Origin of the sequence: Streptococcus cristatus, from assembly GCF_008369405.1 — a bacterium.
GTDB classification, from domain to species: Bacteria; Bacillota; Bacilli; order Lactobacillales; family Streptococcaceae; genus Streptococcus; species Streptococcus cristatus_G.
Map to the genome: position 1 here is coordinate 57672 of NZ_VSJJ01000008.1, position 57671 is coordinate 115342.

The 57671-nt window shown below is 44.3% G+C and carries 55 protein-coding genes and 1 tRNA gene (2 of these 56 cut by a window edge); 6 read left to right on the forward strand and 50 right to left on the reverse strand.

Annotated features, from left to right (window positions below; all coding sequences use genetic code 11):
* From fusA to rsgA, 10 genes are all read right to left on the reverse strand, one after another.
* A protein-coding gene (fusA, locus tag FXF62_RS07880; protein WP_149518320.1) for an elongation factor G crosses the window boundary here: on the reverse strand, positions 1-899 show its 5' portion. 1180 nt of this gene lie to the left of the window's left edge; the window shows 899 of its 2079 coding nt (coding positions 1-899); the start codon lies at positions 897-899; its stop codon lies off the left edge, out of view.
* A gap of 278 nt (positions 900-1177) precedes the next feature.
* On the reverse strand, positions 1178-1648 hold the full coding sequence (rpsG, locus tag FXF62_RS07885) for a 30S ribosomal protein S7 (protein WP_005591659.1): 471 nt from the start codon (positions 1646-1648) through the stop codon (positions 1178-1180).
* Positions 1649-1667: 19 nt separating this feature from the next.
* On the reverse strand, positions 1668-2081 hold the full coding sequence (gene rpsL, locus FXF62_RS07890; RefSeq protein WP_005591658.1) for a 30S ribosomal protein S12: 414 nt from the start codon (positions 2079-2081) through the stop codon (positions 1668-1670).
* A 330-nt stretch (positions 2082-2411) separates the two neighbouring features.
* The gene (locus FXF62_RS07900) at positions 2412-2981 is read right to left on the reverse strand and encodes a hypothetical protein (protein WP_149518321.1); all 570 of its coding nucleotides are present in this window, start codon (positions 2979-2981) and stop codon (positions 2412-2414) included.
* Positions 2982-2996: 15 nt separating this feature from the next.
* Complete coding sequence (purR, locus tag FXF62_RS07905; protein ID WP_149518322.1) at positions 2997-3812, reverse strand: pur operon repressor; 816 nt, start codon at positions 3810-3812, stop codon at positions 2997-2999.
* Positions 3813-4012: 200 nt separating this feature from the next.
* Positions 4013-4957, reverse strand: coding sequence for a 3'-5' exoribonuclease YhaM family protein (locus FXF62_RS07910; RefSeq protein WP_149518323.1), 945 nt, complete (start codon positions 4955-4957; stop codon positions 4013-4015).
* Positions 4947-6203 (reverse strand): DNA recombination protein RmuC, encoded by a 1257-nt coding sequence (locus FXF62_RS07915; protein WP_149518324.1) that lies wholly within the window; start codon positions 6201-6203, stop codon positions 4947-4949. The genes FXF62_RS07910 and FXF62_RS07915 overlap by 11 nt, the downstream gene beginning before the upstream one ends.
* A gap of 1 nt (position 6204) precedes the next feature.
* Entirely contained in the window at positions 6205-6837 is a 633-nt protein-coding gene (locus FXF62_RS07920; protein WP_149518325.1) for a thiamine diphosphokinase, read from the reverse strand.
* Positions 6830-7489 carry a ribulose-phosphate 3-epimerase gene (rpe, locus tag FXF62_RS07925; RefSeq protein WP_149518326.1) on the reverse strand — a complete coding sequence of 220 codons (660 nt, stop codon included), beginning with the start codon at positions 7487-7489 and terminating at the stop codon, positions 6830-6832. Before rpe ends, FXF62_RS07920 begins: the two co-directional genes overlap by 8 nt.
* Before the next feature lie 14 nt (positions 7490-7503).
* The gene (gene rsgA / locus FXF62_RS07930) at positions 7504-8382 is read right to left on the reverse strand and encodes a ribosome small subunit-dependent GTPase A (protein WP_149518327.1); all 879 of its coding nucleotides are present in this window, start codon (positions 8380-8382) and stop codon (positions 7504-7506) included.
* Positions 8383-8729: 347 nt separating this feature from the next.
* On the opposite strand from rsgA, the gene FXF62_RS07935 reads away from it, so the two are divergent.
* Together FXF62_RS07935 and FXF62_RS07940 are read left to right on the forward strand one after the other, a co-directional pair.
* Complete coding sequence (locus FXF62_RS07935; RefSeq protein WP_149518328.1) at positions 8730-9647, forward strand: CPBP family intramembrane glutamic endopeptidase; 918 nt, start codon at positions 8730-8732, stop codon at positions 9645-9647.
* A gap of 168 nt (positions 9648-9815) precedes the next feature.
* A tRNA-Leu gene (locus tag FXF62_RS07940) sits at positions 9816-9898 on the forward strand.
* Positions 9899-10014: 116 nt separating this feature from the next.
* On the opposite strand, the gene rsmA is transcribed toward FXF62_RS07940, so the two are convergent.
* Genes rsmA through FXF62_RS07960 form a run of 4 tightly spaced genes read right to left on the reverse strand, consistent with a single transcriptional unit; the run spans position 10015 to position 13106 of the window.
* On the reverse strand, positions 10015-10887 hold the full coding sequence (gene rsmA, locus FXF62_RS07945) for a 16S rRNA (adenine(1518)-N(6)/adenine(1519)-N(6))-dimethyltransferase RsmA (RefSeq protein ID WP_149518329.1): 873 nt from the start codon (positions 10885-10887) through the stop codon (positions 10015-10017).
* Positions 10888-10907: 20 nt separating this feature from the next.
* A complete protein-coding gene (locus tag FXF62_RS07950) occupies positions 10908-11762 on the reverse strand; it encodes an SDR family NAD(P)-dependent oxidoreductase (RefSeq protein WP_149518330.1) in 855 nt (284 codons plus the stop codon).
* Positions 11763-11773: 11 nt separating this feature from the next.
* Positions 11774-12370 (reverse strand): ribonuclease M5, encoded by a 597-nt coding sequence (gene rnmV / locus FXF62_RS07955; RefSeq protein WP_149518331.1) that lies wholly within the window; start codon positions 12368-12370, stop codon positions 11774-11776.
* Entirely contained in the window at positions 12336-13106 is a 771-nt protein-coding gene (locus FXF62_RS07960; protein WP_149518332.1) for a TatD family hydrolase, read from the reverse strand. The genes rnmV and FXF62_RS07960 overlap by 35 nt, the downstream gene beginning before the upstream one ends.
* 234 nt (positions 13107-13340) lie before the next feature.
* Here FXF62_RS07960 and FXF62_RS07965 point away from each other — a divergent pair, with 234 nt between their 5' ends.
* Genes FXF62_RS07965 through FXF62_RS07975 form a run of 3 tightly spaced genes read left to right on the forward strand, consistent with a single transcriptional unit; the run spans position 13341 to position 15465 of the window.
* Complete coding sequence (locus tag FXF62_RS07965) at positions 13341-13817, forward strand: DUF2975 domain-containing protein (RefSeq protein WP_149518333.1); 477 nt, start codon at positions 13341-13343, stop codon at positions 13815-13817.
* A gap of 8 nt (positions 13818-13825) precedes the next feature.
* Positions 13826-14044, forward strand: a complete 219-nt coding sequence (locus FXF62_RS07970; protein WP_005591644.1) for a helix-turn-helix domain-containing protein — start codon at positions 13826-13828, stop codon at positions 14042-14044.
* Between the two features lie 2 nt (positions 14045-14046).
* Complete coding sequence (locus tag FXF62_RS07975) at positions 14047-15465, forward strand: DUF4153 domain-containing protein (RefSeq protein WP_149518334.1); 1419 nt, start codon at positions 14047-14049, stop codon at positions 15463-15465.
* A gap of 416 nt (positions 15466-15881) precedes the next feature.
* On the opposite strand, the gene rpmH is transcribed toward FXF62_RS07975, so the two are convergent.
* The 21 genes from rpmH to FXF62_RS08095 all read right to left on the reverse strand — a co-directional run bounded on the left by rpmH (position 15882) and on the right by FXF62_RS08095 (position 41962).
* Entirely contained in the window at positions 15882-16016 is a 135-nt protein-coding gene (gene rpmH / locus FXF62_RS07980) for a 50S ribosomal protein L34 (RefSeq protein WP_000831905.1), read from the reverse strand.
* 139 nt (positions 16017-16155) lie between these two features.
* On the reverse strand, positions 16156-16788 hold the full coding sequence (locus tag FXF62_RS07985; RefSeq protein WP_149518335.1) for a ribonuclease P: 633 nt from the start codon (positions 16786-16788) through the stop codon (positions 16156-16158).
* Positions 16789-16838: 50 nt separating this feature from the next.
* Positions 16839-17861, reverse strand: a complete 1023-nt coding sequence (gene jag, locus FXF62_RS07990; protein ID WP_015605828.1) for an RNA-binding cell elongation regulator Jag/EloR — start codon at positions 17859-17861, stop codon at positions 16839-16841.
* Between the two features lie 18 nt (positions 17862-17879).
* Positions 17880-18695 carry a YidC/Oxa1 family membrane protein insertase gene (locus tag FXF62_RS07995; RefSeq protein ID WP_149518336.1) on the reverse strand — a complete coding sequence of 272 codons (816 nt, stop codon included), beginning with the start codon at positions 18693-18695 and terminating at the stop codon, positions 17880-17882.
* Positions 18679-19038 (reverse strand): ribonuclease P protein component, encoded by a 360-nt coding sequence (gene rnpA, locus FXF62_RS08000; protein ID WP_149518337.1) that lies wholly within the window; start codon positions 19036-19038, stop codon positions 18679-18681. The genes FXF62_RS07995 and rnpA overlap by 17 nt, the downstream gene beginning before the upstream one ends.
* A gap of 311 nt (positions 19039-19349) precedes the next feature.
* Entirely contained in the window at positions 19350-20003 is a 654-nt protein-coding gene (locus FXF62_RS08010; RefSeq protein ID WP_149518338.1) for a DUF6287 domain-containing protein, read from the reverse strand.
* Between the two features lie 284 nt (positions 20004-20287).
* On the reverse strand, positions 20288-21745 hold the full coding sequence (gene gltX / locus FXF62_RS08020; RefSeq protein WP_149518339.1) for a glutamate--tRNA ligase: 1458 nt from the start codon (positions 21743-21745) through the stop codon (positions 20288-20290).
* Between the two features lie 111 nt (positions 21746-21856).
* Positions 21857-22636 (reverse strand): alpha/beta hydrolase, encoded by a 780-nt coding sequence (locus FXF62_RS08025; protein WP_149518340.1) that lies wholly within the window; start codon positions 22634-22636, stop codon positions 21857-21859.
* A gap of 160 nt (positions 22637-22796) precedes the next feature.
* Positions 22797-24464 carry a ribonuclease J gene (locus FXF62_RS08030; protein WP_148886945.1) on the reverse strand — a complete coding sequence of 556 codons (1668 nt, stop codon included), beginning with the start codon at positions 24462-24464 and terminating at the stop codon, positions 22797-22799.
* Positions 24465-25032: 568 nt separating this feature from the next.
* The gene (locus FXF62_RS08040) at positions 25033-26415 is read right to left on the reverse strand and encodes a glycoside hydrolase family 1 protein (protein ID WP_149518373.1); all 1383 of its coding nucleotides are present in this window, start codon (positions 26413-26415) and stop codon (positions 25033-25035) included.
* A 175-nt stretch (positions 26416-26590) separates the two neighbouring features.
* Positions 26591-27721, reverse strand: a complete 1131-nt coding sequence (locus FXF62_RS08045) for an ABC transporter ATP-binding protein (protein WP_149518341.1) — start codon at positions 27719-27721, stop codon at positions 26591-26593.
* 157 nt (positions 27722-27878) lie between these two features.
* A complete protein-coding gene (locus FXF62_RS08050; RefSeq protein ID WP_149518342.1) occupies positions 27879-29162 on the reverse strand; it encodes a response regulator transcription factor in 1284 nt (427 codons plus the stop codon).
* Between the two features lie 6 nt (positions 29163-29168).
* On the reverse strand, positions 29169-30812 hold the full coding sequence (locus tag FXF62_RS08055) for a sensor histidine kinase (RefSeq protein WP_149518343.1): 1644 nt from the start codon (positions 30810-30812) through the stop codon (positions 29169-29171).
* Entirely contained in the window at positions 30809-31429 is a 621-nt protein-coding gene (locus FXF62_RS08060; RefSeq protein WP_149518344.1) for a DUF624 domain-containing protein, read from the reverse strand. The genes FXF62_RS08055 and FXF62_RS08060 overlap by 4 nt, the downstream gene beginning before the upstream one ends.
* Before the next feature lie 134 nt (positions 31430-31563).
* Positions 31564-33045, reverse strand: a complete 1482-nt coding sequence (locus FXF62_RS08065; protein WP_187984256.1) for an ABC transporter substrate-binding protein — start codon at positions 33043-33045, stop codon at positions 31564-31566.
* A gap of 90 nt (positions 33046-33135) precedes the next feature.
* Positions 33136-34068 carry a carbohydrate ABC transporter permease gene (locus tag FXF62_RS08070; RefSeq protein WP_015605842.1) on the reverse strand — a complete coding sequence of 311 codons (933 nt, stop codon included), beginning with the start codon at positions 34066-34068 and terminating at the stop codon, positions 33136-33138.
* A gap of 12 nt (positions 34069-34080) precedes the next feature.
* Complete coding sequence (locus FXF62_RS08075) at positions 34081-35001, reverse strand: ABC transporter permease (protein ID WP_149518346.1); 921 nt, start codon at positions 34999-35001, stop codon at positions 34081-34083.
* A 167-nt stretch (positions 35002-35168) separates the two neighbouring features.
* Positions 35169-37052, reverse strand: coding sequence for a family 20 glycosylhydrolase (locus FXF62_RS08080; protein ID WP_149518347.1), 1884 nt, complete (start codon positions 37050-37052; stop codon positions 35169-35171).
* Positions 37037-37915, reverse strand: a complete 879-nt coding sequence (locus tag FXF62_RS08085) for an ROK family protein (RefSeq protein WP_149518348.1) — start codon at positions 37913-37915, stop codon at positions 37037-37039. Before FXF62_RS08085 ends, FXF62_RS08080 begins: the two co-directional genes overlap by 16 nt.
* 94 nt (positions 37916-38009) lie before the next feature.
* Positions 38010-40649, reverse strand: coding sequence for an alpha-mannosidase (locus FXF62_RS08090; protein ID WP_149518349.1), 2640 nt, complete (start codon positions 40647-40649; stop codon positions 38010-38012).
* A gap of 23 nt (positions 40650-40672) precedes the next feature.
* Positions 40673-41962, reverse strand: a complete 1290-nt coding sequence (locus FXF62_RS08095; RefSeq protein ID WP_149518350.1) for a glycoside hydrolase family 125 protein — start codon at positions 41960-41962, stop codon at positions 40673-40675.
* Positions 41963-42131: 169 nt separating this feature from the next.
* Between FXF62_RS08095 and FXF62_RS08100 the strand changes: the two genes are divergently transcribed.
* Positions 42132-44231, forward strand: coding sequence for a GH92 family glycosyl hydrolase (locus FXF62_RS08100; protein WP_149518351.1), 2100 nt, complete (start codon positions 42132-42134; stop codon positions 44229-44231).
* Positions 44232-44428: 197 nt separating this feature from the next.
* On the opposite strand, the gene FXF62_RS08105 is transcribed toward FXF62_RS08100, so the two are convergent.
* The 15 genes from FXF62_RS08105 to FXF62_RS08185 form a co-directional block, all read right to left on the reverse strand.
* Entirely contained in the window at positions 44429-46132 is a 1704-nt protein-coding gene (locus FXF62_RS08105; protein WP_149518352.1) for an alpha-L-fucosidase, read from the reverse strand.
* A 239-nt stretch (positions 46133-46371) separates the two neighbouring features.
* Entirely contained in the window at positions 46372-47409 is a 1038-nt protein-coding gene (locus tag FXF62_RS08110; RefSeq protein WP_149518353.1) for a zinc-binding dehydrogenase, read from the reverse strand.
* 696 nt (positions 47410-48105) lie between these two features.
* A complete protein-coding gene (locus FXF62_RS08115; RefSeq protein WP_149518354.1) occupies positions 48106-48864 on the reverse strand; it encodes an ABC transporter ATP-binding protein in 759 nt (252 codons plus the stop codon).
* Complete coding sequence (locus FXF62_RS08120) at positions 48861-49727, reverse strand: ABC transporter permease (protein WP_149518355.1); 867 nt, start codon at positions 49725-49727, stop codon at positions 48861-48863. The genes FXF62_RS08115 and FXF62_RS08120 overlap by 4 nt, the downstream gene beginning before the upstream one ends.
* A gap of 100 nt (positions 49728-49827) precedes the next feature.
* Positions 49828-50322, reverse strand: coding sequence for a beta-class carbonic anhydrase (locus FXF62_RS08125; protein ID WP_005591608.1), 495 nt, complete (start codon positions 50320-50322; stop codon positions 49828-49830).
* 168 nt (positions 50323-50490) lie between these two features.
* Entirely contained in the window at positions 50491-51186 is a 696-nt protein-coding gene (locus tag FXF62_RS08130) for a TIGR00266 family protein (RefSeq protein WP_149518356.1), read from the reverse strand.
* A gap of 76 nt (positions 51187-51262) precedes the next feature.
* A complete protein-coding gene (gene radA, locus FXF62_RS08135; protein ID WP_149518357.1) occupies positions 51263-52627 on the reverse strand; it encodes a DNA repair protein RadA in 1365 nt (454 codons plus the stop codon).
* 10 nt (positions 52628-52637) lie between these two features.
* Positions 52638-53195: a histidine phosphatase family protein gene (locus FXF62_RS08140; RefSeq protein WP_149518358.1), complete on the reverse strand. Its 558-nt coding sequence runs from the start codon at positions 53193-53195 to the stop codon at positions 52638-52640.
* Positions 53155-53598, reverse strand: coding sequence for a dUTP diphosphatase (locus FXF62_RS08145; protein ID WP_149518359.1), 444 nt, complete (start codon positions 53596-53598; stop codon positions 53155-53157). The genes FXF62_RS08140 and FXF62_RS08145 overlap by 41 nt, the downstream gene beginning before the upstream one ends.
* An 85-nt stretch (positions 53599-53683) precedes the next feature.
* Positions 53684-54133, reverse strand: coding sequence for an 8-oxo-dGTP diphosphatase (locus FXF62_RS08155; RefSeq protein WP_149518360.1), 450 nt, complete (start codon positions 54131-54133; stop codon positions 53684-53686).
* Between the two features lie 254 nt (positions 54134-54387).
* A complete protein-coding gene (locus FXF62_RS08165; protein WP_149518361.1) occupies positions 54388-55077 on the reverse strand; it encodes a gamma-glutamyl-gamma-aminobutyrate hydrolase family protein in 690 nt (229 codons plus the stop codon).
* Between the two features lie 169 nt (positions 55078-55246).
* Positions 55247-55990, reverse strand: a complete 744-nt coding sequence (locus FXF62_RS08170; protein WP_149518362.1) for a 16S rRNA (uracil(1498)-N(3))-methyltransferase — start codon at positions 55988-55990, stop codon at positions 55247-55249.
* Positions 55991-56944, reverse strand: coding sequence for a 50S ribosomal protein L11 methyltransferase (prmA, locus tag FXF62_RS08175; RefSeq protein ID WP_187984257.1), 954 nt, complete (start codon positions 56942-56944; stop codon positions 55991-55993).
* A 143-nt stretch (positions 56945-57087) separates the two neighbouring features.
* Positions 57088-57558, reverse strand: a complete 471-nt coding sequence (locus FXF62_RS08180) for a GNAT family N-acetyltransferase (RefSeq protein ID WP_149518364.1) — start codon at positions 57556-57558, stop codon at positions 57088-57090.
* Positions 57555-57671, reverse strand: the final stretch of a protein-coding gene (locus FXF62_RS08185) for an NUDIX hydrolase (protein WP_149518365.1). It continues 312 nt past the right edge of the window; only the last 117 of its 429 coding nucleotides appear in the window; its start codon lies beyond the right edge, outside the window; the stop codon is at positions 57555-57557. The genes FXF62_RS08180 and FXF62_RS08185 overlap by 4 nt, the downstream gene beginning before the upstream one ends.

Here is a 57671-nt window from a genome sequence, read left to right on the forward strand (position 1 = left end):
CGAGTTTCTTCTTCATCTGTATCTGGGTTGATACCCTTGATAGCTGGGATGTCAAGTGGACTTGGAAGGTAGTCGATAACTGCATCAAGCATCAATTGAACACCCTTGTTCTTGAAGGCTGAACCACACAATACTGGGAAGAATTCAACATTGATAGTCGCTTTACGGATACCAGCTTTTAATTCTTCGTTGGTGATTTCTTCACCTTCAAGGTATTTCATCATCAATTCTTCGTCAGTTTCAGCAACTGCTTCCACCAATTTTTCACGGTATTCTTGAGCTTGCTCAAGGTATTCAGCTGGGATATCTTCTTCCAAAATATCTGTACCAAGGTCGTTAGTATAGATTTCAGCCTTCATCTTGATCAAGTCGATGATACCACGGAAATCATCTTCAGAACCGATTGGCAATTGGATTGGATGAGCATTTGCTTGAAGACGGTCATGAAGAGTGCTTACTGAGTAAAGGAAGTCAGCACCGATTTTGTCCATTTTGTTGGCAAATACGATACGTGGAACTCCATACTCAGTTGCTTGACGCCAAACTGTTTCAGTTTGAGGCTCAACACCTGATTGTGAATCAAGAACGGTAACCGCACCATCCAATACACGAAGAGAACGTTGTACTTCGATTGTGAAGTCCACGTGCCCTGGTGTGTCGATGATGTTTACACGGTGGTTGTTCCATTGAGCTGTTGTCGCAGCAGATGTGATAGTGATACCACGTTCTTGCTCTTGCTCCATCCAGTCCATTTGTGACGCACCTTCGTGAGTTTCACCGATTTTGTGGATTTTACCAGTATAGTAAAGGATACGCTCAGTTGTAGTTGTTTTACCAGCATCGACGTGAGCCATGATACCGATATTACGAGTTTTTTCAAGTGAAAATTCGCGTGCCATGAGGTTAGTTTCTCCTATTTTTTTATTTTACAATATATTATAACATTATTTAGAAAAAACGGATAGGCAGGACCTACCCGTTCTCAATGTTTATCTTGTTTTTTGTTGGTTTCAACTTACAAGATGATCAGTTGAATTATAGCTAAGAATAATATTTTTAGCTAATTTGAACCCGAGCGAGGCCCTGCGCAAAAAAGACAAACTGCTTTGTGTTCTTCAAACACTGCATCAGTTTCCTATTTTTGCCTTGTGCCTTTAGCGCTCTTGGTATCATGATCTTACCAACGGAAGTGTGCGAAGGCACGGTTAGCTTCAGCCATACGGTGAGTATCTTCGCGTTTCTTAACTGCTGCACCAGTGTTGTTAGCAGCATCCATGATTTCTTTTGCAAGACGATCTTGCATAGTGTGTTCACCACGACCACGTGAAATTGTTACCAACCAACGAAGTCCAAGTGTAGTACGACGTTCTGGACGAACTTCAACCGGTACTTGGTAGTTTGAACCACCGACACGGCGAGCACGTACTTCAAGAACAGGCATGATGTTTTCCATCGCTGTTTCAAATACTTCAAGTGCATCATTTCCAGTAGCTTCTTTGATTTGCTCAAAAGCTCCGTAAACGATAGAAGCTGCTGTACCACGCTTACCATCAAGCATAACGCGGTTGATAAGACGAGTAACTAATTGTGAATTGTAAAGCGGATCTGGCAATACTTCGCGCTTAGGCGCACGGTTTTTACGACTCATTTATCTTTATCCCCTTTCCTTATGCTTTTGGACGCTTAGTACCGTATTTAGAACGGCCTTGTTTACGGTCAGTAACACCTGCTGTATCAAGCGCACCACGAACGATATGGTAACGTACCCCTGGAAGGTCTTTTACACGTCCACCACGAAGAAGCACCACGCTGTGCTCTTGCAAGTTGTGTCCGATACCTGGGATGTAAGCTGTGACTTCGATCAAGTTGCTCAAACGTACACGGGCAAATTTACGAAGGGCTGAGTTAGGCTTCTTAGGTGTCATAGTTCCGACACGAGTTGCAACACCACGTTTTTGTGGTGAAGATACGTTTGTTTGAACTTTTTTGTGGCTGTTGTAACCAACGTTCAAAGCTGGTGATTTAGATTTTTCTACTTTTGATTTACGCGGTTTGCGAACCAATTGGTTAATTGTAGGCATCTACATTCTCCTGTATTTTTTTAATTTTGGTGATGATACACTTGGTGACAGCTACCATCTGCGTGTACTTTTGCAACATTTGTCAGCACGTCTCTGTACACTTTTGAGAGACCAAAAGTAAAAAGTACCGTTTATCATTATAACACAGAAGCATATCCTCGTCAATAGCTTTTCATTATTTTTTACTTATTTTCACATTCTTTTATAAGCATGGCATCTTGCTATTTATAAAGTAAAAAAACTCTCAAAGCATGCTTATCATTGCATCATAGAGAGTTCTTTTTACTATCTATAAAAAAGACGGTTTTAAGCACGAATACCTATTTAAAATCAATGGGAGGTTTCAGCTTCGGAGGGAGTTTCAGCCGGAGAAGAAGTCGGGCTGGGAGTAGGATCCGAGCTTGTAGCAGGGGCTGGGTTATGATTTTCCTGTTGTTGAGCTGGTACTTCATTCACAACAGCGGGAGCGACATAGGCTGGTGCAGGAGACGGAGCAGGCTGCTGGTCTGATTCAGATTCAGCAGCTTCTTCAGGTGTTTTCATTGCATCTTTCACCGCTTGAATCCTAGCTTGGAACTTAGCTTTGGCTTCCTCGTCTTTTACCTTATCAACCGCTGCTTGCGCTTGATTCACATTTTCATCCGTTCGTTCTTCTTCCGACTTTTTAACAGCAGCTTCAGCATCTTTAATCGTACTATCTTCTGATGATGCTTTATTTGTAGAATTAGAACTGCTAGAGCTTAGACGTCTACTGTAACTGACTGGTTTAGTGGAGCCCGTATTCTTCTGGGCTGGTTTTAAGAACAAAAGACCAGAAACCAAGATGGCTACTAGAACCAATATAATTCCAGACTGAACAAAGATAGAACTTCTCTCTAATTTATCAAAAATATTTCTCATGACTCTTTCCTAAAGTTAATCAAATATATTTCCAATCTCAACATCTATTGTATTTGATTTGACATCGATATTGGTCACCTTCAGCAGTGATTTGTAATCTAGATGATCGCGACTTGCTTGGGCATTGTCCGCAAAGACTGCCACTCCTGCCAACTCTGAATCAAACTCAGACAGAAGGCTAATCATCCCATTAACCGTTCCGCCTCCCTTAAGAAAGTCATCGACAATCAGCACTCGACTGCCAGCCTTGAGACTACGTTTTGAGAGGAACATTTTTTCAATCCGATCTCCACTAGAGCCAGAGACATAGTTGACACTTACTGTTGAGCCCTCAGTGATTTTCAAATCGCGACGGACAATGACAAAGGGAACATTCAAGACATTCGCGACAGCATTGGCAAGCGGAACCCCCTTGGTCGCAACTGTCATAACCGCATCAATCTTTTGATCTTTGAAAGCTTTGGCAATGATGCGACCGATATTATTGAGGATAGATGGCGTACTAAGCAAATCTGACAAGTAGATATAGCCGCCAGGCAGGATTCGATTGCTTTCAGATAGTTGATCGCGGAGATCTTGAACGATGACTTTTGCATCTTCTTCTGCAATAGAAGGAGTGAAGACAACACCTCCTCCGGCACCCGTAATGGTCTCAATCGTACCAATTTCGATTTCTTCAAAGGCGCGTTTGATAATCACGATGTCTTCTGAAATAGAAGACTTTGCAGATTCATATTTTTCTGCAAATGTATTTAAACTTGTTAATTGGTAAGGATGGTTAATCAAGTAATTGGAAATAACCACCATGCGCTCACTTCTTCTTAATTTCATTTTTTCACCAATTCGACTCCATCAAAATCAGCCACAAACTAATCTATAAGCTAGAATTTTCTCACACAGAGCACAAATCAGCTCTTCCGATTCCAAAGTTTGGAGTGATTTCTTTGAATATTTATTTTATTTTTTTCATTATATCATACTATATCAAAAAAACGAACATTATACTAAATATAATGCCCATTTTTCGTATTTCACTTGTCAATTTTTGGTTTATAGAAGGAACGATTTTCCAGCGCAAATATTTTATTGGTCATTTCTCCTGGAGCAACGAGAGACAGAGCCGTAGTCATCATCATCATTTCGGCATCCAGATTGTCAATCATGTGCAGGATTTCGGCCTCCATAATCTTTGGACGAACGGGACTGCCGTATTCAAGAAGACCGTGGTGACTGAGAAGGACATGTCGCAAAACGATGACATCTTCTTTTGTATCATCGATTTTCAGCTCCGCCAAGGTCTTGGTCAATTCCTCATCAATCAGTGCGATATGCCCAATCAAATTGCCTCGGACGGTGTATTCCGTATTGTCCGGACCACTTAGTTCAATGACTTTGGCCAAGTCGTGCAGCATAATCCCTGCAAAAAGTAGGCTTTTATTGAGCTGAGGATAGATGTCACCAATCGCATCTGCTAGTTTGACCATGGTAGCTGTGTGAAAAGCCAGCCCTGACTCAAAAGCATGGTGATTGGTTTTAGCTGCTGGGTAGGAATAGAATTCCTTATCGTATTTGCTGTAAAGTGAACGGATCACGCGCTGCCAGACTTGATTTTCAATTTTGAAAATCATTTGCGCCAAGTATTCCCGCAGTTCTTTTTGATCAACCGGTGGTTTTTCTTTGAAATCAGCAGGATTGTTGGGCTCACCAGCTTTTGGCAGGCGCAGGGTCAACTGATTAACCTGAGGGGTGTTATTGTAGACTTCGCGACGACCTTGCATATGCACGACTTTCCCCGCTGTAAACTCTGCCACATTATGGGGCTGGGCATCCCACAATTTCCCCTCAATCACTCCAGTGTCATCTTGGAAAGTGAAGGCGAGGTAATTTTTCCCGGCTCTGGTCTGGCGGACTTCGGCTGACTTAATCAGATAAAATCCTTCAAACAATTCATCCTTTTTCATTTGATTAATTTTCATAGTCTTCCCTTTCGTCTGGAATATCTAGCAAGTGTAACTGAAGGTCTTGGTCAGACAATTCAATATGCCGCAACGTTCTTTCAATGGCATTGGTTCGGCGAGTCAGTAACTCATCGATGCTGCCAGAAGCGTTCTTCAGGTGCTTCTGAGCCTTGGCTAAAATGCCGCCAAATTTATTGAATTCCAGCTTGACACTGCCCAGAACCTTGCTGATGTCATCTGCACTACGCTGGATGTTCAGGGTTTTAAAGCCAACTGAGAGAGAGTTGAGCAGGGCTGACAAGGTAGATGGACCCGCCACGACAATCTGCTCATCTCGCCGCAGGCCGTCGAAAAACTCTGGATTGCGAACCACTTCGGAATAGAGGCCTTCCGTTGGCAAAAACATAATCCCAAAATTAGTCGTAGCTGGCGGAGCTAGGTATTTGCTGTTGATATCCTTGGCAAAGCGCTTGACGCTAGCTAACAGCGACTTACGGTAACCTTCAATTTCTTCCTTATTGCCAGACTCATAAGCCTCTTCCAAGCGGTAGTAATCCGCCAGAGGAAACTTGGAGTCAATAGGCAGGTAGACATAGTCCTGCTCCGTCTGTCCCGGCAATTTGATAGCATACTCCACGCGCTCACTAGAACCTGCCACTGTGGCAAATTCTCGCTCATACTGGCTAGGTGTCATGATGTCTTCGATAATTTGTCCCAGCTGGAGCTCGCCCATAATGCCGCGGGTTTTGGTATTGGAAAGAACCTTATTGAGACTGCCGACATCCCGAGCCACCGTCTGCATCTCTCCCAAACCACGATTGACAGACTCTAGCTGCTTGGACACCGTCTCAAAGGAGGTCTGCAGGCGACTCTGCAAAGTCTTCTCCAATTTTTCCTCAACGGTCTGGCGCATCTGCTCCAGCCGCAAGTCATTGGACTCCTGAATTTGGCGCATCCGCTCATCAGTCTTGTCTCGATTTTTGCTGAAACTATCCGCCATTTCTGTTCGTAAATCCGTCAAATGTCGATGCAAATCTGTTCGAACTTCTGCTAGCCGATCTCCCAGAATAATTTCCAGATCTTTTTGCCGAAGAGCCTCCTGCTGTCTTTCCTGATCAAAGCGGTAATCCAGCTGGTCGGACAGATGATCTTCCTGCTCTTCTAACAAGACTTTGATTGCCTGCTCCTGCTGCCCCTGTCTCTGCCAGAAGAAATAGAGAAAGACCAGATTGATGATCAGCAGGATGATGATGATATATTCCATATCAACTCCTATCTTTACTGTAAATAACAACCGTATAACCCCTGTCAAAGGATAAAAATACAGGTCTATCTATAAATTCGTTAGAAGCATAGACTTTTTTAAAGAAAAAATTCCTTTCATTCAAAGGATATTTGGCTCCTTCAATGGTCAGAGCCACATCCTCTGTCGGCAGAAAGGCCAGATAGTCCATGCCTTCCACTGGCTTAATTTCATGACGACCAGAGGGCACATAGCGGATGCAATTCTGGGCATCCACTAAAGTCAGCTGCTCCATATAGGGAGCGATTTTATCATTGCTAGGCAAAAAAACATTGGCCAGAGCATGGTCTAGACGACCGCCAAAGGCGCCGAAAATCGTCAGATAAGCATCTGGATAGCGCTCAAGACAAGCCAGAACAGCCAATTCCAAGTCCGTATCATCCTTTTCAGGCTGAGCCTGAATGACTTCCTTGGCGCTAGCTTTTATGCGCAGCAATTCTTCATCAGAAACAGAATCAAAATCGCCAACCGCTAAGCCCAGAGGCAAGCCCTGCTTTAAGAGATAAAAGGCGCCGCGATCAACTCCGACAAAAACATCAAAATCTCGATTGACCGCAGTCAAATCACCGCCAGCAAACAGAGCAATTCTAAGCATCTAGCGCATCCCTCAAGGTCTGAACTTGACGGCTGACATCACCTTTGAAGACATAGCTGCCTGCTACGAAAACATTGGCTCCAGCCTCTCTAGCCATCTGAATCGTCTTATCATCAATCCCACCGTCAACCTCAATATCAAAGTTCAGTTGATTGGCCTCTCGCAGAGCGACTAGTTCACGAATCTTACCCATGGTTTCGGGGAGGAATGCCTGACCACCAAGACCTGGATTCACTGTCATGACTAAAACTTGATCCACTAGAGTCAAGACATTTTTAATCGCTTCGACTGGCGTTCCAGGATTGATGACGACACTAGGCTTGACACCTGCTGCACGAATCTTCTGGAGAGCCCCATGAATATGCGGTGTCGCTTCCACATGGATGCTGATAATATCTGCGCCCGCCCGAGCAAATTCCTCAATATGATGCTCAGGATTGGACACCATGAGATGGCAATCAAAAACCATCTTGCTGTGGGGACGCATACTGGCTACAACACCGGCTCCAAAGCTAATATTAGGCACAAAATGTCCATCCATCACATCCAGATGAGCATACTCTGCCCCGCTAGCTTCTAGCTTTTTCAGCTCAGTTTCAAAATTAGCATAATCCGCACTCAAAACAGAGGGAGCAATTTTAAATGTTTTCATGATGTTTCCTTTCTTTATTTAGGAAGTTTTTTAGCTGTCTTTTTATAGGTCTCACGGCGATTCTCGATTTCACTGAGAAATTGCAGGTAGTTTTCGAAACGAAAAGCAGCAATTTGCTCGGCTTCTACGGCTGGTTTGACAGCACAAGCCGGTTCATGCGTATGGGTACAAGTGCGGAACTTACAGTCCCGACTGATTTCGGCAATTTCTGGAAAGGCAGCATTTAAGTCTTCTGCCTTGTCCACTTCATAATCTAGCGAAGAGAAGCCTGGTGTATCCGCAATCTTTCCTCCGTTAAGATTATAAAAGCTGACCGCCCGTGTCGTATGGCGACCACGCCCCAGACTTTCAGAAATTTCTCCTGTTTCTAACTGCAAGTCTGGTGCAATTTTATTGAGCAGAGTGGACTTTCCAACACCCGTCTGGCCCATGAACACAGTGATTTTCCCCGTCAGAAGTGGCAGTAAATCCTCGACAGACTGGACCACCTGATAGCCAATCTGCTGATAGACCTGAACATAAGTAGCCAAGCTCCCTTCATCCTCCAGCAGATCCAACTTACTCAGATAGATGAGGGGGTGGATGCCCTTGTGCTCCAAAAGCACCAGAAAACGATCCAAGAGATTGGCATTGAAGTCTGGCTCTTTAGCACTCATGATGACAACTGCCTGATCAATGTTGACAATGGGTGGCCGCACCAAACTATTTTTACGCTCGGCTATTTTTAAAATATAGCCCTCAGAGTCCTTGTCCGCTGAAAATTCGACATGATCGCCAACATAAGGCGTTTGCCCTTTTTTGCGGAAATTCCCGCGCGCTCTCGTCTGATACACCTGCCCATCTGATTCTACATAATAAAAGCCAGCCAAGGCTTTGATAATTATTCCTTGCAAGACTGCTCCTTTAAAGTTAATACAATTATTATATCAAAAAATGATGAATTTAGCTTGCCAGTTTGATAGTAAAGGCGGAAAATTATTCCTCATAAGATTTTTTGTAAAATAAAGATATATTATTGCAAGCGCTTTCCAAAAGTATTATAATAGAGACGATGAATAGCAATGGTTACTACCTCATTTGAGGAAGAGGACAAGGCCGATTAGAAAGGAGAGTGAGCATTTAGAGGTTTCTTGTCCGTCTACTTTATTACTGGAACATCCTATGACGCAGAAGTTCCTCTAACCTTAGAAGTAAGTTCTGACTGCTTGGATGCCCCATGCTAGGCATAAGGAGGTTATTTATGAGCCTTTCATTTCTATCAAAGAGCAATCCGCTCATTTCCAATGTAAAAAAAGGGAAGTTTTTAACCCCTTGGTTTCTATCTCCCTTTATCCTCTACTACATCACCCAGTACATATCTCCGATTAGGAAGGCTTCAACTGATTTCTTTATAGATAAACAAAGTTGGATCCCAGACTGGTGGAATATTTTAGACCTTTTGTCTTTCCTTTACACTATCATTGCCTTCTTCCTTTGGGTCAGGTTCATTGAAAAGCGGCCGATACGGACCATGGGATTCTCCAAGGGAAATGGACTGTCAGAATTCGCGAAAGGTGTCTTGGTTGGTGCCATCATGATTACGACCGTTCTAGTAGTCTTCTTTATCACAGGAGATGCCAAATTTGACCGCATTCAGTTTAGTCTGCCCTTCCTCGTTTCTTGGGTCTTAGTTCTCATCGGCTATATTTTGCAAACAGCTGCGGAAGAAATTTATATCCGCGGATGGTTGGTACCAATCATTTCTTATCACAAAAATGCCTATTTAGCGATTCTGATTGCTTCAACCATGTTCTCTTATTTCCATTTGGACAATAACGGAGCATCTTGGCTTTCGACGCTTCACCTGTTTATTTTCGGCTTATTCACCGCTGTCTATGCCATGAAGCGTGGAAATATCTGGGGACCTTGTGGCTTCCACTTTGCTTGGAATTTCATTATGGGAAATGTCTATGGCTTCCACGTCAGTGGATACGACAGCGAGTCTTCCTTGATGTACTTTACAACTTCCAATCGTACCTTCATTACTGGCGGTCAATTCGGTCCCGAGGGAGGTATTCCGGGCTTAGTTGTCTTCATCTTGGCACTGTTATGGGCCATCTTTATCCTGAAAGATACTTCAAAAGAACAAGAATCCCTCTATCCGCAAGCTATCGAATAAATGAAAATACACTTGCAAACAATCACTGCTTAGACTTTGATAGCCACTTTTAATTTCTACAATTAGCTTTTAAAAACCACTCATAACTACTATTCTCCGTGCCTACCACATTCAAAACTTACCATTTTCGCTTGTTATTTTCAAAAAATATGTTATAATAAAAAGCAAGCGGAGGTGGTGGAACGGCAGACACGCATGCTTCAGGCGCATGTGCCCGTACGGGTGTGAGGGTTCAAATCCCTTCCTCCGCATCAAACAAGAACTCTTGTCCAAGTTGACAAGAGTTTTTCTTTTGAAAAATCATGAAAACCTCTTGAAATTTCTTTCAAAAAACCAGCTCTTTTCAAAAAGGGCTGGTTTTCAAATCTTATAAGCCTTGTTTCTTCAAGGCATCTGCTAAACGGGCAAAATCTGCCAAAGTCAAGGCTTCCCCCCGAACACTTGGAGACAATTCAGCTTGCTCTAAAGCAGCTGTTAACTTAACTTTAGTCTCCTCTGACTTCCCAAAATGACTGGTCAGATTGTTCCAGAGCGTCTTGCGACGGTGAACAAAGCTAGCCTTGGAGACCTTGAAAAAGAATTTCTCGTCCTTTACTGCAACGGCAGGTTGGTCTCTGCGCACCATCTTGAGAATAGCCGAATCCACATTTGGCGCAGGCACAAAGACTGTTCGCGGTACAATAAAAGCAACCTTGGCCGTCATGTAATACTGGACCGCAATTGACAAACTACCATAAGCCTTGGTATTAGGCTGAGCCGAAATCCGATCCGCCACTTCTCTCTGCATCATCACGACAAACTCACTAAAAGGAATCCCACTCTCAATCAAATGCATGAGAATCGGCGTCGTGATGTAGTAGGGCAGATTTGCCACTACCTTGATAGGCAGGTCTGGATTCTTAAACTCTGCTATGTACTGGGCCAAATCAACCTTGAGAATATCCTGATTGACCACTGTCACATTGTCAAAATCGCGCAGGGTATCCGCCAAAATCGGTACCAGACGGTCATCAATCTCAAAGGCCATAACCTCTGCAGCACTTTCCGCCAAAAACTCTGTCAAAGCCCCAATACCGGGACCAATTTCAATGACATTGACATTTTTGTCAATCTCAGCTGTATCCACAATCTTCTGGAGGATGTTGGTATCCGTCAGGAAATTCTGACCGAACGATTTTTTAAAAGTGAAACCGTGACGCTCCAGAATGGCACGGGTCACACTATAATCTGCAATTCGCATCTTTTCTCTTTTCTAATTATTTATTCATTATCTTTTAAGGATGTCATTTGCTCTAGCAGGGTGTAAAGTTTTTTCTGTTCTTCTTCCTCGTAAGCAAATGCATTAACCTTAACTTCTTTGTATTTTTCGTCATACAAAAAGCCCTCATAGCCATCTTCTGTAGATAAAGCTATATAGACTTTCGCCATTTTTTCAGGACTAATCGAAAATCTTGACTTAATTTTATAAAGATTTTTCATAAAAGTGCTGAGGTGATTGTAGCGCCGCATATCAACTTTGACATTGGTCACACGGATTGCCTGAACCTTGATACCTTTCCAATGTTTCCGCATATAAAGCGACAGCATCAACAAGGCCAGTTTATTCCGATAATAGGTCTTAGCAGGACTGTAATGTTTTTGACCGGATAAATTTTCAAAATCAAGCTTCATGAAAGGATAAAGCAATAGCCCTTGGGAAGAAATATTAATAATCCGACCACTTTCTGACTTTTCCAACAAGCCCTTCAACAAGATAGAAAGTAAAAAGGGAGCAACCACATTGGTCGCAAATTGCTTTTCCAATCCGTCTTTGGTAAGAATCGGCTTTTTGACCGATAAATCAAAATCAGCCGCATTGTTAATTAAAACATCTAAAGTCTCTTCTCTTTGGATATACTGTTCTACTGCTTTCCTGACACTCTTCATCTCAGATAAATCAGCCAAGATATAATCCACATGCAGATTTCCTGTTTGTTGACGGATTTTTTCACAGGCTTGCTCAGCAGCTTCTTTTCGCCGGCAAAATAGGATCACTGACCACCCCTTTTCAGCTAACTGTTTAGCAGCCTGGTAGCCAATACCACTATTGCCGCCCGTAATAATTACTTTTTTCATTTCTTACTCCGTTAGACTGAATATTTGAGAATGGCTTCTTCTACTTCCGCCAAAGTCACGCCAAACAGTTCCAACCGCTTGAGCAGCTGCTTGCCGTTAGAATAGCCGATGCGGAGCTCTTCGCCTAGATACTCTCGACGCTGACGGCTGTCACTTCCCATGAGTAGCCCCAGCCGCATGAGGTCATTCTTTGTCACATCAAAATCACTGCTTGACTCAAAATGGCTGGTTACCCCAGCGAGGGCTGTTTTTAAGTCTTCAAAACTCGCATGCTCAATGCCTAATGAGCGCCCTTTGGTCTTAGACTTGGGGGCTGCTTCGTCGCGCTTGAGGAAGGCATGTTGGACAGCGGGAATTTCCGTCATAATCAGACGGCGAATCCGCTCGCCATTGAAGTCAGGATCTGTAAAAACAATAACACCATGTAAGTCCTGCAAGCGACGAATCCGCTCGATATCCGCATCGCTGATGGCAGAGCCTCTAGTTTCATAGGTCTCAAGATCAAAATAGCGCTTGAGATTGGCTGTGTCATCACGCCCTTCCACAACGACCACTTGCGGGATTTTTATCTTCTCAGTCAAGCCCAAACACCTTCTTTGCATTGTCATAAGTCGCTTGCGCAGCTTCTTCGACCGTCAGCCCACGAAGTTCAGCAATTTTTTCTACCACATAGCAGGTATAAGCTGTTTTGTTTTCTCGGCCACGTTTGGGAACAGGCGCCAAGTAAGGCGCATCCGTCTCGACGAGGATTTTGTCCAAAGGCAGGTTCTGCGCAGCTTCTTGAATATCCGTCGCTTTTTTAAAGGTAACGACTCCAGAAAAGGAAATCATCATCCCTAGCTCGATAAAGCGCTCTGCCATTTCCAAAGAACCCGAATAAGAATGCATAATACCGCCTCGAGGGCCTACACCCTCACTCTTGATAATCTCATAGGTATCTTCTAAAGCGTCTCGCGTGTGGACAACAAAGGGCAGATCCAACTCTTTCGACAGCTGGATTTGGCGGCGAAACACTCGCTCTTGCACTTCCTTGGGCGCTGTCATCCAGTGATAGTCCAGCCCAATCTCGCCCAGAGCCACTACTTTTGGATGAGCAAGCTTGTCCAGCAGATAGGCTTCCACTGCCTCGTCATAAGTCCCAGCCTCAGTCGGATGCCAGCCAATCGTAGCGTAAATCTGCTCATAACTATCTGCCAACTCTAAAGCGCGCTCAATGGTCGGCCGGTCAAAACCGACAACATTCATATTGCTGACACCCATTTCTGCAGCCAGCTGAAGCTCCTCTATCTCTCGACCAGCAAACTCTTCCACATTTAAATGCGTGTGTGTATCAAAAATTTTCATGCTTTACTTCCTTGTATTTCCTGCCTTTCATTATACCAAAAAAGTCAGATAAAGGGGCAAGAGCTTTACTTTCTCTCCATCTATTCCAGCGGGTATTTGTTATTTTTTTAGCGCCTATCAAAAACACTCTTACTGTTTTTTGATAATTTTTTATTATTTTTCGATATTTTGTTATTGATTATCGATATATTTTGTGTTATAGTAAATAAAAATAGAAATTATTTGGAGGAATCCATGTCAAAGACAAGACAAAAAACAGCTGAAGATATAAGCATTGTGCTTACAAAAATCAGCCTCAGCATTTTATTTATTGCTTCCATTGTCCTGATAGCCATCGGGCCTTGGGTAGTCAGCCTAGTCATCGAATTTCCCTCACCTTTCTTTCAGGGAGAAAGTCGCTATTGGATATTGTTGCTCCTAGGCTATGTCTTGGGCTGCCTGGCTCTGACCTGTATCGTACATCTCTATTGGCTCCTCAGCCGCATCGGGAAAAATCAGGTCTTTATCAGACAGAATGTACAGTATATGCGCTATCTGGGCTGGGAAGTCGGAATGGTCGCCCTCATTTCTTTCTTTATGGGCTTGACAGTCTATATGCCCATGCTCCTCGTAGCCGTTTCTTGCTGCATTTTAACCTTGATTATTCGGGTTATCCGCAATGCTTTTGGCAAGGCAATTGAGCTACAAGAAGAAGTAGACTACACTATTTAGGAGGGACTATGATTCAGATAAATTTAGACCTTGTCATGGCTCAAAAACGGATTAGTGCTGGACGCTTAGCAGAATTGATTGACCTCACCCCTGCAAACTTGTCCATCTTGAAAAATAACCGAGCCAAGGCAATACGTTTTTCAACACTTAATGCCCTTTGTCGGGAATTGGACTGCCAACCCGGCGATATTCTTGAATATATCACAGATGAAACTGAGGAGGAATAATCATGGAAACACCATTACAAGAACAAAGGACGGGGCAACCCTACCTTCCTTTTGAAAAAGGCGAAGAGCGAAAAAGCATCTTCTCAGCTTTAAACATAAAGGAACTGAAGAATTTTAGAATCAGCTCTCTCATTCTCTATTTTTTAGCCTATTTTTATACCGTTGCCATTGACGGTAACAAGAGCATTTACTTTTTTCCTATTGCGATTGGTTTGATTAGCTTGACCGAGTGGTTAGTAAGAAAAACGCCGAAAAGCTTGCCTCAAATTGAAAAAGATGCCTCTGCTGGACTCGAGTCCAATCTTTTCCTGATTCTCAGCCTGACTCAGGCACTGGCTCTCAGTATCTGGGGCTTTCACCCGCAATTAGAGATGTTTCAAGCTTTGACTCTCCACATCTCCTTTTCTTTTTATATCCTATCACGGACGGGTTGGCTCAATCAAGGTCGCTTGGGAATCATGGTTTGGTACGATAGCATTCAGGTCTTTGTGATTCTACCTTTTAGAAACTTTTTCGCTGGTCTTCAAGTCTTTGCTCGGACTGGCAAGACTTCAGATGCGACTGCTGAAGACGGCGATTCTTCTAAAAAAACAGTCCAAAGCACGATGATCGCAAGTAGCCTTCTTATTGCTGGTATGCTTGTCTTCTTCGTTTGGTCACAACTTAGCCAAGTCTCTGATCGATTCGCTCTTTTCTTTAGTGATACAGCTGATGCCTTGCATCTTTTCTTTGACTTGATCTTTTCAAATCTTGATACAGACGCCATCGCCCTTCGCCTCTTTTTAGCTCTACCTATTGGCCTCTATCTCTACAGTCTGATTGTTGGCAGCTTACTGAAGCAAAAAGATATCAAAGTTACCTACCATAGTTTCCAAAATAGCATTCAGCCACTGCGGATATTTCCTGCTTTTACAGCCTATATCATCATCGGTAGTCTCTGCCTGACCTACGCTCTCTTTTTCCTCATTGGTTTAGGAGAATTAAGTGAACTCCTTAGTGCTGGCACTAGCCTCCAAACCATTTCTCCACAAAATGCCTCAACTGTTGCTGTTGCTGGCTTCTGGCAACTCGTTCGTGTATCCCTTCTAAATTTCGCTGTGCTAGCCGCCTTTTATTTGCTGGCTCAAAAACCTCTCTGGGACCAGAAAGGTACTCGTCTAGCCAGCACTGTCCTCTTTATTTTTGCCTTTTTACTGGCCTTGCTTGCCGGCTGGAAACTCTTTGGCATCTACATCTATCTTTATGGCCCAACACCATTGCGCCTGATTTCAGCCTGGTTTATCCTCGTTCTACTAGTCTGGTGTATCCTGACTCTGATTCGCTTCTACAAGCCCATCCAAGCGATCCGAATCGGTATCTTCTACGCCCTTATTAGTTTCACGTTGCTCTGCTATCTCTATCCCCTGCTCTTAGCTGCTTGATAGAAAGCGTACTTACATTCCAAATAATCATCAAAAAGAGGCTGGGACAAAAGTCCTAGCCTCTCAATTGTCTTTGGATTGTCGAGCAAGACGCAGTGGTTGAGTGGGCTCTACTACGCTGATTTCATCAGTTTTTACTGCCCTACTCAACTGTGCGGAGGTGGGACGACGAAATCGAATTCTAACGAAATTTCTCTCCCACTCTCTTTTCTTTTATTCAAACTAGCTAGTAAATACGCGAGAAACCACCTAGACCATCCCGCTTGTGTTCTCTTTCAGGCAAAGTTCCTATCCTGCACGGACTCTTTCATAGCACTACTAGACATCCTTAAAGCATATAAGCCTATTTTATCAAGAGCAATAGAAAAACCAGCGGTCTCGAGTCTCCACTGGTTTCTTTATGGTAATCGTTTGGATTATGCAGCCAAAACTTTGCGTCCTTTACGACGACGAGCTGCCAATACGCGACGACCGTTTTTAGTTGACATACGGTTACGGAATCCGTGTTTACGCGCACGACGAAGTTTACTTGGTTGATAAGTACGTTTCACGATGAATACCTCCTCATAGATTTTGTATTCGTTTAGCCGGCTATAAAGTGATCAGTTACTAAACATACTTTACTATTCTATCTGATTCTCTCCTGTTTGTCAATAGTATTGGACGAATTGTTTCTTTTTGGAAACGAAATCATTCAAATCGTGTCGCCTCATAGAAGGGAATCAAGGCAGTCATAGCCTGCTCAAGCTCCGATAAAACTTGCTGCTTGCTTGTAGCCTCGGAAAGATTGACATCATATTTGACCAAAACCTTGCGGACTAGCCCTGAAGCCACCTGCTGACTTAGATGTTGTCTATTTACCTCAGTAGCCTCGAAGCGGTGACTCACACCATCTATCTGGACGAAATAGTAAGCTGGCGGCTGGATGGGCAGATTCAAGACTCGATTTTGCTTGCTAAGGCTATGCTCGTCTTTTTTGCGCTCCATGAAGCTCACCTCTAGCGAGACCCCAAAATCTTCTGCAGTCCCATACAAGCGCAAGGCGAACATGGGCTCTGTGATGTCCCCATAGCCTCTTAGATAATTCCAAAAATGTGGGCGTAAGATCTGAGCCTGATTCATCCAATTGCTGGTCCGCTCCAGACTCAGCTTGGGATAAAGAGCCTGAAAGTCTCGGACCAAGTCTGCAAACTCCTGCCGAGCAGCCTGACCTCTAGCTTTCCAATCCAACATTATCTCTCGCAGATCCCCTGCCTTGTCTGGCGCAATGTATTTGCTGCCTTGAACAGGCAAAAATGACTCAATAGCTGGAAAAAGTGACATAGAATTTCTCCTTTCTATATTTAAAAACCAGCTGAGAGGCTGGTTAAGATTTATTCCGAATCAACATCTACAACAACGTAGCGGTTAGGCTCATCGCCTTCTGAATAGCTTGTCACACCATCAATTCTTGAGATAATCCGATGGATGATTTTACGTTCACTATTAGACATAGGGTCCGTATGCTGGCTGCGACGGTCTTCTAGAGCACGCTGAGCCAATTTTTGTGCATAGCTTTGCAAAACTTCTGCACGATGCTCCACATAGTCATTCACATTGATAGAAATGTAGAAACTCTTAGAATATTGATTGTAAAGATAGTTTTGAGCCAAGAGCTGCAAGGCTTTCAAGACTTTACCGTGGTAACCAATCACGCGCCCTGGCTCATTAGTATCAATTTGCATATTGATTGTCCGACGATTATGGCTGCTGGAAAGAGTCGCTTCAACATCCATTTCATCCACAATCTTCTGCACATATGCGGTCACACTTGCGACAACTTCCTCAATATCACAATTATCCTCAACCTGAATACCCAAGTCAAAGAAGGATGACTCTGCTACATCCGCACTTGCTTCTTCCTGACTAGGCCCTGTTTCTTCTAAAGAGCTGATTTCGTCAGTTTCTTCCGTATCCACCGCTTCATCACTAGCTTGATCGGCCTTTAAAACATCAATTGTGCCCGTTTCTTCCAAAATCGTAGTCGCATGCTTATCGTTTTTGAGAATTTCAGCCTTGACCTCTTCTGAAATAGCTTCGCCTTCATTTTCGACTTTTTTGATAGCTGCAACCACACGTCCCAAGTCAACCGTTGCTTCACTAACGCTCTGTACAGGCTCATTTTGCGCATTGATTTCCTCAGGCACTCCTTTAATTGCCTGCTGATTAGCCTTGGTCACTGTCGCTTCAGCAATCGGCTCCACATCTACCTGGGCAGGCTTCTTGCCAAACAAACCGAGAAAACCTTTCTTTTCACGCGAAACAACGGTAATATGTGCTCTCATTCGTGGAATATCCAGCGTTTTTAGTCCATTTTGAATCGCTTCTTCAACACTTGCTCCTGTAAAAATAACCATCTGCAAGAGTCCTCCTTTTTACTTTTTCTTTTTCTGTGCTTTTTGAAGGGCACGTTTTTTCTTCATTTCCAATTGGCGCTCTGCCTTTGCCTTTGCTTCACGTTCAGCAATAATCTTAAAAGGATTGCTTAAAAGCAAGGTCTGACCAACTTGATAGGCGTTGGAGACTGTCCAGTAAAGAGCAACCCCACTGGCTGCATACACCGCAAAGAAGAAAATCAATACCGGCATCAGGTAGGTCATCACTGCCGTCCCACCATTCTTTTCTGGCAAGGCTTTATTGGATAGCCAAGTGCTAAAGAAAGTAAAGAGAGCAGCGAGAATAGGTAGGATAAAGGTCGGATCCGTCGCACCTAGATTGAGCCAGAGGAAGTGACCTGTTTTCAAAAATTCAACCCGTGTCAGAGCTTGGAAAAGTGCCAAAAGCACTGGCATTTGGATAAATAACGGAAGAAAAGCGGCATAGGGATTGACTCCCATTTCTTTATAAAGCTTGCTGGTTTCCTCTGCTAAAGCGGTCTTACTATCCATATCTTTGCCTGGATATTTTTCCTGAAGCTTCTTGATCTGAGGCTGGACTTCCTGCATCTTTCTAGATGAGGTCGTCTGAAACTGGAAGACTGGCAACAAGACTGTCCGAATAATCAAGGTAAAAAGAATAATCCCGATTCCTGTACTTCCATTAAAGGACAAGAATTGAATCATCTCCGCAAAGAAATAAACTAATTTCTCCCAAAAATCACTTGAATTAGCGGTCACTTCGCTGGTGCCACAAGCCGTCAAAATAAGCAGCGAAGCCGCTAAAAGAAATCCCATTTTACTCTTCTTTTTCACAAATAAATCCTTCCTGATAAATTCTTGCAATTTTCAAGACATGCAATAAATTTTGTTCCACTTGGTGGTAGTCCAAAGTTTCAACTCCCTTGCGGGCAATAACAACAAAATCATCCTTGGTCAAGTCTGCCCGATGCTGAATCAAGACATGACGAATCTTTCTTTTGATACTATTACGGACAACTGCATTGCCCAGCTTTTTACTGACTGAAATCCCCACTCGAAAATGGCACTGTTCTTTTTCTAATTTATAAACGACAAACTTTCGATTGGCAAAATTCTGCCCAGCTTTAAAAATCGCCTTGAAATCTTTTTCGCTCTTGACGCGATAGTTTTTTCTCAAAACTCAACTCCATCCACCAAAATTAACTCTATTATACCATATTTTCCCAAAAAGCCAATAAGGGCTAGGTGCGAGACGAGCCCTCTTTTTGAATAGTTTTACCGAATGAAAGAAGGAACCATCCGCGCAGCTCCAAAAAAGAGTCTGGGACAAAAGTCCTAGCCTCTCAATTGTCTTTGGATTGTCGAGCAAGACGCAGTGGTTGAGTGGACTCTATTACGCTGATTACAAGCTTTTATAGCCCTACTCAACTGTGCGGAGGTGGGACGACGAAATCGAATTCTAACGAATTACCGATTTCTGTCCCACTCTCATTTTACACGGTAAAAAACGTCTGGGTGCTCTGAGATGCCTTGGGCAATAATGAAGCGATCTCGACTGCTATCAGTCGGATCCTGCCCGCTAACAGTCTCTCCAGCTGGCAACTTTCTCCCTGCTGGAATAATAGATAAGGCAGCACCTGTAAGATTGTTCCAACGAATGCTTGTGCGATAAATTCCATTTTCATCCAGACCAGCGTAAACCAGCTCCAACTTGGCAACATCTGACACCAGTCCCTTGGCATCAAATGTATAAGTGACACCATTGGCATCTTTCCAAGTACCAGCCATGCTAGAAAAATCCCCAGAAGCAATGGCCTGCATGTCTAAATTAGAGGTTGCGGCAGGCTCTTTTTCCCCCTTGCTTTCTGACTTAGCAGAAGACTCCTTAGTTGCTGGCTCCGAAGGCTCTTGACTGTTTTCCTGACCGCTAGAAATAGAAGTGTCCGAACTACTTGTTTCAGTAGACAGCTCTGTCGAACTTTTGCTCGTCTCAGACTTTTTGGAAGAAGCTGAGCTGGTCGAGGTCGAGCTAACTTTGGAACTGCTAGAAGGCGATGTCGGTTTTTCTTTCTTTTGGCCGCAGGCCACTAACACAGACGATGCCACCAGAGTTCCAGCCAAGAGAATCATCCATTTTTTCATCTTTAGCACCTCGCAATATTTTCCTGTTCTTGTAACATTATTGTAACACAAATGCGGCTTTTTAGAAAGCAAAAGGCTGGGACAAAAGTCCTAGCCTCTCAATTATCTTTGGATTGTCGAGCAAGACGCAGTGGTTGAGTGGGCTCTACTAGACTTATTTCATCAGCTTTTACAGCCCTACTCANGACTTATTTCATCAGCTTTTACAGCCCTACTCAACTGTGCGGAGGTGGGACGACGAAATCGAATTCTAACGAATTACCGATTTCTGTCCCACTCCCATCTTATTGAATTTTTTTCAACATATTGTCGATATGCTGGATAGATTTTTCGCGGCCTAATAGATAGATGGTATCTGGCAATTCTGGACCGTGCATTTCGCCAGAAACAGCGATACGGATTGGCATAAAGAGGTTTTTACCCTTGATACCTGTTTCTTTTTGGACTGCTTTGATTTGTGGGAAGATGTTTTCTGTCACAAATTCTTCATCTGTCATTGCTTCCAGTTTTGCTTTGAAAGCTTCTAACACCACAGGAACAGTTTCACCAGCCATCACTTCTTTCTCAGCTTCCGTCAACTCTGGGAAATCTGAGAAGAAAAGGTCTGTCAATGGAACGATTTCATCCACTGATTTCATTTGTGGTTTGTAGAGTTCTACCATTTTTTCAGCCTTGTCGGTCAAGCGTCCTGCTTCTTCCAAGAATGGTTTTGCCATTTCAAAGATTGTCTCAAAATCCGCATTCTTGATGTACTCATTGCTCATCCAGTCCATCTTTTTCTGGTCAAAGGCAGCTGGAGACTTGCTGAGGCGGTTTTCATCAAAAAGCTTGATGAGTTCTTCGCGAGAGAAGATTTCATGCTCGCCACCAGGATTCCAACCGAGAAGAGCGATAAAGTTAAAGACTGCTTCTGGCAGGTAGCCTTTCTTGCGGTAATCCTCGATGAACTGGAGAGTATTGGTATCGCGTTTTGACAACTTTTTACCAGTTTCAGAGTTGATAATCAAGGTCATGTGACCGAACTCTGGCGCTTCCCAGCCAAGCGCTTCATAAACCATGAGCTGCTTAGGGGTATTGGCAATGTGGTCATCCCCACGGATAACGTGAGAGATTTGCATATCGTGGTCATCGATCACAACGGCAAAGTTGTAAGTCGGATAGCCGTCTTTCTTTTGGATAACCCAGTCACCACCAATATTGCCACCTTCAAACTCGATGTCGCCCTTGACCATGTCCGTCCACTTGTAGATACCAGCTTCATTGACAGCCAGACGAACCGTTGGAATGATGCCTGCTGCTTCACGTTCTGCGATATAAGCTGCTTTTTCTTCTTCGCTCATACCGAGATATTCATTGATGTAGCGTGGTGTTTCACCTGCTAATTCTTGACGTTCGCGCTCAGCAGCCAATTCTTCTTCTGTAACGTAAGATTTGTAGGCTTTTCCTTCCGCTAGCAATTGGTCAATGTATTTCTGATACAATTCTAAACGCTCTGATTGGCGGTAGTTTTCATGTGTTTCTGGACTTTCATCCCAATCCATGCCCAACCAACGAAGGTTTTCAAGCTGTGAACGCTCACCATCTTCGACATGGCGCTTGCGGTCAGTATCTTCAATACGGATGATAAAAGTTCCGCCATGATGACGAGCATAGAGGTAGTTAAAGAGCGCCGTCCGCGCATTTCCGATGTGTAATAGTCCTGTTGGACTTGGTGCATAACGCACTCGAATATCTTTTGTCAATTTTCGATCTCCTATTTGGGAATAGCAGGGGGATCTCGCTCCTGCTTTCGTATTCAAACGTTATTATTATATCACATTCTCGATCCAGAATCCGCTGAATCGCATGATTTTTTAAGACAGTCTTTCTTCGAGGACAAAGTCAATTGGCAGCCAAGCTAAAACCTGCTCCATCTGCTTTTCCCAGTAGTACCATTCATGGTTGCCAGGACTGTGGCTGTAAGTAATATCCAGGCCCAAGTCTTGCAGATTTTTCACAGCCACCTGATTGGCCTCGTAGAGAAAATCCTCTTCACCGCACCATGCCCAAAGCTTGGTCTTTTTATCAGATTGCTTGGCTATGCTTTCCAGCGAATGAGGACTGCTGGTCCAGTCTTTAAAGTCTCCAAAAATCCCTCGCCAGTAGGCTGGTGTTGCTATTTCAACATCATCTGGATGACTATCAAGAAAACTCAAAGCCCCTGAAAGACTAGCCGCATATGAAAAACGGTTAGACTTGAGAGCCAGCTTAAAGGATCCGTATCCGCCCATGGAAAGGCCAGCGATAAAATTCTTCTCTCGCTTGTCAGACATATTGGGGAAAAAGCGCTTGAGGACCCGTGGCAGCTCTTCAGCGATAGCCTCGTAATAGTTAAAGCCGTACTGAGTATCGGTGTACCAGCCATTGCTGGTATTCGGCATGACAACAATCAGGTTAGTCGAGCGAACCAGACGTTCAATATTTGAGCGCTTGAGCCAGCTATTGTGGTTACCGTTCATACCATGAAGAAGATACAAAACAGGAATATCCTTATCATCTGGCTTGTCCACGCGCGACGCATCTGGATAGAGAACATTGACTCCCCACTCCATCTCCAAGGCTTCTGAATAATATTCTATCTGCATCACTGCCATCTTTTTTCTCCTCTCGTAAAAACTACTGTTCTTGACTAGGCAGCACAGCCAGCCACACTCCGAAAGCAAAGCCTGTTCTGCGACCGCCAAAAGATAAGAAAAAGCCGATATTCGACTTTCTCTCTGCAAAATACTGGGAAAGTTGCTCCCTCGAGTGACTCTAGCGAACTTCCATGACAACCGGAAGAATAGCCGGCCGGCGCTTGGTCTGCTCAAAGAGGAACTTAGCCAAACTATCACGAACCGCTCCCTTGAGCTCGCCCCAGTCAAAGCTTTCCTGAGCCAGATAGTCTTCCACTGTCTTATTGATCAGGTCAGTACTCTCCCGCAGGATGTCACGACTCTTCTTGACATAGACAAATCCCCGAGTATGAACCTTGGCTTTGGAAATGATTTTCTTCTCCTTACGGTTGACCGTAAGGGCCACGATGAAGATCCCATCTTCAGACAAGACTTTGCGGTCACGCAGGACGATATTGCCCACATCACCGATGGCATTTCCATCAATCATGACATCGCCCGCTGACACTGCTCCAGCTGGCACAAAGTCGCCATTTTCGTAGGCCATGATGCTACCACGCTTAGGTATCAAGATGTTTTCTGGTAAAATCCCGACTTCCATGGCTGCCTTGGCATGGGCGTCCAGACCACGGTACTCTCCCTGAATCGGGAAGAGGTACTTGGGTTGCAGTAAGTTGAGCATGAGCTGCAAGTCACGCGCATTGGCATGGCCAGATACACGCAAGTTTTGGGTAATCAGCTTGACCACGCCACCAGCTTGGTAAATCATGTTTTCCACACGCGCTACGACTGCTTCCTTGGCAATAGATGGCGTTGTAACGATATAAACCAAGTCTCCGTCTTTGATTTCTACATAACGGTGACGACCAATGGACATCTTACGCAGGCCATTGATAGGCTCACCCATCCGACCCGTCTCCAAGATAATCAACTCATGGTCCTCAAACTTAGACATTTCCTTAGGCTTGATCAAAAGGCGTTCATCCGCCAAGGATAATTTCTTGAGGCGGATAGCCGTACGAACGATGTTTTCAATATCAAAGCCTGTCAAAACGACGCGACGACCTGTTTCTGCCGCAGCTTCAAAGACCTGTTGGATCCGAGACAGGTTGCTGGCAACCGCTGCTACGATGACACGCCCATCCCAATCCGAAATCGTATCTGTAATCTCACGGCCAACCTCGCTCTCACTAGCCACTTGCACAGTGCTATCAGCGTTGGCTGAATCACTCAGGAGAGCTAAAACACCCTCACGGCCAATCTCAGCCAAACGGCCGAAATCTGTCGCATAAGATTCGCTGGCAGATTGGTCAAACTTAAAATCTCCCGTATAAACAATATTGCCTTCACGCGTCTTGACAACGATTCCCAGACTCTCTGGAATCGAGTGGGTCGTCCGGAAGAAAGAGACAACCGTTTCGCCAAATTCAATCTCGGTATTTTCATCGATAACATGAAAATCATTGAATTTCTTCACGGCGTCATTGTTTTTGACAAAGAGCTTGGCTAGCTCAATCGTCAACTCCGAACCAAAAACCGGTACCTTGGCTTCTGTCAAAAGATAAGGCAGCGCACCGATGGCATCCGCATGACCGTGGGTCAGAAAGACACCTGCAATTCGGTCTTTATTTTCAAACAAATAATCCATGTTGGGAATGACTACATCTACTCCCAGCTGCTCATTTTCTGGGTATTTGAGCCCAGCATCCAATACAAAAATGGAATCATCCACTTCGGCGACGTAGAGGTTTTTCCCATTCTCGCGCACGCCGCCCAAAGTAATCAGCTTAATAGTGCTTTTACTCATTTTTACTCCTATTCGATTTTAGAATCTCATGTATCAAAGATTCCTTGATTTTATTACTAACGGTCCTTGGCAAGCCAAGTCGAATTACAGTTTTGCAAACAAAGTTTGCACATCTTAGTCATTATAGCATTTTTTCACGCTTTTTTCAAAACAAAGGAAACTCATAGAACGAGCTAAAAATCTAAGAATCGGTATTTGATACAGCAAGTCTCTGGCCACTTCTTCCTTTCTGATTCAAAATGCGGAGAAAGACATCCTCCCAGTTTCATTTTAGAAGCTAGTTCTACTCACAAGATAAAAAATAATAGAGGCTGGGACAAAAGTCCTAGCCTCTCAATTGTCTTTGGATTGTCGAGCAAGACGCAGTGGTTGAGTGGGCTCTACTAGGCTGATTTCATAAGCGTTTACAGCCCTACTCAACTGTGCGGAGATGGGACAACGAAATCGAATTCTAACGAATTACCGATTTCTGTCCCACTCTCACTATCCGAGCGGGATGCCCTAAGCTTAATTAAAAGATTAGTTAGGAAACCGCCCTATCTTATATAGGCTGAATTGGTAGAAAAGCTTATTCAAAGCCATTGTTTCGGCTTAATTCTTTAAACCAGTGCCCTGATTTTTTGATAGTTCGTTCTTGGGTTTCCAGATTAAGCTCAATCAAGCCATAGCGGTTCTTATAGCTATTGAGCCAAGACCAACAATCAATAAAGGTCCACATGAGGTAACCTGTACAGTTGGCCCCGTCCTGAATGGCACGATGAAGCTGGCGCAGATGGCCTTTAACAAAGTCAATCCGATAATCGTCTTGAATCATGCCATTTTCACGGAATTTCTCTTCACCTTCGACTCCCATGCCATTTTCCGTCAACATCCACTCAATATTGCCGTAGTTTTCCTTGATATTTTGTGCAATATCGTAAATTCCTTGCTCATAGATTTCCCAGCCACGGTGGGGGTTAATCTTGCGACCAAGCATGACATAAGGCTCATAGAAATGATCTGGCAGAAGCGGCGACTCTGGATGCTTCAAATACTTAGGCGCCGCAACCCGTAGAGGCTGATAATAATTGACACCCAAAAAGTCTACTGTATTTTCCCGAATAGCCTGCAACTGCTCCTCAGTCGTAGTCGGCAAAAGATCGTGCTCGCGCAAAAGATCGACCAGCTCTACTGGATAATATCCCAAAACAGATGGATCCAAGAAAGACTTAGCTTGGAAGAGCTCAGCAATACGAGCTGCCTTCAAGTCCGCCGGATGCTGGCTACGTGGATAAGCTGGTGTCAGGTTTAGGATAATGCCGATTTTGTAGTCTGCTCCAACCTCATGGCAGGCTTTCACTGCTAAAGAGCTAGCTAGCTGGGTATGATAAGCCACCTTTACTGCAGCTTGAGCGTCCACTTTATTAGGATAATGCCCATCGTAGAAATAGCCAAACTCAACCGGTACAATAGGCTCGTTAAAGGTCACCCATTGGTCCACCAAATCACCATAGCTTTCAAAGCAGAAACGGGCATAGTCTACATAAGCATGGACTGTATCCAAGCTTTCCCAGCCTTCTTGTGCTTCCTGCAAGGCAAAGGGCAGGTCAAAATGATAAAGATTGACAATCAAACGAATGCCCTTGGACTTGATTCTTTCAAAGACCTTGCGATAGAAGTCAACTCCCACTTGATTGACTGGGCCACATCCATTTGGAAAAAGCCGTGACCATTGAATGGAAGTCCGAAAGGCCGTGTGGCCTGTTTCGACTAAAAGATCGATGTCTTGCTCCCAATTTTCGTAAAAAGTGGATGCCTTACCAGGTCCAATTTCATTATAAAAACGATGGGCTTCTTGGCTAAACCAATAGTCCCAAAGATTGTCTCCCTTCCCATCTCCTGAAATTCGCCCCTCCGTTTGCGGACCCGATGTAGAAGATCCCCAGACGAAGCCTTTTGGAAATTGAATCATCATTTATTTACCTCTCGATTTATCTTTACACCTCATTATATAAAGACCTTTTGCAAAAAGAAAGCAACAGTCTATTCAAATTTCTCCACTGATTAAAGGCATTTGTGATTGCGAAGACTAAAAGTTCATTCAAAAAACGCAGACAAATCTGTCTACGTTTCATTATTTTTATTGATTAATAAACTGTTTTCTCTGTTTCGAAATCAAAGAAATGCGCCTTGTTCAGGTCAAAACCAAGGTCAATTCCAGCACCTGTTTCTGAGTAGTCACGAGCATCTACCCGCGCGATAAACTCGCTGTCACCAACTTGACAGTAAAGGTGAGACTCAGAACCCAAAAGCTCAGAGACAGAAATAGTCGCATGAACCATAGAGTCTGGGAAAGTCTCTAAGAAAGCAGGTTCTGTATTAATGTCTTCTGGACGAATACCAAAGATCAACTTCTTGCCGTTATAACCCTTCTCACGCAGAACCTTCAGTGTTCCTTCTGGCACAGTCAAACGTAATCCAGAAGCAACGATTTCATTCCCCTCAAGTGTCACAGTGATAAAGTTCATCGCTGGGCTGCCAATGAAGCCCGCCACAAACTTGTTGACTGGATTTCTGTAAACTTCCTGTGGACTACCGATTTGTTCCACTCGACCAATGGTTCCAGTTCCAGCAGGGTTCTTGGTTGCTGACATGATAACAATCCGGTCTGCAAGCGTCATCGCTTCTGTCTGGTCATGGGTAACGTAAATGGTTGTTGCACCGATACGGCGGTGGATTTTGGCAATCTCAGCACGCATAGACACACGCAGCTTCGCATCCAAGTTTGACAAAGGCTCGTCCATTAGGAAAACCTTTGCATCACGCACAATAGCGCGACCCATGGCAACACGCTGACGTTGACCACCTGACAAGTCCGCTGGCTTACGATCCAAGAATTCTTTCAAACCAAGGATTTCAGCTGCTTCTTGCACCCGTTTGTCGATATTTTCCTTGCTATACTTGCGAAGTTTAAGACCGAAAGCCATGTTGTCATAGACTGTCATGTGCGGATAGAGGGCATAGTTCTGGAAGACCATGGCGATATCGCGGTCTTTCGGCGCCACGTCATTGACCACTTTACCATCAATCGACGCTGTTCCTTCTGTGATATCCTCAAGTCCCGCAATCATACGAAGAGTAGTTGATTTTCCGCAACCAGACGGACCAACGAAAACGATAAACTCCTTGTCCTTGATGTCCAAATTAAAGTCTTCAACAGAATAGTGCTCACTATTTGGATACTTCTTATAAATATTTTTTAGATTTAATTCAACCATAAGCTTCTCCTAACTCCTTTATCATATTGTAAGTTCTTTCTGCTTGATTATATCACGAATAGTCGGCTCTCACACTGACTCTTCTATATCTTTTTTTCTACTTTTTTTAGCATTCGATAGAAAAGAAATAGAGAGGTAGTCGTCTCAGCGATTTTCATCAGTCGACTTGCTTCCGATAGGCCTTAGGAGATTTGCCACATAACTTTCGAAAGACTTTATAGAAATAACCAACATTGCTATATCCAACTGCATAACAAACGTCTTCTATACTGTCATTTTTTGCGAGCAGAAGCTGCTGGGCAGCCTTGATGCGCTGCTTATTTAGCAATTCTGCAAAAGTAGAATTCGTCTCACGCTTGATCAACTGCCCCAAATAAACTGGATTGATATAGAGTTCCTTGCTGATATCTTTTAGGGATAAGTCTTTTTGATAATCACGACCAATCACTTCCAAGACGTTAGCAACATTCTCATTCATTCGATACTGGGCGAACAGATCTGAGAGCTGAGCCTTCAGATAATCCAATAAATCTTCAAAGGTATTCGTGCTTTCAATCTTTTTGATAATGGTTGTCATATCGTCTGGTTTCAAATGCTGAAACAGATGGTAAACATCCATGATAAACTGAATGAACAACTGCTTGGTAATTGAAACTTCAGGCGTATTTTGCAGCACGATGTCCTTGAGCAAGTCCAATTCGTCCAAAATCTGACCAATATTTCCTTGGATAATCACGCGATACATGGGCTCATAATAGCTAAAAAGCGGATTGGTTTCCTGCAAGCTAACCGTTCCATAAAAAAGACTTTTTTCTAGAGTGAGCTTGAAATTTTGAAGTTGTCGTTTATAGGGAGCTGTGAATTCTTCCAGATAGAGGGCTTCTTCCTTTTGCGAAGATAAAAACAAATAGCCTGTCTGCCCTAAAATACTATAAGGAATCGAAACAAGTCCTTTTTCTTGAGCAGATGCTCCCAGCCAAACACTATCGAAGGATTCGAGATAAGTAGCTATCTCATCTTCACTTGTCTCTTCTTTAAAAATCAGCTCTAGTTGATTATTGGAAGAACGGTCAAATTCCTTTTCCAATTTTTCTAGGATTGCTGCCAGTTCGACCTTATCGACTGGCTTTACCAGATAATCTGCTACCTGCAAATTGAGGGCAGTTTTGACATATTCAAATTCTTGGTAACCTGAGAGGATGATAAAAGCTGCATTAGGCAGAGAATTTTTCATCTGCTCAATCATCTGCAAGCCATTCATCCCTGGCATATTGACATCGGTGATGACTAAATCAACAGGATTATCCTTAATATAGGCGAGGGCCGTCTCTGCATCATTTGCCGTAGCCACGACCTCCATATTCCACTTTTCAAAAGGAATCAGCACCTTCAAACCTTCTGTGATCATGTATTCATCATCGACTAGTAATACTCTGTACATCTTTTTCTATTCATCCTTAATTTCTATAATGTAGGTTACTCCCTGATCCGTTTGAGATTTCAGTTGGATACTGTAGCGGTCACCAAAAAAGAGCAAGAAGCGTTCATGAATATTCCGAATACCAATGGATGTCCGCTGCTCTCGGTTCTGGGCATCCATAAGCTCTCGGCTGGCTAGTATCTCTTGAATCTCAGCCAGACGTTCAGCTGGTATGCCTCGACCGTTGTCTTGGATCATCAACCTTACAGCTCCGTCTATCTTTTGAGCCTTGACACTGATGACATTGTCCTGCCTGCGATAGTCGATGCCGTGAGCAAAGTAATTTTCAATCAGCGGCTGAATACTGAACTTGGGAATCATCATTTCTTCCAAGCCTTCTTCAATTTTGAAGCCATAGGCCACTGATTTGGGATGCCGAACCATACAAAGATAGCTATATTTCCGGCAAAATTCCAATTCATTTTTCAAACTGCTTCTGGATTCATCTGAGATATTATTTCTCAGCAGACTGCTAAATTCATAGATAATATCTGCTAATTCTTCCTGCCGCTGCATAACCGCATACATCCTGATAAATTCCAAGGTATTGTACATAAAATGAGGATTGATTTGCGCCTGCAAAGCCCTCATATTGGCATCTTTTTGGCTAATCTCCAAACGATAAATATCCCGAATACTCTTGTCCAGACTATCCAACATGGTATTGGTCGTTGTCGCAATCAGAAGCAACTCCTGCTCCTTGGTCTCTGTTGCAATACGCTTCTGATTGTCACCATCTGTGATGAGATGGAGTGTATCCACAATATCAACAACCTGCCTTTGGTAATTGAGAAAAATCCTCTGCAAAGCAGCATATAAAACCCCAACCAAAATCAAACCAGAAAAAATAATCAAACCAGTGCTGAAAACCGTCTTCTCTATCACATAATGCGCAGGCACTGCCGTCTGGACAGTGTAATTGTAGATAGTTTCTTTTTTGATCCAATCATTTTGGTCAATTCCTTTTGTATCACCAAAATGCAGAATTTCTTTTTTGTAAGGCGAAATAACGCTGAGAGCGAGTGGAACATCGCCCCGCGTATTATCGACAACCTTGTTGAAGACTTCCCCATCAATCCGAATGTAAATCGTTCCGATGACTTGATCGACTGCCTTATCATAAATCGCGATGGGAAAGGCATCGCGCGCAGGTCTAAATTCCTCAGCAGGAAGCTGTTTGCCACCTCTCGCTTGCCTTGTGGAGACAAAAACAGTTTTGTAATCATTTAAAGCAATATCAATGCCTGTAACAAATTCATTTTCAACATAAATATCATTGATATTTTGGTGGAGAGATACTTGAACATAAGTAGGTACATCTGCCGATAAGCGCCAACTAGCGTACTCAGAGGGACTCATGATAAAGTAGTTATAAACCCCATCCAATTTTGCTCGATTTTCAACCAGACTTTGAGCCAGTTGATTCGCTCGGCGGTTATAATAATCCATTTCGTCAGCCAATCGAGTCACTGCTTGCTGCGCAATTTGCTCAGTTTCCTTATAACGACTATGCCAATCAGAATAAGACAAAATGATACCCAAGCATCCTACAATCGCCACCATAATGACAGCATATACTTTTAGTAAAGAATGGAGCCAAAATTTCTTCATGATTTTTCTGTTATCAACTTAGACTGGATGGTTTGGTAAATTGGGTCTAAAACATCACTAACAAAAAAGTGCCAAAGCCCAATAAAAGCAAAGAAGAGCAAAGCCGGCATGAAGTAGCTGGCAATCAAGAGCAAGATTGTCCCTAATAAGAGTTTCAACATGGCTGAAATATTGAGAAAGACGCCAATCAAAGATAATTTCAAGCTATTTTTATAAGAAAACTCAAAAAAGACCTGCAATTTCAGATAGACTGCGTATACTGCTGGTGCCAAAAGCAAAAAGAGCAGATTTGCTATCGTCAATAAAAGGTAGAAAATAGTTTGGTGAGGAAGCTGGATAAGGAGATAAATCCCATAAGATAAAAGAGCCTGCACTACAAGCAAAGTGAAAAATACTTTGTTTGTAGCAAGGAAATTTTCTTTAAACAGATCCCACGCTTCTTTCCAGTGATATTTTTTATAGTCATAGCCATATTGCTGAAACAAAGTCATGAGCACACAACCGGCTGGAGCAAGTCCAAAAACAAGACCTCCACACAGAGCCAATACCCAAAAAATTGCGGATGCAAGCATAGCCATATAAACTCGTTGAAAAATCCACTCAACTAGTCTTCCCATTGTTTTTCCTTTCTGTTCTTTGCATTTTGTACATTATAAAATTATAACACATTTCAACCGTTTACAAAAATTCCTATTACTCCAAAAAAGAAAAATCCTCCCCAAAACGAGACGAGGAGGATTTATCATGTTGCTTATTTCTTAGAAGCAAGGAATTCGTCGTATTGTTTTTGCATTTCTTTCAATACTTTATCGTATGCTCCTTCAGATTTCAGTTTGTCCATCATCTTAGGAATTTCAACATCAGGATCAACTGTACCAGTGTTGATAGCAGTGTCGTATTCTTTCATTGTGTTCGTAATGCTAGATACTTCTGCCTTAACTGGGTCTACATTGAAGTTAAATCCAAGAGCTGGTGATTCTTGTGCTTCTGCAAGAGTCTTCTTAGAATCTTCGATTTGTTGATCAGTTACGTTTTCATTGATGTAAAGAATCCAGTTGTTACCTGTGTTCCAGCCAGACATGTGGGTGTTACCATTGTAGCCTTCCAAAGTACGAACGCGGTTTTCTTTACCTTCAACTTTTTCCCAGTTTTCGCCTTCTGGACCATATACAAGGCCGTTCAGCAATTCAGGATTTGTGTTAAGCAAAGTCAACAATTCCATTGATTTTTCTTTGTTCTTAGAGTTGTTTGAGATAACGAAGTTCGCTACTTGAGTAGTTTGGCTCTTCTTGTAGTTCTTAGTCAGTTGGCTGATTTCGATCTTACGGTTAGCTACACGAGAAAGCAAGCTGTTACCATAGTCAGCAGGTCCTACTGTTTCTTCACGAACGAACCAAGAATCTTCAGACAATTGATATGCAGTATCGCTAGTTGCTACGTCTTTTGGAATATAGCCAGCTTGATAGTACTTATGGATGGTTCTGAGGCTATCCAAGAAGCGAGGAACTTCGTAACGGTTTACAATCTTAGTTGTATCGCCTTCTAAGTCAATAACGAAAGGAAGTCCGTTCGTTACAGGATAATCGAAGTTATCAGATGGGATAAAGTTCTTACCGATAGCGAAAGGAACAACTTTTGGATCTTTTTCTTTAGCAGCTTTCAAAACTGGTTCCAAATCTTGGTAAGAATGGATATTTGAAATATCGCTGATACCATATTTTTCAAGAAGTGGACCATTGAAGGCAAAGTTTTGTGAAGAAGTCACATTGGCATTAACTGGAACAGCATAGATTTTACCGTTTACAGTGTTTCCTTTGATGTAAGCTGGGTCTAAAGAATCGTAAAGCTTTTTACCTTCTTTTTTATAAAGCTCAGTCAAGTCAGCATAAGCACCCTTTTGGGCATTGATGACATAGTTTTGAGCGAAGGCGATGTCGTAGTTTTCACCTGATGAAGTGATAACGTTCATTTTTTGTTCGTAGTCACCCCAACCGATGTACTCGATATCCAACTTAGCATCGATTTCTTTGCCGATAATCTTGTTAGCATTTTCGAGCAATTTGTCCAAATTATCTGGTTTATCACCGATTTGGTACATTTTGATAACCGTCTTACCATCATCCGTTTTAGATGACTTTTGGTTGTTACCAGTAAGACTACCGCAGCCTGCTAGGAGGCCTGAGAAAGCCAGAAAGCTAGCAGAAGCTAGAGCATATTTTTTCCAATTTTTCATAGAAAAATCTCCTTTTAATTTTTTATATACAAATTTAATAATGTGAGTTTTTAATGCTGTCAGTAAAAACTCTGAGACTAAAGGGGCAAGCTATTCTTTGACGCCTCCGATAGTCAATCCCTTAACAAAGTAACGTTGGAAGAATGGATAGACGCAAGCGATTGGCAAGGTTGCAATTACGACCATGGCCATACGACCAGACTCTTTAGGTAGAGATCCTGTCAAGCCTGCAAGCTGAGCACTCGCTCCCGCACTCTTAGACAAGTAGTCCATATTTTGCTGAATCTTCATCAGCAAATATTGAAGGGGAACTAAGTTGTCACTGCGAATGTAGAGCAGGGCGTTAAACCAATCATTCCAATAAGCGAGGGCAGTGAAGAGAGTGATTGTAGCGATACCTGGAAGAGATAGTGGCAAGCAGATTTGGAAGAAAATCCGAGTCTCGCTGGCACCATCAATCTTAGCAGATTCAATAATCGCTTCTGGGATCGTTCTCTTGAAGAAGGTTCTCATCAGAATGATATTGAAAGGACTAAGCAGTAGCGGCAAAATCAAGGCCCACACTGTATCTCCTAAACCAAGCAAGTTGGTCATAACGATGTAAGTAGGAATCATCCCTGCTTGGAAGAGCATACTTGCCATTGCAAACAAGGTAAAGAAGCGTTTGAATTTAAAGCTGCGACGTGAGATAGCATAGGCGTAAGTTGTTGTGAAAAAGACATTCAAACTAGTACCTACTACCGTAATCACCACTGTCACAAAGAGTGACTGCAAGAGTTTGTCTTTCAGGCTAAGTAAGAATTCATAGCCCGCCCAGCTAAACTGTGATGGCCAAAAGGCAAAACCATTATGAACCAAACTGCTTTCATCTGTCAGCGAGATGATGATGACAAAGAAGAAAGGCAGAACACAGGAAAGCGAGAAGATCGCTATCAAGATGTTAAAGAAAAAATCGGCTTTTTTACTAAAGGAGTGAATTCCCACATTATCGACTTTCTCTTTTTGAATTTTTGGGGATTTCATAAGTTCCTCCTTCTAAAAGAGAGCAGATTCTTTATCAATTCTGCGGACAATCAGGTTGCTGACGATAACGAGGATACAGCCAACAATTGATTGATAGAGACCCGCAGCTGACGCCATCCCGATATCACCTGTACCGGTCAATCCACGATAGACATAGGTATCCAAAACGTTGGTTACACTATAAAGTGATCCTGAATCATGCGGAACAGTGTAGAACAAACCGAAGTCCGCGCGGAAGATATTTCCGACTGCTAAAATGGTTAGTACTGTGATCAGAGAAGCCAAAGATGGCAAGGTGATATTACGGATACGCTGCCATTTTGTAGCACCGTCGACCGTTGCTGCCTCATAGTAAGTCGGATCAATTCCCATGATACTTGCATAGTACAAAATACTGCTGTATCCTAAGCCCTTCCAGATACCAATGAAAAGGATGAAGGCTGGCCAGAAAGAGACCACTGTGTAAAAGTTGATATTCGGATTGTGCAACAAATTGTTCAGCAAGCCCTTGCCAGGGTTCAAGAAAGCATCTACGAAGAAACTAATAATAACCCAAGAAAGGAAATACGGAAACAGCATGGTTGTCTGATAAATCTTTACCATCTTTTTCGAACGAAGTTCGCTAAAGATAATGGCAATTCCGACAGAGAAAATCAATCCTAAAATAATGAAACCGCCATTATAAAGAATGGTATTTCGTGTAATCGTATAGGCATCTCTAGAATTAAACAAGAACTTGAAGTTATTGAAGCCCACCCATTCACTGCTCATAAGGCTATGGATGAATCCTTCGCCGCTTAGTTTGAAATTCTTAAATGCAACGACGTTTCCTAAAACTGGTATATAGAAGAACAAAACAAACCAAATAACTCCTGGTAAGACCATGAGCAAGAAAATGAAGTTTTCTTTTAGTGTTTTGATAACCTTATTCATTCAAATCTCCCTTTCTATTGTTTTGATATCGTTTTCATATTTCTATTATATGCCTTTTTTTATTCTCATTTAAACTCCTAATTATAGAAAAAACTATACAAATTATTTATCTAATATACAGATAAAAAGTAGAGTAGAACCATGAAAACTTTGATCAAGCAAAGTGTTTACGTTGTGTAAATCGTTGACGCTGTAGCGATGAGATGCCATTGGTTGGCTGTTGTAGCTGTTAGACCTTGCTCCTTATAAAAGTCATTGAAAGGCAAGATTTCTTGCTCTAATTCTTCTACAGAATCAAGCTGACCAGTTGTGTATTGCTGCAGGCGCTCCTGCGCCCGTTTGATCCGCTTGAGCAAACCTCCAAAGCGGATATCAATAGTATCCAAACCGAAAATCTTGTTTTCTTGTTGCCATTGGCGGCTAAATTGCTCGGCAAAGTCTTCCACTTTTTGGTAAAGCAAAGGCAACTCTTTCTCAGCTAGTTCTGCCAAGCGAGCTTTATCTCCTGCACCATAGGCTTTTTGAATGCCAGATGTGACAGCAATCTTCAAGGCCAAGAGCGCATTCAACTGAGCCTGAGTTTCAAAGAGATAGCTATATTCACCAGCTTTGAGGCTGACTTCTTGCAAGGACTGAGCAGCAGCTTCAAAATGCTGCTTGTCTTCTTTCGGTCGGATATGGCGTTCCAGCAAAGGACATAGAATATCCTGATAGAGGATATAACGATTTGGATTGATACCGCTGAGGTTTTCTGGCAAGCCTGGCAAAAGATTGGCCAAGTCTACTTTCATAAAATCATCAAAGGCAAGGCCTGTGCTAACTAAGAAATGCTGGGCTATTTTATCTAAATCATTTCGATAGGCCAGTTCTGCCCAAATCTGCAGGGCAGGTAGGATTGAGAATTGAGAGGTTTCTCCTCCATTATCCCCCCAGCCGGTCACAATCACTTCCTTAACATGATTTTGGCGACAGGCTTTATTGGCTTCGATGGCTACCAAGCGACTGAAATGGTTGTGCGGTGTAAAGCCAATCCACTTCCAAGCACCGCCAGCAAAGGCAATGTCCTGACTGATTTTGTGATGATTTTGGAAGTTACGGTTGTATTTTTCCTCGCTATCCTGATAGTAATCCCAGTAAACCAAGGTCACACGGTCTTTGAGACGATCCAGAGAAACGCGAGTTTCCTCTGGAATTTCCACATCACGGTCGTACTGGCCATCTGCTGACATGAGCTTGAAGAACATATCGCTCCACATCTGACAGTGGAAACCGTACTTATCAGCGATATCCAGCACGCGCTCAAGATGTTGACACATGAGGAGGCTACGGTTTTGGAAACCATGCTGAATCAAATAACGTCCGAGCCCAACCAAGTGGGCTTCGTCCATCCCGATATTTATCTTACGTGTACGAAGTTGAGACATTGTCTTAAACATGCCTTCAATAAGGTCATAGACCTTTTCTTCCCCGATCAGTAAAATATCCTCCACATCTCGAAGCTCCTGCACTTCCTTGACACCCCATTTGACAAAAGCTGACAGATGGGCCAAGGTTTGAATACAAGGAACAAAGGTCATATCAAAATCTGCAGCATAAGCCTCAATCTCCTGCAATTCTGCAACAGTATAGCGACCTCTGAAATAGCCAAAATAGGGTTGGCCTTCGATCTCATAGGTATCTTCCATGTAAAGTTCAAAAGTGGAATACCCCATCAAGGCCAAGACTTCAATCATTTTCTTAGCCGAGGTCAGATTCAAGACGGCGTTGCGAGAGCAATCGGCCATATAGGCCAAATCCTCATAAGCCGCTCTTTCCTCGATCTCCACTTCATCCTGCCCTGCTTTAAGGGCGGCAGATAAGAGGGCTAAAGCTCGATAGAGCTGATGAGGCTTATGATAGCTGACCAGATAATGTCCCTGACGGCCTTCCACCTTGATGGAGACAGCAGAGTTAGGGACAAGACTAATTCCAATCTCGCCCAAGTTCAAATATTTTTCTAAGCGAGCAAGAGCCTTTTCTTGCTTGCTTGATAATCCTACAAATGTGGCCATTGGCCTTCCTCCTGTAACCAGTTTACTAAAGCGCCATAAAGATTGGCTTCCCCCTTATAGGTACACGCTAAAATTTCTGGCACCACCGAATACTCTTCATAGTGATCGACATAATAAGCAATCGCTGAGCGGACACCTTGGATGAAGTCTGGATTTTGACTAATGGAGCCGCCCAAGCTAATCACATCTGGATCGATGAGATACTGGATATTGAGCAAACCTTGTGCAAGATTGCGGTTCATCCGCTCGATAGCTTCTTGGCAAAGGGTATTTCCTGCCGCAGCTTCTTGGTAAATCTTGCGTCCATCCCAGTCGTTTTGGCCAGTTTTTTCAATAACATAACGCACCATGTTTCCAGTTGAGGCAAGTTGCGACCAGTTATTGAGTTTTTCAGCAGGTGCTAGGGTTGTCATATAGCCAAACTCCCCACCCAAACTGTTTCGGCCACGATGGAGCTTCCCATTGATAATCATAGCTCCACCAATTCCAGTGCCGATAACCACACAGGCTGCATTTTCCAGCTCTGGATGGGCCAGAAGTTCACTCAAACCAACACAGTTAGCATCATTTTCTAAGTGAACTGGTAAACCGTAAGAAGCCAGCTTATCATACCAAGAAAAGCCGTGAATATAAGGAACAGCGCTAATCCCACCAATGACTCCTGTCTCTCGGTCAACCGCCCCAGGCACACTCATGGCAATGCCTTGGTAAGCCTGCTTGGAAAGACAAGAATCCAGCCAAGTCAGCAAGTCATCTAAATTGTCTGGTGTAGCAAGCTCTTGCTTTTCCAGTATCTCTCCTTCTTTGGACATAGCCGCAAACTTGATACCTGTACCGCCTATGTCAATTGTTGCAATAAGCATCTTTTCTCCTTTCTCTGTTTTCTAGAACTTGCAAGGCAATAGGGCAAGGAACTAAATTTTCAAATATTTAGTCCATTGCCCTAGCCTCCTCTTTTTAATCTTTTGTCAAGAGCTCTGTGCGAATTTCCTGTGGTCCTAAGATTCCATCCTTTTCTGGAAGTACTTCTTCCAAAAGGTTGACTAGGGTTTGAGAAGCAGTTGTCACTTCTTGCTCTTCTTGGGTCATATTGTAATAACGAAGTACGATACCTGACTCGTCTTCAGCCACTTTCAGGGCTGTCGGGCAGATTTCTGCTAGATTCAGAGCAGGGTGGTCCAAGGCTTGTCCAGCCGTTGCAATACTTCCTTCTTGTTTGGAAATTTGCAGAGCTGTCAACGGTGTTTGGAAGGCTTTGGCCCGACGGTAAGCAGCAAATCGCTCTTGCGGTTGGTGACATTCTACCGTGTACTCGACTTGGAAGTCACGCAGACACTGGGCTTCTGGCGTTGGGAAGTAGCCCCAGTCGCCCAGCTCACCTGTTGCCCGCAGAATGGTTACTGCAATCGTATCATCGCCTAAAATCTCGTATTCATTTAGACCTTTATTGGCTACTGTAACTGCTTTTTGATCATCATAAAGACTGACGAAGGCTTGTTGGTGCTGCGGATTTTCTGGATTTTCCCATGACGCAGCCGGCTGGTTGTTACGGCGAACTACTTCGTAAATGCTGTCTGAATCGTTGGTTTTACTGCTGTTGTGAGTTTTGAAAAGAAGGCGGATGCGGTGATCCTTAGCAGTATTGGTAAAGCGAGTCTTAAAGCGCAATTGTGGGCTGTCCGCAAAGACCGTCAACTCAGTTGTCAAGATCATAGTTGTCAATTCTGACGAACGACCTGCTGAGCGCGTCATAAACTCAACGATGCCCTTTTGTTCTTGATCCAGTAGTTCATCTGCACTTACTGGCAAGGTCAATTCATGGCTTAATTCCACCTTGGCATAGCGGGCATTGTTTTCCAACACCTTGACACCAGTCAGTTTTGCATAGATTGGCTCTGTATTTTTTGGTTGGAAGTAGATATACTCATTTCCAATATCGCCCCGATCTTCAAAGCGGAGGAAGTCTTCATAGGCTTCGTGGGTCGTCTTATCATAGACGGTCAAATTTTCATCAAAGCTGATAGTCACAAATGGAGTGTCAATTACGCCATTGCGGTAGAGGCCTTCATGCTCTTCTTTTGCACCAGGAAGCAATTGGAAGGTTTTCCAAGCCAGAGGTGCTAGATGAATCGGCAATGTCACCCGCAACTGACGGGCAATATAAGCCTGACGGAAGCGGTCTTTTGGTAGGTCATATTGGAAATTAGCTCCCAAATCCTCGATTTTAGCTTCGACATAACGACCATCCAAATCCTTCACAATCAAGTCTGGAATCGTCAATTCTGCCATTCTTCGATAGGCTTCTGTCGGATGCGCTTCCTTGAAATCACAGGTCGCAAAGGTCACATCCACAGAAACGGTATCGATCTTATCATGGAGACCAGTATTGACAACGGTAAAGAGCAGGTCACTCTCAGCTTGGCGGCTATCTAATTTTTTCTTCCATTCTTCCAGCAAGTTACTTTTGACAAATTCGCCCACTTGATTGACCTTGGCGAAGCGGGTCTCCATTTCGCGGTGAACTTCGTCAACACTGCAGCCACAAATACTATCGTGCGGAGCGTTTTGCAAGAGAGTCTTCCAAGCATAAGTCAGCTGATCTTTGTGATTGTGACCGCCTGTGATAACAGTCAGCGGCTCAACCACCTGCTCTAGCAAGTTGCTGTTTTCTTGGAAAGCCTGCTTCAGATAGATGCGGGCTGAAGAGGTATTAGTCAAGGTGTACCAACCATCCGTTTCTTGGCTGGTTAACTCGCCTTGAACTGTAGACAATTCCTCAGGCAGAGCAGCTTCCACAGCTTGCATATAGTCATCAAAAGAACTGTGGACAAAGTTGATTTCTGGATAAAGCTCATTGGCTACTCGGATAGCTTGGCTGAGGTCGCGCTGAACTGGCTGGTGGTCACAGCCGTTCATCATCAGCCATTGATTAGTAGAAGCATAGCTCTTCACATCTGCTAACTTTTGATCCCAGAAAACTTTCGCTTCTTCTAGATCTGTTGGGATTTCATTTCCATTGCTGTACCAGTTGGCAAAGAGGATGCCTAGAACTTTACTGCCATCGGCACCTTGCCAGTACATTTCAGAGTACTGAGAAGTGAATTGCTCGTCCTCCAAAACTTGATTGTCAAAGCCGATTGGCTTAACCCCACGGCCGAAAGCAGCTATATGAATGCCTGATTGCTGCAAAAGCTGAGGCGCTTGTCCCATATTTCCAAAAGTATCTGGGAAATAACCAATCTGAGTGGACTTGCCCCATTTCTTGCACTCTTGCTGACCAATCAAGGTATTGCGGACATTGGCTTCGCTAGAAATCAAATAATCATCCTGCAAGATATAGAAAGGCCCGATTTTCAGCTTGCCCTCGTCAATATAGCGCTGCAGTTTGTCGCGATTTTCCGGACGGATTTCCAGATAATCATCCAAGACAATGGTTTGCCCGTCTAGGTGGAAGCTTTTGAATTCTGGATCATGTTCAAACAAATCAAAGAGATTGTCAAAAAGCTCGACCAGATGCATACGGTGGGATTCAAAGGGGAGATACCATTCGCGATCCCAGTGGCTGTGAGAAATGATATGTACAGTAATATTTTCCATTTTTGTTCCTTTATTTATTAATTCTATACCTCAATTTTTAAATCATAATAATCTAATACTAGTTCGCAGAACATCATGTTGGCCCAGCTGAACCATTCGCGAGAATACTTGGTTGGGTCGTCCACATGGAAGCTTTCGTGCATGACACCTGTGCCACCATCGCAGGCTACGAGCAAGTCCAGAATCCGACGTTTTTCTTCCTTATCGTGCGTGGTCAAGCCTTGAATGGATAGAGCAATCGGCCAGATATAGCGGTAGAAGGTGTGCGAGCTACCAAGTCCTGCAGCATATTTGCCCTCATAATAGTAAGGGTTTTCTGGGCTCAAAATGGTGCGGCGTGTCGCTTGGTAGACTTCGTCGTCAATTGAGCAAAAGCCTAGATAAGGCGCTGCTAAAAGACTTGGTACATTCGGATCGTCCATGATGCTGGCATTCCCCAGACCGTCTACCTCAAAAGCGTAAATCTTTTCACCCTTGGCATTTTGGGTATAGGCGTAGCTTTCAATTCCTTCTTTGATTTCCTTTTGCAGGCGCAGCGCATGCGGAACAATCTCCTCAGCACCCTCTAAATTCAATTCTTCAAAGATTTCTGCCACATAGCCCAAGACAACCGTTGCAAACATATTAGACGGTACTAGATAGCTGTAAATACAAGCATCATCACTTGGACGGAAGGCTGACCAAGTCATACCTGTCACTACAAAGTCAGGGCCTTTGCCATCATTGACCAAGGTATCTTCCTTGCGATCTGTATCACGGACAAAGCGATAAGAAGACTGGTTGTGGTCCTGCTCGATCGTCCAAACTCGTAGAATTTCTTTAACACCAGCAACAAAGGTGGCGTCTAGATGACTCGTTTCCCCCGTCTCTTTCCACAAGAGATAAGCCAGCTGCAGAGGATAGCAGAGAGAGTCCACTTCGTACTTGCGTTCCCAAATCCAACCAGACAGCTCTGTATGATCTGTTTCATGGTGACCTTTCCAGTTGTCAGCGATATTAAAGGCATTAGCATAAGGATCTTTGAGAATCAGCGTCATCTGACGTTTGACCAAACCCGCAATCGTTTGACGAATGTTTGGATCTTGCTTGGCTACAAAGAGGTAGGGCTTGAGCTGAGCACTAGAGTCCCGTAGCCACATAGCTGGAATATCACCTGTCAAGACAAAAGTAGACCCATCCTCTAAAATTTGGACCGTGTTGTCCAAGGTATCCGTATAGCAACGCTCAAAAACAGAAACCCAAGTCGGATGATCCTGAGCTAACTGGGCGATAGACTCCAACCATTTCCCAACAATTTCTTTAGAATAAACCATATTCATTCTCCTTTTTCATACTCGTTTACATTCTCTAGTATAGGCTAAACAGTTTTTAAAATATATACACAAACTAAAGGCCTTTCGATAATATATTTTTGCCTTGTCCGCTGCTTCCTGATTCATGTTATAATCAAGACAAAGCAAGCTGGATTGAAGGAGATTTTCCATGAAAACAATACTAGAAACGATTGATACCCGCTATGGAACGGACAATTCCCATAGCTTTTCCCACGGCAATACCCTGCCCTATACAGGGGCACCGTTTGGTATGAACTACTTCGTCCCCCAGAGCAGCCATACAGATGGCGCTTGGTTCTTTCAACCAGACTTGCCCATTTTTCAAGGCATTCGTCTGACCCACCAGCCCAGTCCTTGGATTGGGGACTTCTCTTGGCTCTTGCTCACGCCTGTTACCGAAAAGATCAGCAAGCCTGATATCTATCACCGCCAGTCGTCGTATCGACCAGACGAGAGCATTTTTCAGCCACATTATTTAAAAATTCACTCCAACCGTTATCAAGTCCGCACGGAACTGACTCCGACTACTTATGGAGCCTGCTTCCGCTTCACAAGCCGATTGACCCAGCCTATCAGCCTTATCCTGCACAGTGAGGCTCAGACTTATTTTCGAATGCTGGACGCCTACACGCTTATAGGTAGTTTGAAAGAAGAAACCAATCCAGCCAAGCAAGCTCTGACTATGCATGTCTGCCTGCGCTTTGACCAGCCCATTCAAGCCAGTCATGCCCTTGGAGAGGACTTGGTTCTAGACTTTGAGCAGGGACAACTACAATTCGTCCTAGCCACTTCCTTTATCTCGGAAGAGCAAGCCGTGACGAATCTGTCCCAAGCTGACTTTGATAGGGTGAAAGAGCAAACCAAGCAAGCCTGGGAAAGTTATCTCCACCGATTTGATGTTGTGGAGCAGAGAAAAGTTGACCGCCGCATATTTGACCAGACTCTTTACCGCCTTTTCCTCTTCCCTCAGACCTTTTATGAAATCGATGCTGAAGGACAAGAAATTCATTGGGACTTTACCCATCAAACTGTCCAGTCTGGAAAATTCTATACTAATATCGGTTTTTGGGATGGTTTTCGTACCAATTTTCCTCTACTAGCTCTTATCGCACCAGACATCTATCATGACTTTCTAGAAGGATTTCTGAATTTCTACAAAGAAACGGGTTATCTACCCAAGTGGCTGGCTCCTGATGAACGGGGCATGATGCCAGGCACCTTGATTGACGGTGTTATTGCGGATGCAGCTGCGAAACATCTCATTCCCGACCTAGAACAGGAATTGTTCCAAGCCATGCTAGACACAGCCGAGAAAGAAGATCCTTCCCAACGTTACGGCCGACACGGGGCTAGCGACTACCAAGCCTTGGGCTACCTGCCAACAGATTATCATGAAAGCGTCAGCCACACGCTGGACTATAGTTACAGCGACTTTTGCATTGCCAGCCTAGCCAGCAAACTCCACGAGGAACAAGTAGCCCAGCGATACGGCCAGCAGGCACGCCATTACCAAAACCTTTTTGACTCAGAAACGGGCTATATGCGTGCCAAAGACCGACAAGGACAATTCCGATCCGACTTTTCTCCTTACAGCTGGGGACGAGATTATGCAGAATGCTCTGCTATGCAAAATACGCTCAGCGTCTTCCATGATATCGAAGGCTTAAAAGAGCTCATGGGCGGTGAGGCAGCCTTTACCGATTATCTGACTAGGCTCTGTCAGGACCAGCCTTATTTTGATGTCAGAGGCTACGGCTACGAAATTCATGAAATGAGCGAGATGGTGAATGCTCATTTTGGCCAGCTAGCCATTTCCAATCAACCTAGTTTTCATATCCCTTATCTTTTCCGCTATAGTGCCAAGCCAGAATATACTAGTCTCCTAATCAAAAGCTTGAGAGAAGAGGCTTTTCAGGCTGGTTGGCAGGCTTTCCCTGGTGACGAAGACAATGGCAGCCTCTCAGCTTGGTATATCTGGAGCGTCTTGGGGCTCTATCCGACCTGTCCTGGCAAGCCTCACTATGACTTAGGCATTCCGCTCTTTGACCATCTGCGCCTCTACCTGCCACAAAGTCAAAAATGGCTTGATATTTACGCTCATGATAACTATCCCCACTTCCAGTTTGTGAAAAAGGCAGAATTAGACGGACGAAGCCAGCAGCGAGTTTCGCATGAGGACTTACTGGCTTCTGACAGGCTGGACTTCTACCTGTCTTGGTTGCCAAATTCATCCTCTACACAATCATAAAAACAGCAAAGGAGGCTGGGACAAAAGTCCTAGCCTCTCAATTGTCTTTGGATTGTCGAGCAAGACGCAGTGGTTGAGTGGGCTCTACTAGGCTGATTTCATCAGCTTTTACAACCCTACTCAACTGTGCGGAGGTGAGACGACGAAATCGTATTCTAACGAATTACCGATTGCTGTCCCACTCTTCTTTTCTCATTCTAACTTCCCTTGACCTCAATCTTGAGTCTGCTTTGACGACCATCCTCTCGGCTAGCACAAAGGTAAAAATTCAATTCTTGCTGACCTGTGAAAGCCAAGGTTGATAAGGTCAACTCTTTTCTCGTCTCACCTGGAGCAAAGGTCACATCCCAGATTTGATCCTCATAAGCTGTTCCGTGCGTTCCTGTGCCAGGCTCCGTAACCAGTCGGATCTGCTCCGCCTGCTCCAGTCCATCTAAACGACGCAGACGAATCTGACTTGCTTGCCCCCCGATTACTGTGTCCTCTGCTTGTAAAAGTACCAAACCAGAAGGCCTCTTCTCTTCCTCCATGATCGCTGATGTCCTGTACACGCCCAGCTTACTCAACAGTGGCAAGGCTTGAAAATCTGTCAAAATCAAGCGCAAGTAACGAGCCTCGACCATTTCGCCCAAAAGCAGACGCTTATAGCCAATCGTCTGACCACGGGCAAAGACAGTCCAAGCATTCTCTTTCTTCACTTCTAGGATAAAGCCTGCTACCCGTTGCCCTTTGGCAATCGGTTCTCTGATTTCTAGCAGATTAAAAGTGCAGCTGTAACCTAGGTCAATCTCCAAGACATAGGAAGCCTCCTCCGCATTCGGAGCCCAGAAGCTATCCCTTTGACCATCCGTCAAATTGCTTGCTGGATAGCCTGCCCTTTCACTGCTACTTGTGACTTCGGCCTCCGTAGCCAAGTCTTGATCGTAAAGGCTAGAGATAAGCTGATGAAATTCCTGCAGGCGCTGGACATCGACTTCCGCCAACAAGCCCTCCTTGGTCGGAGGCACATTGAGCAAAAGCGGTGTCCCCCGCCCCACCGAAGCCAGATAAATATCCAACAAATCCGCCAAGGACTTGGGTTGCTGACTTTCATGATAAAACCAACCCGAACGCAGGGAAACATCTGCTTCTCCAATAGAATAGTGCGTACCGTCTGGATCGCCATGGCAAAGATAGACAGGCGGTGTCTGCTCACTCAGCTTTTCCGGTCGAATCTTCTGCCACAAGGGATCGCCAGCTCGGCCACTTTCATTGCCAATCCAACGTAATTCAGTCGCTTCAGTTGAAAAAATGACAGCGTCCTTTTGATAGCGACGAATGGTCTCAAACCAAGCCTCAAACTCATAGGAAAGCTTTTGAGCCCCTTCTCCACGCGCCCCATCCATCCAGATTTCAACAAATTTCCCTTTATTGCCATAGAGCGGATTACTCAATATTTCTTCTAATTGCTGCTGATAGTACTCATTGTAGGATTCTTGAGTATCTACGTGATAGAGCGGACTGTGGGCATCCCAAGGCGACAGATAAAGCCCCAAATCCATATCATACCGACTGGCTGAGCGTGAAACCTCAGCCAAGAGATCACCCTTACCATCTCTCCACGGACTGGCAGCAACCGTATAGTCTGTATAACGACTTGGATAAAGAACAAAACCATCATGATGCTTGACCACGACAATGACCCGTTTAAAGCCTGTTTCTTTCAGAACTCTGATCCACTGGTCTGTATCTAGTTTAGTCGGATTGAAACGCTTGGGATCTTCTTGACCATTTCCCCATTCCTGCTCGTAAAACGTATTGATACCAAAATGGATAAAAGCTGCCAATTCATCTCGATGATAAGCCAGCTGGGCTTCCGAAGGCAAGGGACCATAATCCGCAATCTCTTCCAATTTTTTCATAAGTCTCGCTATTCCTCATTTCTTCCTAGTCAATCTCTTCTCTAGCTCCACTATAGCAAAAAAAGAAGACGCTAGCAACGCCTCCTTTTCGACTTCCTAAAAAGCCACTCTTTCTTCTATAATTTGTGGAAGACTGAAAATCCTGACCTAATCCTTGCAAATCGTTTTACTGATATCTCAGAATTCCAAATTCCTTTGAGTGCCTTTAAGATCCCCTAGCATGATAAGCTTGACAAACCTTAGTCAAAGACAATCAAGGACTTAATAGTCTTCCGCTCATCCATATCTTTATAGGCTTGGTCAATCTCTTCCAGTTTATAGCTGGAAGTAAAGACGCGGCCTGGATTGATGTCGCCATCAAGGACTGCTTTCAGTAAGAGTTGCTTGTCATAGGTAGTGACAGAGGCCGCACCACCTGCCACTGTGATGTTTTGAGCAAAGGTGGAACCAATCGGATGCTTTTCGCAATGAGGAACACCAACAAAACCTAATCGGCCACCATTATGAAGGACACCAAGGGCTTGGTCGACAGCCGCTTCTGTTCCGACACATTCAAGCGCGGCGTCGGCTCCGCCACCGAGGAGTTCGCGCACCTTGGCAATGCCTTCTTCACCACGCTCTGCAACGACAGCTGTCGCTCCTGATTCAAGCGCCATCTTTTGTCGGTCTTCGTGCCGACTCATGAGGATGATTTGGGAAGCTCCCCGCATCTTAGCCGCGATAACAGCACATTGTCCAACAGCGCCATCCCCGATGACAACTACCTTGTCGCCTGGTTTAACATCTGCCACACGCGCCGCATGGTAGCCTGTCGGCATAACATCAGCCAGCGCCAAGAAGGACTTAAGCATCCCTTCTGAATAATCTGATGGCTGACCCGGAATCTTCACCAAAGCCCAGTTGGCATACTCGAAGCGCATATATTCCGCTTGCACCCCATCTGACCAGTTATTGCCAATATGCCGGTCACAAGTCCCATCATATCCTACTCGGCAAGCGTCGCAGTCCCCGCATCCATGGGTAAATGGAGCAATGACAAAATCGCCTGCTTTCACAGTCCTTACTGCATCACCGACTTCTTCGACAATACCGATCGCCTCGTGACCACTGTTCATGCGCCCAGGCTTCACCTGCTCATTTCGATAACTCCAGAGGTCAGAGCCGCAGACACAGGTACGAACAATACGGATAATGGCATCATCTGGATCTAGAATTTGCGGATGATCCATTTCTACTAGTCCAACTTGACCAGCCTTGAGATAAACTGCTGATTTCATTGCATTTCTCCTTGTGTTTTGCTAACTGTATTATATCACTTTTCAGATAGACAGACTAAGAAAAGCCAAAAGAGCTGTGAGGAAATTTTCTTCTCCAGCAAGCGCTAATGCCCTACCTCATCGCTTTTTAAAAGCTGCTTTCTTGGTCTTTACTAGCTGAAGTCCAAACTCCACTAACAACTGCCCGAATCCATCAAAATGACCTCTAGCTTGACTCGGCTAGAGGTCTGACTTACCTTGCTGATATGGGAGCAATCAGTTTATCCTATTCGGAACTGACTAACAATTGATTGTTGATTATTTAATTTATTAAATTTTTAATTCCTTTAAGCGCTAATGATTTTCTTTTATCTTAGCATTAGAAATATTAATCACAAAGCAACTATCGGTTAACATCTCGAAGTCTGAAAACCATCTAAAAAGCTTCTACTTTCTATCCCACTGTCATAATCAGATAGGCTAAGCAGGCCTACCCAACGATTTAACCAATAGTCCAGTAAAGCAACGACTTATATGTTACAAATAAATATATCAGCAAAGCAAATCGAATGCGAAATTTAGTTTTTCCTTTCCCTATCTTTACTTATATTATACTCCTTCTACCAAAAGATTGCAAGCGTTTACAATCGAAAAGGTGAAAGATTTTTTGTGCATAATTTTATAAAGAAAAAGAGCCGAAAATATCAGCCCTTCACTCTATTCAAACAAGCCATAATAGTCCGCTATGGTCATCTTGGCTTTTTCTTCCTGCTTGAGGTCTTGGATTATCTGACCTTCCTTCATGACAATCAGCCGGTTGCCGTATTTGAGGGCATCCTCCATTTGGTGGGTAATCATGAGAGCCGTCAGCTGGTCTCTGCGGACAAAGTCGTCAGTTAGCTCCATAAGAGCTACACTTGTCTTAGGATCAAGCGCTGCCGTATGCTCGTCCAAGAGAAGTAGCTCTGGACGTTTAAGCGTCGCCATGAGCAGACTCAAAGCCTGTCTCTGACCACCTGATAGAAACTCAATCGGCGTATCCAAGTGTTTTTCCAGACCATTGCCAATTTTATCGATGGTCTTTTGAAACTCCTGTCGGTAGCTATTCAGCCGACGAGGAACTAGACCGCGCGATTCACCACGAAACTTGGCAATCAGCAGGTTTTCCGCAACTGTCATCCGAGGAGCCGTTCCCATCTTGGGATCTTGAAAGACACGCGACAGATATTTGGCTCTCTTTTCAGGAGAAAAGTTGGTCACATTTTCACCTAGTATATATATGTTTCCGCTGCTCAGAGAGAGCGTCCCGGCAATCACATTAAAAAGAGTTGACTTCCCTGCTCCATTGCCACCCAAAATCGTGATAAAATCATGCTCATGAATCTCCAGCGACACATCGTTTAGGATGACCTTTTCTTCATCAAAGCCGTTATTGACCCGCTTGCTGGCATTTTTTAATTCTACAATCGCTGTCATTTGCTTAACTTAGCTCCTTTAAAGAATTTATTTTTCAAGGTCGGAATCATGAGGCAGACCGCCAAGATAACCGCACTGTAGAGGCGGAGATAGCTGGTGTTGAAGCCAAGAGCGATGACGCCCCAAATCAGAAACTGATAGGCAATGGCACCAACTACAATGGTAATCAGGCGCTCAGCCAAGGTCAGGCTCTTAAAGAGAACTTCCCCAATAATTAGACTCGCCAAGCCGACGACAATAACCCCAATCCCACGGGACACATCCGCATAGCCTTCCTGCTGGGCAATCAGAGCACCAGACAAGGCAATGACGCCATTAGACAAGATCATGCCCATCAATTCCATGCGGCCAGTATTGATACCGAAACTACGCGCCATATCAGGATTGTCTCCAGTCGCGATATAGGCCTGCCCTAGCTTGGTATCTAGGAAAAAGAGCAGGGTTGCAATGACCAGACTGACAAAAATCAAGCCTGTCAGGAGATTGTTGATTTCCTCCGAGAAGGGCAAAAAGTCCTGAATCTGCCGAGTTCCCAGCAGACCTAGGTTAGCCCGCCCCATGATCATAAGCATAATGGAATGGCAAGAGGTCATGACCAAAATCCCTGATAGCAGGGTTGGAATCTTGCCCTTGGTATAGAGAAGCCCTGTCGCCAAACCTGCTAGACAGCCTGCCAGTACCGCAGCTGCCGTTGCCAAGAAAGGGTTCATCCCTTTGGTAATCAAGGTGACGGCTACCGCCCCACCTAGAGGAAAGGAACCTTCCGTCGTCATATCTGGAAAATTCAAAATCCGAAAGGTCATGAAAATCCCCAGACCCAAAATAGCCCAGACCAGACCTTGTGAAATAATGGAAAGAATCATCTTATTGTCCTAACTAAATTAAAATCGTATTCTATTTTAACATAAAAAAGCAGCCAATTTCAATGCCGAAATCCTGACAAACAAACTGGCTTACTAATAGTCACTGAACGACGGTCATCCGCCCTGTAGCAACGTCATACACCGCTCCTGAGATCTCCACATCATCCGGGATTAGGGGTGATTGGCGGAGAAGCTCCACGTCTTCCCGCACACTTTCCTCCACATCTGTAAAAGGAAGGAAATCCTGACCGCTAACATCAACACCCAGCTCTTGATTGAGAAAAGCAGCAAATTCTTCATTTTTAAAAGTCTGTGCGCCACAATCCGTATGGTGCAAGACTACAATTTCCCGCGTGCCCATCTGCTGCTGCGAAATAACCAGTGAGCGAATCATGTCCTCTGTCACCCGACCTCCAGCATTGCGCAAGATATGAGCATCTCCCAGCGCCAAGCCCAGAGCCTGAGCCACGTGGAGTCTTGAGTCCATGCAGGTCACGATTGCCACCTTGGTCTTGGGCTTAATCGGCAGGTGGGAGGTTCCATGCAGGTCCACATAGGCTTGGTTGGCCTTCATAAAATTTTCAAAATAGGACATTCTTTCCCCTTACTAGAATTTATTTGATGGGCAAATTATTTCCTACCATCTTATCATCTTTTAGGTATTTTGTCAGTTTTTAACTCCCTATAAAATAAAAATGTCCGCTTTTTATGAAAAAAATGAAAGAAAAATTTAAAAAAGATGCGGAAATTCATCCGCACCTTTTTATGACCCTTTTGCGATATAGCGACTGAGTGAGCCCGCAAAGCTTTGAAGATTGAGACTTTGAACATAGATTTCTCCAGTTCCTCGGAAGGTATTCACAACTCCCTCTCCCGTTCCGATAGACTGCCAGAAACCATTTTCTAGATGGATATTATAATCCAAGGACTGACTCCAAGCTACGACATGGGCATTGTCAATGGTCACTTCTTGGTTATTTAGTTCAATTTTCTTAATCGAACCAAAGGCATTGGCCAAAAGTGTGCCTTGCCCCTGGGTCGTCATGACGAAGAGACCACCTTGGCCGCCAAATATCGCCTTACCAACAGACTGGCGCTCCATGGTATAGTAAGCCGTACCATCAAGAGCCAGAAAAGCTCCGTCATTGAGCCGGTACTGCTTTTCTCCCAGATAAAGGGGAATAACTTGGCCGGGAACTTCTGGTGCTAATGCTAGAAAACCGTTATCGGACTGGGCGATAGCTTGAGTGATGAAGGTACTTTCACCCGACACCATGGAACGGCCGACTGCCTTGACAAAGCGGCCCAAACCTGAACCGTTAGCATTGAGCTGAGTGTTCAAGGTTACATTAGGCGTGTGATAGACCATACTGCCACGCTGGATAAAGACTGTCTCTCCTTGATTGAGGTAGAGGTCAACGAGTGGAAATTGCATGTTGCTATCCATGGAAAATTGCATAAGAGTTCCCTCCTTGTTTTTTTAAGAAAATTATAGCAATAATAAAATATTTTTGCAATCTAAAACAAAGAAATCATCAAGCAAAGACTTTTTTCAAGACTTCCCCAATTGTTGTCACACCGATGACTTGGATATTATTTGGAACCTTGAAGCCATTCAGAGAGTTTTTGGGAGCATAAATCTTGGTAAAACCCAGTTTTGCTGCTTCGTTGATGCGCTGCTCGATGCGATTAATCCGACGGATTTCACCAGTCAGACCAATTTCACCGATAAAGCACTCTTGGGGGTTGGTAGGCAAATCCTTGTAGCTGGAAGCAATGGCTACTGCTACTGCCAAATCAATAGCCGGCTCATCTAGCTTGACGCCGCCAGCAGATTTGAGGTAGGCATCTTGATTTTGCAGTAGGAGCCCCGCCCTCTTTTCCAGAACTGCCATGATGAGGCTGGCTCGGTTAAAGTCCAGTCCAGTCGTGGTCCGCTTGGCATTGCCGAACATGGTCGGTGTTACCAAAGCCTGTACCTCTGCTAAAATCGGCCGCGTTCCTTCCATAGTCACAACGATGGAAGAGCCTGTCGCACCATCCAGCCGTTCTTCTAGAAAGACTTGGCTGGGGTTGATAACCTCAACTAGCCCACCAGACTGCATTTCAAAAATACCAATCTCATTGGTCGAGCCAAAGCGATTCTTGACCGCACGTAAAATACGGAAAGTGTGCTGGCGTTCGCCCTCAAAATAAAGCACGGTGTCCACCATGTGCTCTAGCGTTCGGGGGCCAGCTAAGGTTCCTTCCTTGGTCATGTGACCAACGATAAAGGTCGCGATATTATTGGTCTTAGCCAGCTGCATGAGCTCAGCTGTCACCTCTCGGACCTGAGAAACAGAGCCTTGAACACTGGAAATTTCCGGCGACATAACCGTCTGTATAGAGTCGATAATCAGAAAATCTGGCTTGATTTTCTCAATCTCCGTGCGGATATTTTGCATATTGGTCTCGGCATAGAGATAAAATTCACTGTCAATATCACCGAGCCGCTCCGCCCGCAGCTTAATCTGCTCAGCTGATTCCTCCCCGCTGACATAAAGGACGGTGCCCTGATGAGAAAGCTGGGTGGATACTTGCAGAAGCAGGGTGGATTTCCCGATACCGGGATCCCCGCCAATCAGGACCAGACTGCCAGGCACTACGCCACCACCCAGCACACGATTGAACTCGTCCATTTCTGTCTTGGTCCGGTTGACATCAATCGAAGTGACCTCAGCCAGCTTCATAGGCCGAGTCTTTTCACCCGTCAAGGAAACACGTGCATGCTTGACCTCAGCAGCCTCTACCTCTTCAACAAAAGAAGACCAAGAGCCGCAGTTAGGACAGCGGCCTAGGTACTTGGGCGAATGGTATTCACAATTTTGACAGACAAAGGTCGTCTTTTTCTTAGCGATGATAAACCTCTTTCTATATCTCTATCTCACATTCAATCACTTGGCAAAAACCAATTTGCTCATTTGGCACAAACTGACGGATGAGCATGCGATGGGCTACAAGGACTACTGTCTGGTAGTCTCGATACTTTGCCATGCAGTCTACAAAACGAGCCTTCATCTCCTCAGCTGTTTCATACTGAAGAGGACTACTGGGGAGCAAGACTCCATCATTTTCTAAAAACAGGCTTCGAGCTTTTTCAAAGTTCTCTCTTCCCGTTTGATAAACCTGCCATTCATGCAGCAAAGGCTCCACTCTCAAGGGAAGGGCAGTAGCACAAGCCACATAGGATGCCGTTTCTAAAGCTCGCGTCATTGCAGAAGACACCAGCAAATCAGCTGAACGCAGTAAAGGATGCTGGCAAAGTTCCTGAGCCTGCCGTCTTCCCTGCTCAGATAAAGGCGCTAAATCCAGACCAAAACCAGTATAAGAACGCTCCTCTAACTCATGGTAATCGGGCTCACCGTGGCGCACAAAAATCACTTTCATCTCAATGCCCCGTCGATCCAAAGCCACCTGTCCGCACGCCATCGGCTACATCCCCATCCGCAATCAAAAATGGTGCGAAAACAGCTTGCACAATGCGGTCACCCACTTCCAGTACAACCTCTTGGTCTGTGATATTTTGCATCTGAGCAAAGATATGCCCTTCATTTCCAGGATTGCCATAGTAATCACCGTCAATGACCCCAACGGAGTTAATCAAGACCAAGCCTTTTTTACGAGGATTGGACGAACGGTCATAGAGATAAAGCACCTCGCTCGGCTGCATGTAGGCCTTGACACCCGTCGGAACCAGCTTAATCTCCCCCGGCGCAATGACGGTGCGCTCTGCCACTTTCAAATCATATCCAGCTGCGTGAGCCGTCTCTCTCTTGGGCAACAAATCTTCATTTGGAAAGCTGGAAACCAGCTCGAATCCACGAATTTTCATACATTTCTCTTTTCTATTTTTGCTGTCCCTATTATACTAAATTCGTAAGAAACAAGCAAAAAAACCGCCAATTGGGCGGTTCTCCCTAGTATAGATCTCTGATGACCTCTCCATCCTCCAGATGGGTAAACTGCTCCGTCAAATCTGACGTGAAAACCTGATACATTTCCTTAAAGCTCACGGCCAGCGAGTAGCGGTCAAGGTCTTTGCAGTCAATCCAGAATACCTCACCTTCTTCGGACGAGACCAGTTCTCCTTCAAAACGATTGGTTTTGTAAAGAAAAACGACGTAACGTTCATCCTTTTCGGTATAAAACTGCTTGACACCGCACAAGCGAGGCTCATAGATGGTCAGACCTGTTTCCTCCTTGATTTCCCGTATCACTGATTTGACAAAGGATTCACGATGTTCAACATGACCACCTGGAAAGCAAAGGCCGGTCCAATCATCATTTACTTTATTTTGTACTAAAATGCGGTTCCCATCGTAAACCATACACATATTTGTTAAAATAACTCGCTCTGCTCTTGACATCTCTGCTCCTCCATCTACCGACCGATTCGCTCGGCCTGCTGTGACTCATTATAACATAAAAGACATCCAATTGATGAAAATCTAGATTTCTTAGCCTTTCCAGCAAAAAAACCGCCGATTGGGCGGTTCTTATAGGGAGATTATTATGAAAAAGAAAAGTTTTAGGATTTCATCAAACAAAGTTAGGAGGTCTTCATTTGATGCTTATATTATATAAAGCTTATCTTAAAATTAGCTAAAAATAATTTAAGAATTTATAATTCTTGCAAAAGATATTGAAATAGTTCTAAATTGCCCTTTTCTTCGTTGATCAAAAACTCTGGATGCCACTGAAGGCCGATGATGCGGCTGCCATCCACAGCCTCAATCGCTTCGATGGTATTATCCCTTGGGTCAAAGGCAGTTGCGCGAAAATTGGGTGCCAAGTCCTTGATACTTTGGCGATGGACAGAATTAATTTGGCTGGCTTGACCAAATAACCGCTCCACAACGCTGCCTTTCTCTGTGCGAATGGAGTGCGAAGTACCAAATGGCTGCCCCTGCCAGTGATTGTCAATCTGCTGATTGAGCGTGCCACCAAAAGCAACATTGACCAACTGCAGACCACGGCAGATAGCCAAGACGGGCTTACCCTGACGAATAGCTTCCTTTAAGAGGGCTAGCTCAAACTCATCGCGAGCCAGATTGTAATCATCGCTATCGATGGTCTTTTCCTCCCCGTAAAACTGCGGGTGAACATTTTGCCCGCCTGATAGGATCAGCTTATCAATGGTTTCTATATAGTCCTTGACCAGACTTTTATCCCCAACAGGAATCACCATAGGTAGACCGCCGACTAGCTTGATGCTTTCGGCAAATTTGCAGGATACAGATGAATGAAGGTTTTTGCCCGCCTGATCCACTGGACAAAGATTAGCTGACACTCCAACAATTGTTCTGCACATAGATGATCCCTCCTTAACTTGATATAGAATATCTTACCATTCCACCTCTCAGCCGTCCAATAGTATTTTTTTAAGCTGGCCATAAAAATTTTTTATGTCAAGAACAGTTTTCCACAAAAAGGCATATAGTAGCGACAGGCAAGGAAAAATCAGCAGAAGCCCGCTGATTTCATTTTTGTAATTCAAGCATGACACTGACTGCCGTCAAGGCATAAAGCGGAGCTGTTTCAGCCCGCAGGATACGTGGACCTAGACCAACGGAGACAGCCCCTGCTTGGCCAAAGGCTGCTATTTCCTCTGGCGACAGACCGCCCTCCGGTCCAAAGATAAAGAGGACTTTTGCGCCGGATTCCAAGCCCGACAGAACTCGGACTAGAGCTGCAGTTTCTCCCTCTTTGGCTGATTCTTCATAGGCCACGATGATGCGGTCAAAGTCTGCCAAGGCCGCTAGAAAATCTGCCTTTTTATCAAAGAGCCGAATTTCAGGAATCAGATTGCGCTTGCTCTGCTCTGCTGCTCCCTGAGCAATTTTTTCCAGTTTTTCACTCTTTTTAGTCAGCTTTTTGTCATCCCACTTGGCCACCGACCAGTCAGCTGGAAAGGCCCAAATCTGGCTGGCACCGAGTTCCGTCACTTTTTGAGCGATGAACTCGAGCTTGTCTCCCTTGGGAAAGCCTGAAGCAATGGTCACTTGGACAGGTAACTCGGTATTGTCCGCCAGCTCCTCTATGATTTCCAAGCTCTGCTGGCTGGGGTCCAATACCTGAGCCAGCCGTTTCACACCATCATCAAAGACCAGTGTGACTTGGTCACCCTCTTTGAGTCGCATGACTGAAAACATGTGTTTGGCCGTGTCCTTATCCGTGATGACCAGAGGGGACTGAGGACTTCCTTTTATAAAATACTGCTGCATCTAACCACCTATCACTCCTGAAATGTCCTGCGTTTTCCTAAAGACACAGGCATTCCATTCGCCCTGAATCATATGCGTTTCTAGGAAAAATCCTGCCGCTTCCGCTGACTCGCGCACCATTTCCCACTTCTCAGAAATAATCCCACTCATAATCAGATAGCCCTCATCCTTGACCAGACGATAGGCATCCTCAGTCAGATGGATGAGAATATCGGCCAAGATGTTGGCAACAATGACATCCGCCTCGATTTCTACGCCTCGGAGAAGATCCCCCGGCGCCACATGAATATTCTCCATACCAGTGTTGAGCTCAATATTTTCCTGAGCCACGCGCACCGCCACCTCGTCTAAATCATAAGCGTAGATGTCCTTAGCGCCTAAGAGAGAGCTGGCAATAGAGAGGACGCCACTGCCTGTGCCTACGTCCAGCACAGTTTCTCCGCCCCGCAAGACCTGCTCCAGCGCAAAAAGGCTCATCTTGGTCGTTGGGTGAGTACCCGTACCAAAGGCCATGCCTGGGTCCAGCTTGATGATCTTCTCACCAGCTGTCGCCTCATAGTCCGTCCATGACGGCACAATGGTCAAATCATGCGTGATACGAGCTGGCTCAAAGTACTTCTTCCAATTGTCCGCCCAATCTTCCTCGGCCAGCTCCTGCCGAGTCAGCTCAATGTCTCCCGTCTCCAAGCCAAAATCATCCAGCTCAGCCAGTCGCTCATTGGCCTGGGCCGCAACAGCCTCTATATCCACAGAATTCGGGTAGTAGCCGGTAATCCGGACCCGCTCGCTCTGCTCCACTTCTGGAAAGAGCTCTCCGTACTGGTCAATCTGCCCCAGATAATCTGCGCTGTCATCGATAGCTACACCCTGACTGCCCAGCTCAATCAGAATATTCGAGGCCGCTTCCTCCGCCTCACGCTTCACTTCAATCGTTAATTCCTGCCAAGTATCCATCATTAAAATACCAAGCCCGTATAACACAAAGCCAAAATAGGAAATTCTCTGACGACGCTTGTGTCTAAGAGAACCTTATCTTTTTGGCACAGTGTTTAGGGCGGGTTCAGTTTAGAAATTTAACTGAACAATCCTTTCTTTGTTTATTTCATTGTCTTCGTCATATAGACCATGTCCATGCCCTCTTTTTCGGGCTCCGTATGGGTTTGATGATAGCCGTTTTTCTCATAAAAAGCTACCATGCCTTTATCTTGGGAAACCGTGCACAAATCCCATTGCATAACGGTGGAGAATTTCTCCTCTATCAGATTAAGCCCCTCAGAACCATATCCTTTATTCTGATACTCTGGCAAAATCGCCACTGTCCCAATCCAGCCTGCCGTCTGTTCGTCATTTGTATTCAAGCGAATAAAGCCAAGAATCTTCTCGTCGTCTTTGACAAAATAATAAAAACTATTGGGCCGCTCAACCAGCTTCCAGCGAATCCGCTCTCGCTCCTCCAGATAGGGGTCGTATTGATCCTGATATTTCTCATAAACAGCCTTAAAACTCGCTCGCTGAATGGCAATAATAGTCTCTAAATCCTCAGCTCCTGCCCGTTCAATATGAATCATGCTCGCACCTCCAAATAATCACTCAACCTGTCCTGCAACTGCGGAATAACCTTTTCATCTACTAAAAACTGGCTCACATCCATCAGCTGATAAGTCTGGCCCTCATCACCAAA

What these genes read in the sequence shown, in the direction of transcription:
- FXF62_RS08085 (WP_149518348.1), bottom strand. Translation starts at nt 37,915, where the DNA reads ATGCTTATTGCAACAATTGACATAGGCGGTACAGGTATCAAGTTTGCG.
- FXF62_RS08120 (WP_149518355.1), bottom strand. Translation starts at nt 49,727, where the DNA reads ATGATTCTTTCCATTATTTCACAAGGTCTGGTCTGGGCTATTTTGGGT.
- FXF62_RS07985 (WP_149518335.1), bottom strand. Translation starts at nt 16,788, where the DNA reads ATGTCACTTTTTCCAGCTATTGAGTCATTTTTGCCTGTTCAAGGCAGC.
- rpsL (WP_005591658.1), bottom strand. Translation starts at nt 2,081, where the DNA reads ATGCCTACAATTAACCAATTGGTTCGCAAACCGCGTAAATCAAAAGTA.
- FXF62_RS07900 (WP_149518321.1), bottom strand. Translation starts at nt 2,981, where the DNA reads ATGAGAAATATTTTTGATAAATTAGAGAGAAGTTCTATCTTTGTTCAG.
- FXF62_RS08145 (WP_149518359.1), bottom strand. Translation starts at nt 53,598, where the DNA reads ATGAAAATTCGTGGATTCGAGCTGGTTTCCAGCTTTCCAAATGAAGAT.
- FXF62_RS08165 (WP_149518361.1), bottom strand. Translation starts at nt 55,077, where the DNA reads ATGTGCAGAACAATTGTTGGAGTGTCAGCTAATCTTTGTCCAGTGGAT.
- FXF62_RS08090 (WP_149518349.1), bottom strand. Translation starts at nt 40,649, where the DNA reads ATGGAAAATATTACTGTACATATCATTTCTCACAGCCACTGGGATCGC.
- FXF62_RS08040 (WP_149518373.1), bottom strand. Translation starts at nt 26,415, where the DNA reads ATGATTCAATTTCCAAAAGGCTTCGTCTGGGGATCTTCTACATCGGGT.
- jag (WP_015605828.1), bottom strand. Translation starts at nt 17,861, where the DNA reads ATGGTTATTTTTACAGGAGCAAGTGTTGAAGAAGCGATTCAAAATGGA.
- FXF62_RS08045 (WP_149518341.1), bottom strand. Translation starts at nt 27,721, where the DNA reads ATGGTTGAATTAAATCTAAAAAATATTTATAAGAAGTATCCAAATAGT.
- FXF62_RS08055 (WP_149518343.1), bottom strand. Translation starts at nt 30,812, where the DNA reads ATGAAGAAATTTTGGCTCCATTCTTTACTAAAAGTATATGCTGTCATT.
- FXF62_RS08180 (WP_149518364.1), bottom strand. Translation starts at nt 57,558, where the DNA reads ATGATTCATATTGAACGGGCAGGAGCTGAGGATTTAGAGACTATTATT.
- FXF62_RS08130 (WP_149518356.1), bottom strand. Translation starts at nt 51,186, where the DNA reads ATGCAATTTTCCATGGATAGCAACATGCAATTTCCACTCGTTGACCTC.
- FXF62_RS08155 (WP_149518360.1), bottom strand. Translation starts at nt 54,133, where the DNA reads ATGTCAAGAGCAGAGCGAGTTATTTTAACAAATATGTGTATGGTTTAC.
- FXF62_RS08115 (WP_149518354.1), bottom strand. Translation starts at nt 48,864, where the DNA reads ATGACAGCGATTGTAGAATTAAAAAATGCCAGCAAGCGGGTCAATAAC.
- FXF62_RS08025 (WP_149518340.1), bottom strand. Translation starts at nt 22,636, where the DNA reads ATGGCAGTGATGCAGATAGAATATTATTCAGAAGCCTTGGAGATGGAG.
- FXF62_RS08140 (WP_149518358.1), bottom strand. Translation starts at nt 53,195, where the DNA reads ATGGCGTGCGGACAGGTGGCTTTGGATCGACGGGGCATTGAGATGAAA.
- FXF62_RS08080 (WP_149518347.1), bottom strand. Translation starts at nt 37,052, where the DNA reads ATGGCCACATTTGTAGGATTATCAAGCAAGCAAGAAAAGGCTCTTGCT.
- FXF62_RS07915 (WP_149518324.1), bottom strand. Translation starts at nt 6,203, where the DNA reads ATGGAATATATCATCATCATCCTGCTGATCATCAATCTGGTCTTTCTC.
- FXF62_RS08060 (WP_149518344.1), bottom strand. Translation starts at nt 31,429, where the DNA reads ATGGGAAGACTAGTTGAGTGGATTTTTCAACGAGTTTATATGGCTATG.
- FXF62_RS07920 (WP_149518325.1), bottom strand. Translation starts at nt 6,837, where the DNA reads ATGCTTAGAATTGCTCTGTTTGCTGGCGGTGATTTGACTGCGGTCAAT.
- FXF62_RS08010 (WP_149518338.1), bottom strand. Translation starts at nt 20,003, where the DNA reads ATGAAAAAATGGATGATTCTCTTGGCTGGAACTCTGGTGGCATCGTCT.
- FXF62_RS07975 (WP_149518334.1), top strand. Translation starts at nt 14,047, where the DNA reads ATGGAAACACCATTACAAGAACAAAGGACGGGGCAACCCTACCTTCCT.
- FXF62_RS07950 (WP_149518330.1), bottom strand. Translation starts at nt 11,762, where the DNA reads ATGAAAAAAGTAATTATTACGGGCGGCAATAGTGGTATTGGCTACCAG.
- FXF62_RS07935 (WP_149518328.1), top strand. Translation starts at nt 8,730, where the DNA reads ATGAGCCTTTCATTTCTATCAAAGAGCAATCCGCTCATTTCCAATGTA.
- FXF62_RS08095 (WP_149518350.1), bottom strand. Translation starts at nt 41,962, where the DNA reads ATGGTTTATTCTAAAGAAATTGTTGGGAAATGGTTGGAGTCTATCGCC.
- FXF62_RS07910 (WP_149518323.1), bottom strand. Translation starts at nt 4,957, where the DNA reads ATGAAAATTAATCAAATGAAAAAGGATGAATTGTTTGAAGGATTTTAT.
- rnmV (WP_149518331.1), bottom strand. Translation starts at nt 12,370, where the DNA reads ATGACAATGCAAAGAAGGTGTTTGGGCTTGACTGAGAAGATAAAAATC.
- FXF62_RS08075 (WP_149518346.1), bottom strand. Translation starts at nt 35,001, where the DNA reads ATGAATAAGGTTATCAAAACACTAAAAGAAAACTTCATTTTCTTGCTC.
- FXF62_RS08050 (WP_149518342.1), bottom strand. Translation starts at nt 29,162, where the DNA reads ATGTACAGAGTATTACTAGTCGATGATGAATACATGATCACAGAAGGT.
- FXF62_RS08170 (WP_149518362.1), bottom strand. Translation starts at nt 55,990, where the DNA reads ATGCAGCAGTATTTTATAAAAGGAAGTCCTCAGTCCCCTCTGGTCATC.
- rpsG (WP_005591659.1), bottom strand. Translation starts at nt 1,648, where the DNA reads ATGAGTCGTAAAAACCGTGCGCCTAAGCGCGAAGTATTGCCAGATCCG.
- rpe (WP_149518326.1), bottom strand. Translation starts at nt 7,489, where the DNA reads ATGAAAACATTTAAAATTGCTCCCTCTGTTTTGAGTGCGGATTATGCT.
- FXF62_RS08110 (WP_149518353.1), bottom strand. Translation starts at nt 47,409, where the DNA reads ATGAAATCAGCAGTTTATCTCAAGGCTGGTCAAGTTGGACTAGTAGAA.
- rsmA (WP_149518329.1), bottom strand. Translation starts at nt 10,887, where the DNA reads ATGCGAATTGCAGATTATAGTGTGACCCGTGCCATTCTGGAGCGTCAC.
- FXF62_RS08125 (WP_005591608.1), bottom strand. Translation starts at nt 50,322, where the DNA reads ATGTCCTATTTTGAAAATTTTATGAAGGCCAACCAAGCCTATGTGGAC.
- purR (WP_149518322.1), bottom strand. Translation starts at nt 3,812, where the DNA reads ATGAAATTAAGAAGAAGTGAGCGCATGGTGGTTATTTCCAATTACTTG.
- FXF62_RS07960 (WP_149518332.1), bottom strand. Translation starts at nt 13,106, where the DNA reads ATGAAAATTTTTGATACACACACGCATTTAAATGTGGAAGAGTTTGCT.
- FXF62_RS08070 (WP_015605842.1), bottom strand. Translation starts at nt 34,068, where the DNA reads ATGAAATCCCCAAAAATTCAAAAAGAGAAAGTCGATAATGTGGGAATT.
- FXF62_RS08030 (WP_148886945.1), bottom strand. Translation starts at nt 24,464, where the DNA reads ATGAGTAAAAGCACTATTAAGCTGATTACTTTGGGCGGCGTGCGCGAG.
- FXF62_RS07970 (WP_005591644.1), top strand. Translation starts at nt 13,826, where the DNA reads ATGATTCAGATAAATTTAGACCTTGTCATGGCTCAAAAACGGATTAGT.
- FXF62_RS08065 (WP_187984256.1), bottom strand. Translation starts at nt 33,045, where the DNA reads ATGAAAAATTGGAAAAAATATGCTCTAGCTTCTGCTAGCTTTCTGGCT.
- FXF62_RS08105 (WP_149518352.1), bottom strand. Translation starts at nt 46,132, where the DNA reads ATGAAAAAATTGGAAGAGATTGCGGATTATGGTCCCTTGCCTTCGGAA.
- FXF62_RS08100 (WP_149518351.1), top strand. Translation starts at nt 42,132, where the DNA reads ATGAAAACAATACTAGAAACGATTGATACCCGCTATGGAACGGACAAT.
- FXF62_RS07965 (WP_149518333.1), top strand. Translation starts at nt 13,341, where the DNA reads ATGTCAAAGACAAGACAAAAAACAGCTGAAGATATAAGCATTGTGCTT.
- prmA (WP_187984257.1), bottom strand. Translation starts at nt 56,944, where the DNA reads ATGGATACTTGGCAGGAATTAACGATTGAAGTGAAGCGTGAGGCGGAG.